46 protein-coding genes, 1 other RNA gene and 1 pseudogene (2 of these 48 running past the window's edge) are annotated in these 57,671 nt (G+C 44.6%); 27 read left to right on the top strand and 21 right to left on the bottom strand.

Translation table 11 applies throughout. The annotated features are described in order from the left end of the window. From H9W84_RS06875 to pepN, 5 genes are all read right to left on the bottom strand, one after another. A protein-coding gene (locus tag H9W84_RS06875) for an HpcH/HpaI aldolase/citrate lyase family protein (RefSeq protein ID WP_239742639.1) crosses the window boundary here: on the bottom strand, positions 1-290 show its 5' portion. Its footprint begins 574 nt before the window's first position; 290 of the gene's 864 nt are visible here — the first part of the coding sequence; the start codon lies at positions 288-290; its stop codon lies off the left edge, out of view. A 123-nt stretch (positions 291-413) separates the two neighbouring features. Further along, positions 414-1,769: a solute carrier family 23 protein gene (locus tag H9W84_RS06880; protein ID WP_239742641.1), complete on the bottom strand. Its 1,356-nt coding sequence runs from the start codon at positions 1,767-1,769 to the stop codon at positions 414-416. Positions 1,770-1,808: 39 nt separating this feature from the next. Next, a complete protein-coding gene (locus tag H9W84_RS06885) occupies positions 1,809-2,564 on the bottom strand; it encodes a nitroreductase family protein (RefSeq protein WP_239742643.1) in 756 nt (251 codons plus the stop codon). Between the two features lie 21 nt (positions 2,565-2,585). Then, complete coding sequence (locus H9W84_RS06890; protein WP_076774119.1) at positions 2,586-3,857, bottom strand: YbfB/YjiJ family MFS transporter; 1,272 nt, start codon at positions 3,855-3,857, stop codon at positions 2,586-2,588. 54 nt (positions 3,858-3,911) lie between these two features. Continuing rightward, positions 3,912-6,542 (bottom strand): aminopeptidase N, encoded by a 2,631-nt coding sequence (gene pepN, locus H9W84_RS06895; protein WP_239743709.1) that lies wholly within the window; start codon positions 6,540-6,542, stop codon positions 3,912-3,914. 240 nt (positions 6,543-6,782) lie between these two features. Here pepN and H9W84_RS06900 point away from each other — a divergent pair, with 240 nt between their 5' ends. Continuing rightward, complete coding sequence (locus H9W84_RS06900) at positions 6,783-7,250, top strand: MgtC/SapB family protein (RefSeq protein ID WP_040403369.1); 468 nt, start codon at positions 6,783-6,785, stop codon at positions 7,248-7,250. Positions 7,251-7,342: 92 nt separating this feature from the next. Here the strand turns inward: H9W84_RS06900 and uvrB are convergent, their stop codons facing one another. Next, positions 7,343-9,460 (bottom strand): excinuclease ABC subunit UvrB, encoded by a 2,118-nt coding sequence (uvrB, locus tag H9W84_RS06905; protein ID WP_239742645.1) that lies wholly within the window; start codon positions 9,458-9,460, stop codon positions 7,343-7,345. Positions 9,461-9,901: 441 nt separating this feature from the next. Here uvrB and metK point away from each other — a divergent pair, with 441 nt between their 5' ends. Together metK and H9W84_RS06915 are read left to right on the top strand one after the other, a co-directional pair. Continuing rightward, complete coding sequence (gene metK / locus H9W84_RS06910; RefSeq protein WP_095356014.1) at positions 9,902-11,068, top strand: methionine adenosyltransferase; 1,167 nt, start codon at positions 9,902-9,904, stop codon at positions 11,066-11,068. An 88-nt stretch (positions 11,069-11,156) separates the two neighbouring features. Then, a complete protein-coding gene (locus H9W84_RS06915; RefSeq protein ID WP_050325523.1) occupies positions 11,157-11,468 on the top strand; it encodes a DUF3144 domain-containing protein in 312 nt (103 codons plus the stop codon). Between the two features lie 108 nt (positions 11,469-11,576). Here the strand turns inward: H9W84_RS06915 and H9W84_RS06920 are convergent, their stop codons facing one another. Continuing rightward, positions 11,577-11,936 (bottom strand): hypothetical protein, encoded by a 360-nt coding sequence (locus H9W84_RS06920; protein WP_239742647.1) that lies wholly within the window; start codon positions 11,934-11,936, stop codon positions 11,577-11,579. Positions 11,937-12,309: 373 nt separating this feature from the next. On the opposite strand from H9W84_RS06920, the gene prpB reads away from it, so the two are divergent. From prpB to acnD, 3 genes are all read left to right on the top strand, one after another. After that, entirely contained in the window at positions 12,310-13,203 is an 894-nt protein-coding gene (gene prpB, locus H9W84_RS06925) for a methylisocitrate lyase (RefSeq protein ID WP_239742649.1), read from the top strand. Between the two features lie 76 nt (positions 13,204-13,279). Then, positions 13,280-14,452 carry a bifunctional 2-methylcitrate synthase/citrate synthase gene (gene prpC / locus H9W84_RS06930; protein ID WP_239742651.1) on the top strand — a complete coding sequence of 391 codons (1,173 nt, stop codon included), beginning with the start codon at positions 13,280-13,282 and terminating at the stop codon, positions 14,450-14,452. A 98-nt stretch (positions 14,453-14,550) separates the two neighbouring features. Continuing rightward, positions 14,551-17,157: a Fe/S-dependent 2-methylisocitrate dehydratase AcnD gene (gene acnD / locus H9W84_RS06935; protein WP_239742654.1), complete on the top strand. Its 2,607-nt coding sequence runs from the start codon at positions 14,551-14,553 to the stop codon at positions 17,155-17,157. A gap of 32 nt (positions 17,158-17,189) precedes the next feature. Here the strand turns inward: acnD and H9W84_RS06940 are convergent, their stop codons facing one another. From H9W84_RS06940 to serS, 5 genes are all read right to left on the bottom strand, one after another. Continuing rightward, positions 17,190-17,741 carry a HEPN domain-containing protein gene (locus H9W84_RS06940; RefSeq protein ID WP_239742656.1) on the bottom strand — a complete coding sequence of 184 codons (552 nt, stop codon included), beginning with the start codon at positions 17,739-17,741 and terminating at the stop codon, positions 17,190-17,192. A 44-nt stretch (positions 17,742-17,785) separates the two neighbouring features. Next, complete coding sequence (locus H9W84_RS06945; RefSeq protein ID WP_138018987.1) at positions 17,786-18,328, bottom strand: IS630 family transposase; 543 nt, start codon at positions 18,326-18,328, stop codon at positions 17,786-17,788. After that, positions 18,321-18,623: an IS630 transposase-related protein gene (locus tag H9W84_RS06950; protein ID WP_065253243.1), complete on the bottom strand. Its 303-nt coding sequence runs from the start codon at positions 18,621-18,623 to the stop codon at positions 18,321-18,323. The genes H9W84_RS06945 and H9W84_RS06950 overlap by 8 nt, the downstream gene beginning before the upstream one ends. A gap of 71 nt (positions 18,624-18,694) precedes the next feature. Next, positions 18,695-19,936: a GmrSD restriction endonuclease domain-containing protein gene (locus H9W84_RS06955; RefSeq protein WP_239742658.1), complete on the bottom strand. Its 1,242-nt coding sequence runs from the start codon at positions 19,934-19,936 to the stop codon at positions 18,695-18,697. 330 nt (positions 19,937-20,266) lie between these two features. Beyond that, positions 20,267-21,532 carry a serine--tRNA ligase gene (gene serS / locus H9W84_RS06960; RefSeq protein WP_239742660.1) on the bottom strand — a complete coding sequence of 422 codons (1,266 nt, stop codon included), beginning with the start codon at positions 21,530-21,532 and terminating at the stop codon, positions 20,267-20,269. Between the two features lie 293 nt (positions 21,533-21,825). On the opposite strand from serS, the gene H9W84_RS06965 reads away from it, so the two are divergent. The 6 genes from H9W84_RS06965 to H9W84_RS06990 all read left to right on the top strand — a co-directional run bounded on the left by H9W84_RS06965 (position 21,826) and on the right by H9W84_RS06990 (position 27,868). Beyond that, positions 21,826-22,512 (top strand): YcxB family protein, encoded by a 687-nt coding sequence (locus H9W84_RS06965; RefSeq protein WP_204155898.1) that lies wholly within the window; start codon positions 21,826-21,828, stop codon positions 22,510-22,512. A gap of 261 nt (positions 22,513-22,773) precedes the next feature. Then, complete coding sequence (locus H9W84_RS06970) at positions 22,774-23,367, top strand: Dps family protein (RefSeq protein WP_420846649.1); 594 nt, start codon at positions 22,774-22,776, stop codon at positions 23,365-23,367. A 318-nt stretch (positions 23,368-23,685) separates the two neighbouring features. Then, a complete protein-coding gene (nrdB, locus tag H9W84_RS06975; RefSeq protein WP_239742662.1) occupies positions 23,686-24,819 on the top strand; it encodes a class Ia ribonucleoside-diphosphate reductase subunit beta in 1,134 nt (377 codons plus the stop codon). 40 nt (positions 24,820-24,859) lie between these two features. Further along, positions 24,860-25,120 (top strand): 2Fe-2S iron-sulfur cluster-binding protein, encoded by a 261-nt coding sequence (locus tag H9W84_RS06980; RefSeq protein WP_007115706.1) that lies wholly within the window; start codon positions 24,860-24,862, stop codon positions 25,118-25,120. Between the two features lie 271 nt (positions 25,121-25,391). Continuing rightward, positions 25,392-27,296: an RNA polymerase sigma factor RpoD gene (rpoD, locus tag H9W84_RS06985; RefSeq protein WP_076774107.1), complete on the top strand. Its 1,905-nt coding sequence runs from the start codon at positions 25,392-25,394 to the stop codon at positions 27,294-27,296. Positions 27,297-27,523: 227 nt separating this feature from the next. Continuing rightward, positions 27,524-27,868, top strand: a complete 345-nt coding sequence (locus H9W84_RS06990) for a YbeD family protein (RefSeq protein ID WP_239742664.1) — start codon at positions 27,524-27,526, stop codon at positions 27,866-27,868. Positions 27,869-27,988: 120 nt separating this feature from the next. Here the strand turns inward: H9W84_RS06990 and H9W84_RS06995 are convergent, their stop codons facing one another. Further along, positions 27,989-30,373 (bottom strand): hypothetical protein, encoded by a 2,385-nt coding sequence (locus H9W84_RS06995; RefSeq protein WP_239742666.1) that lies wholly within the window; start codon positions 30,371-30,373, stop codon positions 27,989-27,991. Positions 30,374-30,588: 215 nt separating this feature from the next. Between H9W84_RS06995 and H9W84_RS07000 the strand changes: the two genes are divergently transcribed. From H9W84_RS07000 to H9W84_RS07025, 6 genes are all read left to right on the top strand, one after another. Continuing rightward, positions 30,589-31,476 (top strand): ATP-binding protein, encoded by an 888-nt coding sequence (locus tag H9W84_RS07000; protein WP_239742668.1) that lies wholly within the window; start codon positions 30,589-30,591, stop codon positions 31,474-31,476. A 1-nt stretch (position 31,477) separates the two neighbouring features. Continuing rightward, positions 31,478-32,827 (top strand): DUF2868 domain-containing protein, encoded by a 1,350-nt coding sequence (locus H9W84_RS07005; RefSeq protein WP_239742670.1) that lies wholly within the window; start codon positions 31,478-31,480, stop codon positions 32,825-32,827. A gap of 2 nt (positions 32,828-32,829) precedes the next feature. Next, positions 32,830-33,387: a hypothetical protein gene (locus tag H9W84_RS07010; RefSeq protein WP_239742671.1), complete on the top strand. Its 558-nt coding sequence runs from the start codon at positions 32,830-32,832 to the stop codon at positions 33,385-33,387. A 31-nt stretch (positions 33,388-33,418) separates the two neighbouring features. After that, positions 33,419-34,981 carry a DUF3482 domain-containing protein gene (locus H9W84_RS07015; RefSeq protein ID WP_239742673.1) on the top strand — a complete coding sequence of 521 codons (1,563 nt, stop codon included), beginning with the start codon at positions 33,419-33,421 and terminating at the stop codon, positions 34,979-34,981. Positions 34,982-35,151: 170 nt separating this feature from the next. Next, on the top strand, positions 35,152-35,850 hold the full coding sequence (locus H9W84_RS07020; RefSeq protein ID WP_239742675.1) for a VIT1/CCC1 transporter family protein: 699 nt from the start codon (positions 35,152-35,154) through the stop codon (positions 35,848-35,850). Between the two features lie 215 nt (positions 35,851-36,065). Next, positions 36,066-37,559: an alanine/glycine:cation symporter family protein gene (locus H9W84_RS07025; protein WP_239742677.1), complete on the top strand. Its 1,494-nt coding sequence runs from the start codon at positions 36,066-36,068 to the stop codon at positions 37,557-37,559. A gap of 90 nt (positions 37,560-37,649) precedes the next feature. Here H9W84_RS07025 and H9W84_RS07030 read toward each other — a convergent pair whose 3' ends face one another. Then, positions 37,650-38,816: an MFS transporter gene (locus tag H9W84_RS07030; protein ID WP_239743715.1), complete on the bottom strand. Its 1,167-nt coding sequence runs from the start codon at positions 38,814-38,816 to the stop codon at positions 37,650-37,652. 484 nt (positions 38,817-39,300) lie between these two features. On the opposite strand from H9W84_RS07030, the gene H9W84_RS07035 reads away from it, so the two are divergent. Continuing rightward, a complete protein-coding gene (locus H9W84_RS07035) occupies positions 39,301-40,317 on the top strand; it encodes an alpha/beta hydrolase (RefSeq protein WP_239742679.1) in 1,017 nt (338 codons plus the stop codon). Between the two features lie 117 nt (positions 40,318-40,434). On the opposite strand, the gene H9W84_RS12195 is transcribed toward H9W84_RS07035, so the two are convergent. Together H9W84_RS12195 and ffs are read right to left on the bottom strand one after the other, a co-directional pair. Continuing rightward, complete coding sequence (locus H9W84_RS12195) at positions 40,435-42,732, bottom strand: DEAD/DEAH box helicase (protein WP_420846650.1); 2,298 nt, start codon at positions 42,730-42,732, stop codon at positions 40,435-40,437. Positions 42,733-43,259: 527 nt separating this feature from the next. Next, an RNA gene (ffs, locus tag H9W84_RS07045) (signal recognition particle sRNA small type) lies at positions 43,260-43,356 on the bottom strand. A 313-nt stretch (positions 43,357-43,669) separates the two neighbouring features. On the opposite strand from ffs, the gene H9W84_RS07050 reads away from it, so the two are divergent. Then, the gene (locus H9W84_RS07050; RefSeq protein WP_239742681.1) at positions 43,670-44,479 is read left to right on the top strand and encodes an SIMPL domain-containing protein; all 810 of its coding nucleotides are present in this window, start codon (positions 43,670-43,672) and stop codon (positions 44,477-44,479) included. Between the two features lie 73 nt (positions 44,480-44,552). Here the strand turns inward: H9W84_RS07050 and pal are convergent, their stop codons facing one another. Then, positions 44,553-45,071, bottom strand: a complete 519-nt coding sequence (gene pal / locus H9W84_RS07055; RefSeq protein ID WP_050325105.1) for a peptidoglycan-associated lipoprotein Pal — start codon at positions 45,069-45,071, stop codon at positions 44,553-44,555. A gap of 250 nt (positions 45,072-45,321) precedes the next feature. Further along, on the bottom strand, positions 45,322-46,020 hold the full coding sequence (locus H9W84_RS07060) for a DUF6231 family protein (RefSeq protein WP_420846651.1): 699 nt from the start codon (positions 46,018-46,020) through the stop codon (positions 45,322-45,324). 105 nt (positions 46,021-46,125) lie between these two features. On the opposite strand from H9W84_RS07060, the gene ilvD reads away from it, so the two are divergent. The 6 genes and pseudogenes from ilvD (at position 46,126) to H9W84_RS07090 (ending at position 54,756) form a co-directional block, all read left to right on the top strand. Continuing rightward, complete coding sequence (ilvD, locus tag H9W84_RS07065) at positions 46,126-48,027, top strand: dihydroxy-acid dehydratase (RefSeq protein ID WP_239742687.1); 1,902 nt, start codon at positions 46,126-46,128, stop codon at positions 48,025-48,027. A 304-nt stretch (positions 48,028-48,331) separates the two neighbouring features. After that, entirely contained in the window at positions 48,332-51,004 is a 2,673-nt protein-coding gene (gene alaS / locus H9W84_RS07070; RefSeq protein WP_239742689.1) for an alanine--tRNA ligase, read from the top strand. A 297-nt stretch (positions 51,005-51,301) separates the two neighbouring features. Next, positions 51,302-52,093, top strand: a complete 792-nt coding sequence (yghU, locus tag H9W84_RS07075; protein WP_239742691.1) for a glutathione-dependent disulfide-bond oxidoreductase — start codon at positions 51,302-51,304, stop codon at positions 52,091-52,093. Between the two features lie 228 nt (positions 52,094-52,321). Next, positions 52,322-53,605, top strand: coding sequence for an aspartate kinase (locus H9W84_RS07080; RefSeq protein WP_007115684.1), 1,284 nt, complete (start codon positions 52,322-52,324; stop codon positions 53,603-53,605). Between the two features lie 318 nt (positions 53,606-53,923). Then, positions 53,924-54,106, top strand: a pseudogene (gene csrA / locus H9W84_RS07085) (carbon storage regulator CsrA); the annotation flags it as partial. Between the two features lie 275 nt (positions 54,107-54,381). Beyond that, positions 54,382-54,756, top strand: coding sequence for a HopJ type III effector protein (locus H9W84_RS07090; RefSeq protein WP_099808227.1), 375 nt, complete (start codon positions 54,382-54,384; stop codon positions 54,754-54,756). A gap of 124 nt (positions 54,757-54,880) precedes the next feature. On the opposite strand, the gene tadA is transcribed toward H9W84_RS07090, so the two are convergent. From tadA to H9W84_RS07105, 3 genes are all read right to left on the bottom strand, one after another. Next, positions 54,881-55,414, bottom strand: a complete 534-nt coding sequence (gene tadA, locus H9W84_RS07095) for a tRNA adenosine(34) deaminase TadA (protein ID WP_239742692.1) — start codon at positions 55,412-55,414, stop codon at positions 54,881-54,883. A 16-nt stretch (positions 55,415-55,430) separates the two neighbouring features. Continuing rightward, positions 55,431-56,147, bottom strand: a complete 717-nt coding sequence (gene ung / locus H9W84_RS07100) for a uracil-DNA glycosylase (protein WP_239742694.1) — start codon at positions 56,145-56,147, stop codon at positions 55,431-55,433. A 117-nt stretch (positions 56,148-56,264) separates the two neighbouring features. Further along, positions 56,265-56,753, bottom strand: coding sequence for a MaoC/PaaZ C-terminal domain-containing protein (locus H9W84_RS07105; protein ID WP_239742696.1), 489 nt, complete (start codon positions 56,751-56,753; stop codon positions 56,265-56,267). A 537-nt stretch (positions 56,754-57,290) separates the two neighbouring features. Here H9W84_RS07105 and nrdA point away from each other — a divergent pair. Then, a protein-coding gene (gene nrdA, locus H9W84_RS07110; RefSeq protein WP_239742698.1) for a class 1a ribonucleoside-diphosphate reductase subunit alpha crosses the window boundary here: on the top strand, positions 57,291-57,671 show its start. It continues 1,908 nt past the right edge of the window; the window shows 381 of its 2,289 coding nt (coding positions 1-381); the start codon lies at positions 57,291-57,293; its stop codon lies off the right edge, out of view.

Consider the following 57,671-nt stretch of genomic DNA (forward strand, 5'->3'; position numbering starts at 1 on the left):
GCAGATGCTGGCAAAGATTTGAGCAAATCAATATCGCCTGCTTGGTGGTTGCTACTTGCGGCATTGATACGCACCCAAACAGGCTGGGCATCAGCGCCGCTTAGATAATTGACCACATTGTCACGCGACTCCATTTTGACACTATCACTGACCGCGTCTTCTAAGTCAATTATCACCGTATCTGCGCCACGGGCAAAGGCTTTTTCCACCCGCTCAATATTGATGGCGGGTACAAACAAATAACTGGTTGCGCTCAATCCCTTGGGTTTTGCTACATTGTTTTCGCTCATGTGACATCCTTTTTCGTCAATTTTTGCTGACATATTTTTCTTTTTGGCAAATAACTTATGAAACAGCTTATCAAACAGCTTATCAAGCAACAACGCCCTACCCAAAGTAGCGCGTTTTTTAGCTTATTTTAAAACCGTCAATTTGGCTTTTTCACTGCGGCTAAACAGTAAATTTAACACGATGGCGACCACTGTCGCAGTACCGATACCGCCCAAATTAAATTGTCCAATATGCAAGCTAAAATCCCCAGCGCCCATAATGACGGTCACCGCAGCAATGATTAAATTAGCATTTTTGCTAAAATCAATGTGATTATCGAGCCAAATTTTGACCCCTGCTACCGTGATAAGTCCAAACACCACGATGGAAGCACCGCCCAATAATGGCGCTGGGATGGTATGGATAATCGCGCCAAATTTTGGTGACAGACCCAGTAGCACAGCAATCAAGCCTGCCACCACAAAAACCGTGGTCGAATACACTTTGGTCACTGCCATCACGCCGATATTTTCCGCGTAGGTTGTCACGCCCGTACCGCCCATGCTCGATGACATCGCCGTGCATAGACCATCAGCGAAAAAAGCCCGTCCCATATAGGGCGATACCGCTTGTCCTGTCATGGCTTCTACCGCTTTGATATGGCCTAAATTTTCGGCGATTAAAATAAAGGCAACCGGGGCAATCAAAATCATTGCGTTGATATCAAATGTCGGATGATAAAAATTGGGTAATCCAACCCAAGCTGCTTGGGCAACTGGGGTAAAATCAATCGGCTTGCCATACCCAAGCACATTGGTGAGCACAAAATATGCTATATACGCCAATACCAAACCAATCAGTAGCAACAAACGACGTAGCATACCGCGGCTAAACACAGCGACCGCACTAATACACAGCACCGTCATCAACGCAACCCAACTATCAAACTGGTTGCCCGACACGCCTTTGATAGTCACTGGCGCCAAATTTAGCCCGATAATCATCACAATCGCACCGGTTACCACAGGCGGCATGAGTTTCTCAATCCAGCCAACCCCTGTTTTCATCACCAGTAATCCGACCATGCCATAAAAAATACCACAGACAAAAATACCACCGAGCGCCACGGATAAATTACCGTTAAAGCCTGAACCTGTATAAGCCGTCGCGGTAATCACGGGCGCGATAAACGCAAAACTTGACCCTAAATAACTGGGTACTCGCCCACCCGTCAAAAAGAAAAACAGCACCGTACTGAGCCCCGCCATCAAAATCGCAAGGTTGGCATCAAATCCCATCAATAGCGGCGCAAGCACAGTTGCCCCAAACATCGCAAACGCATGTTGCAGCCCAAGTAACAGACTTTTATCAGCAGGTAAATACTCATGAATACGCACAGGATGATGATCTAAATGCCCATCGTAAGGCTGCCATTTTGGGAACCAGCCGCTATCATTGCCGGTATTTTGATGGGTGGGTTGTCTTTGCGAATTTGCCATAATTTTGCTCTCATCTGTCAACTGCGCGAATTTTACACGTTATTTTTGTTTTGTCAAAAAACCCTGCGCTTTGAGCCAATCTTCTGCAGCAGCGACATACGGTTGACTGTAGTAATCGGCAAATTTTTGACGGTATGGCTTACGCTCACGCGCTTCATTAAAGGCCAAAATGGTTTGCTCATAATCGGCGAGCATTTGTGGTAACGCGTCAACTTGATACTGATTGTCAAAATACACCGCAGATTTTGGTAAACGCGGTTTTAGGCGCATTTCCACGCTAGGTTTACCAATACATAAGCCGAAAATTGGATAGGTATATTTTGGTAGCTGAAGCAGTTCGATTAAGTCATTGGCAATCATACGCAAACCGCCAATCGGACAGGTGGCATAACCCAAACTCTCTGCCGCCACTGTGGCATTTTGCGCCGCCAATGCCGTATCGGTAGCGAGGGTAATCAATGTATCACTATCCTTAAAACCCTCAAAGCTGCCATCATACGCTTCACTGCTCAAATAGGAGCGATAACCATCCATCACAAATACCAAAAACACACTACATTGGGCTATCTGTGGGTTACGCGGTTGCAAATCGACGATTTTTTGACGTAACGCCTTATCACTGATGTTGATAATGCTGTAGTGCTGTCCGTTTTGCCAACTGGGCGCTTGCTGGGCGCATTTGATGATGTCGTTTAATTGCGAATCTGGCACAGTGGCGCTACTGTCAAATTCTCGATACACCCGATGATTTTGTAAAAGTTCAATGGTTTGATTACTCACAGTTTGATTATTCATGATTGCCCCGTTAAAAGTGATTTAAACATGATTTAATGATTGTTGATACGGTCGCCAAAGTAGCGCCACCCCAATAAGCAAAACGATGGCAGAGACGGGTAACAACGCAAGCCAAATATTTTTGCCTGTTGCAACTAGCGCAGTTAGCGGTCCGATAAGCTGCCCAAATGCAAAACTTGCGGTCATCAGCGCACTTAAGTTGTATTTAGGGTAGTGCGTGACTTGGCTTGCCGCCACTTGCAGCCCTGCCATCGTCACCACCATAAAGGTGCCGCCCACCATCAGCGCTGACAACATCAAACCTGTCAACGATTGCCAAAGCGCAGGCAATAATGTACCAACCGCCATGATAATTTGTGACACTCGCCAAACGCCGAGCAAAGAAAAGTTGTTATAACGGCGTTGTAACCCCTGCGACAACACCACCGACAAAGCCGCCGCCAACCCAAAAAATGGCCAAATCAGCAAATAACTTTGCCCCGATAACCATTGCTTGGCGATTTGTGGCAAAAAAGTCGCAGGTAAAATATAGCCAAACCCAAATAAGCCGTAGGCAGTTAATACATTCGCTAATTTTAGCTTGGCAGGTGTTATGCTAGCGGTAGGATTGGTATGGCTGGCTTTGGTATAAGCAGCTTTGCTAGGGTTGGTTTTGGCAGCGGCTATTGAGGCAGCGGCTGTTGAGGCAAACTGCGAGTTGATTTTCGCCAGCAGAAAGGTGACAAGCAGGGTGGCGAGCAGCGCAATCACGCCTAGATACTGCCATAATCGACTCGATAATGGACTGAATGATGACTGGGCCGCGATAGTCGCCGTCGCTGATTGAAAAATAAAATAGCTACAAATCAATCCTGTAAGGGTGATACCGATACCGACGCCCGTATAAATCAAACCACTGCTGGCTATCTGTCTTGATTTTAACCAATTGATTGCAAACGCACTGATAGATACCAGCACCCAAGCGCTTGCCACACCCGCCAAAAAGCGTAACACCAGTAACCAGTCAAAGCTGCTTAGCGAAGCCAGCCAAGTGGTGAGCGTCACTAAGGTAAGACCTAAGACGACAAAAAGCGGATGTCGCTTACTTTTAAGCAGTGACAGTGCCCCGACCAAATAGCCAATATAGTTGCTACTTGATAACCACGCCGTTTGCGCAAGATGCACCGTGCCTTCTTGTATCATCAAAGGCAAAATCGGTGTAAAGGCAAATCGTCCGATTCCCATTGCCACCGCAAGCGCGGTACTCGCTAGGATAAAGCAAAATATAATCTGTTGTCGGTCAGATTGTGACATTTTGCGTTACCCCTTGATTTTATTGACACGGCTTTCAGCGTTTAAGCTTGCATTTTAAAGATTATTGAGCATACTTTGCAAGGTTTCCTTCACATTTTTGGACGACATATTAGCTTGGCTTAATATCAAAGCCTGTTTAACCATTGACTTTTTGTCTGCTACCAAGGCATTCCAATTTGATAAACCTTGAATCAAACGCGACGCCAACAGTGGGTTACGTTTATCCAAATCTTGCATCATGCTCAAATACTGCTCAACGCCCTGCTGTGTCCAAATTTTGGTAGGCTGTGCAAGCAATCCGCCGAGCACTGCCCGCACACGATTTGGGGTATTGATGTCAAAGTCTTGGTGTGAGGTTAACGCAAAAATATCGGCAACGCTCGCCTGACTGTCATTGGCTTGGACACCAAACCATAAATCCATCACCAATGCATCATGATGAAAGCGTTGGTAAAAATCGGCAAGCCATTCGGCTTTTTGGGGCAAACCATGCGCCACCGCCGCATTTAACGCACCTAAACGCTCAGTCATACAAGACGCTTGTTGGTATTGGGTAATCGCCCAATGTTTGGCATCACTCACGCCTGCCAATAACGCCATATCCAGCACCACATTTCGCCACGCCCGCACGCCCATGGCTTCGGCTGTATCTTCATACGCGCTAATCGGCAGTTTGGCATACGCACTTTGCCAAATGTCTTTAAGCTCTACCGCCACGGCTTTTTTGACCGCTTGATGACGGGCACGAACTTGGCTAGGGTCATAGTCGGTCTGAATCGCACTGCCTAGTTCTCGCTCGCTTGGCATATCTAGTAACCGCGCCGCTAGCATGGGGTCGGTTTCTGATAGCGCTGGCAGACTGGCTTTTAATGCCGTGATATAGGCATCGGTATCGGCATTTTGCAATAAAATACGATTGACCAACAACTGTGCCGCTTGCCAACGGTTAAAGCCATTGGTCTCATACTGCATCAAAAACGCCAAATCATCATTGCTATAATTAAAATTAAGCTGAACAGGGGCAGAAAAATCACGAAGCAATGACACCACAGGGTCAAAATCCGCCTTAGCAAATAACCCATCAAATTCAAAGCTCTGGCTATCATCTTTTAACAATACCAAGTCTTCTTTCGCCAACTCACCCGTAGCACGGTTAAAAATCGCCATCTTAACAGGAATCGGCAAGGCTTTTGGTGCAGGATAGCCTGCCACTTGGCGCGTTTGTTGGCTTAACGATAGCGCCAGACGGTTATTTTCCACAGTAAAATACCCTGATAACGTGGGCGTGCCTGGCTGGGTGTACCAATCAATAAATGTTTCAATACTTGGGTCTGCAACGCTCAGTGCAGATAACAAGTCTTCAACCGTGACTGCTTGCCCGTCATAACGGCGAAAATATTCGTCCGTGCCTTGGCGGAATTTGTCTTTGCCAAGCGTATTGGCAATCATGCGCACGATTTCTGCGCCTTTCTCGTACACTGTGGCGGTGTAGAAATTATTAATCTCGACAAAATGGTCAGGGCGTGGCGGGTGCGCCAATGGGCTGGCATCTTCAGGAAACTGCGCCGCTCGCAATGTTGCCACATCATCAATCCGCTGTACCGCAGGGGAATGCAGACTTTCGGAAAAAGACTGGTCACGAAATACGGTAAAGCCTTCTTTTAGGCACAGCTGAAACCAGTCACGGCAGGTGATACGGTTGCCCGTCCAGTTATGGAAGTATTCATGGGCAATCACCGCTTTGACATTAAAGTTACGGCGATCGGTGGTGGTCTCTGGGCTAGATAGTACGCAAGCGGTGTTAAAGATATTTAATCCCTTGTTTTCCATCGCGCCCATATTAAACTGGCTAACCGCCACAATCATATAGCGGTCAAGGTCATACGCCCGTCCGTAGTTGTCTTCGTCCCATTTCATTGAGTCTTTTAACGCTTGCATGCCGACATGGCACTGCTCGATGTTCTCATGCTTGGCGTATAATTCAAGCAGCACCTCACGCCCTTCACTAGTGACATACTGATCGGTCAATACGTCCAAATCTGCCATCACGCAAGCGAATAGATAACTCGGTTTTTTAGTAGGGTCTTGCCACACCGCAAAATGACGGTCGCCCGCAAGCTCGCCTTGGTCGATTAAATTACCATTGGCAAGCAGCGTTGGGTAAGTTTTATCCGCTTCAATGCGTGTGGTGAAGGTGGCAAGCACATCGGGACGGTCTGGATAAAAGGTAATTTTACGAAACCCTTCTGGCTCACACTGGGTACAGAACATTTTGTCCGCCCCTTCCCCTGCTTGGTATAAGCCTTCAAGACTGGTATTGGTTTGCGGCACGATGGTGACAACGGTGGTAATCTGACAATTATCTGGCGCGTTAACAATCGTTAGGCTTTCTTGGTCTAGTTGGTAGTCGCTTTCGCTTAAAGTTTTGCCGTTTAAGGTAATTGATTCAAGTTGTAATTCTCGTCCAAAGAGTACCAAATCGCCTGCCGTGTTTCTTGTCATGTCAAGATTGGCGGTGACGGTTGCATGCTTTTTATCAGCGCCGTCAAACAACTCGATGTTAAGGTCAATGTGATTGACGCTAAAGACCGGCGGCGTGTAGTCTTTTAGGTAGATTTTTTGCGGTTGGTTACTATTTTTTAAACTGGGGTCTGGTGTGGGTATATTAGTGGGTACATCGGGCATTTCGGTGTTTAATAGCTGTGGGTTTTCGGTTTGGTTGGTTTCGGTGACGTTGGTCATATATTTCTTTAGCTCGCAATGTGTTGTTAAAAATTATTCTCATTCAATGTGGCTATTATGCCATAATTAATGACGTTTTTTGGTCACAATCCATAATGACTTTGTTATTACATTTGCATGCTATTTTTTTTATTTTTATCGGATAAAATTTCAACTCTTTTTGACTCGTTTGTGGGTGACATGATGGATAATTTTGTAGGTAATTTATTTGATTTAGATTGGAAATTGATGGTAGTTCACATGTTTCAAATGGTGATAGCGTTTGTGTTGGTATTACCTGTAGGCTACAATCGTGAGAATAGTCGACAAAACATTGGGCTGCGCACTTTTCCGCTTGTAAGCCTGGCAAGCTGTAGTTTTGCGCTGCTTGCGTTTGAAGTGCAAGGCGATGACCCCAGTGCAATGGGGCGCATCGTAAGCGGCGTGGTAACGGGAATTGGCTTTATCGGCGGTGGGGCAATTCTCAAAAAAGATGGCATGATTGAAGGGACGTCGACAGCGGCTGCGATTTGGTCAGCGGGCTGTGTGGGCGTGGCAGTGGCAATGGGACGGCTAGAGATTGCGGTATTGATTAGTGTGTTTATGGTAGGGATTTTTTATTTTGTTAGTCCGTTAAAACAAAAACTTAGCAAGGATAATGAGGATGTTTAATGTAAAAAGTTGGAAGATAGCTTAAACTTGCCCCAAGAAAAGCTGTTACTCTTCTTGGGGTAAACCGCTAGTTTAACACCCATCGTCCACTATCATTGCAACACAAACTCTCTTAGGCTTACCACTTTATCGCGCACTTTTGCCGCTTCCTCAAATTTTAAATCACGAGATAACGCTTTCATCTCTTTTTCTAGCCTTGCAATCTCTTTGGCAAGCAAATCAGGCGAACGCAAAATCGAAATATCCACATCCGGGAAGGCATTAGTAACTGCAATCGCTTGGTTATCATTCGGGGCTTCTGCCTCGCCTGTGTCGATTTTATCGGTAATCTGACGACGAGCGGACGTCGGTGTGATACCATGTTCTTCGTTATATGCCATCTGTTTGGCACGGCGACGCTCGGTTTCTTCAATCGCCTTTTGCATACTTGGGGTAATGCTGTCAGCGTACAAAATCGCCTTACCATTGACATGGCGCGCGGCACGACCGATGGTCTGAATGAGCGAACGCTCCGAGCGTAAAAAGCCTTCTTTATCCGCATCAAAAATCGCCACCAGACTCACCTCAGGCATATCCAAGCCCTCACGCAACAGGTTGATACCGACCAGCACATCATGCACACCTGTGCGCAGTTCGTGGATGATTTTCATCCGCTCCACCGTGTCGATATCCGAGTGCAAATAAGCGACTTTGATATTGTATTCTTTTAGATAACTGGTCAAATCTTCTGCCATGCGTTTGGTGAGCGTGGTAATCAGCACTCGCTCATCTTTGGCTTTACGAATGTTGATTTCTGATAGCACATCATCAACTTGGGTCAAGACAGGGCGAATCTCAAGCTGTGGATCAACTAGACCGGTCGGACGTACCACTTGCTCAACGACCTGTTCGCTGTGCTCAAGCTCGTATTGGGCAGGGGTCGCCGACACAAAAATGGTCGCAGGGGTAATACGCTCCCATTCTTCAAACATCAGCGGGCGGTTATCCATCGCAGATGGCAGGCGAAAGCCGTAATTGACCAAGGTTTCTTTACGACTTCTATCGCCTTTATACATCGCGCCGACTTGTGGCACGGTTACATGGCTTTCATCAATAAATAACAAGGCATCGGGCGGAATATAGTCAAATAACGTCGGCGGTGCTTCACCCGCAGGACGTCCCGATAAGTGGCGCGAATAGTTCTCAATGCCGTTACAGTAGCCAAGCTGTTGAATCATTTCCAAATCATAAGTAGTGCGTTCTTTGATACGCTGCGCTTCAATCAGTTTGTCATGCGCTCGAAAATACTCAAGGCGTTGTTCAAGCTCGGCTTTGATAGTGCCACTTGCTCTTTCTAGCTTGTCTCGTGGGGTGACGTAGTGTGATTTTGGATAGATGGTAATGCGTGGCACACTGCGCACGTTCTTGCCTGTCAACGGGTCAAACCAAGTGATTTTTTCTACTTCATCATCAAACATACTGATACGCACCGCAAGCTGTTCAGACTCAGCTGGGTAAATATCTAGCACTTCGCCACGCAAGCGGTAAGTACCTCGCCCAAAGTCAAGCTCGTTACGCGTATATTGCAGCTCCACCAAGCGTTTGAGCATGGCAGTGCGGTCGATTTTGTCACCCACCACGATATGGAGGAGCATTTTTAGGTAGCTTTCTGGGTCACCCAAACCATAGATACAAGACACCGATGCAATGATAATGGCGTCACGACGTTCGAGTAGCGCACGCGTGGCGGACAGTCGCATTTGGTCGATATGGTCGTTAATGGCGCTGTCTTTTTCGATAAAGGTATCGCTAGCAGGTACATACGCTTCAGGCTGATAATAGTCGTAATAACTGACAAAATACTCCACAGCATTGTGGGGAAAGAACGCCTTAAACTCGCCATATAGCTGGGCAGCAAGGGTTTTATTATGTGCCATGATAATGGTAGGACGCTGGCATTGGGCAATCACTTTTGCCATGGTGTAGGTTTTACCTGAGCCTGTCACCCCTAAGAGCAACTGACCGTGCATGCCTTTGTCGACACCGTCAACCAATTTGGCAATCGCTTGCGGTTGGTCGCCTGATGGTTCAAATTCGGTCACCATCTCAAAAGGTTTACTTGAGATTTGGGTGCCACTGGCATTGACACCTGTGATTTGGGCATCATCTTGGATTTGGCGGGCTAGTTGGCTAAGTTCACGTTCGGAGCGGGAAGATTGAGGTGGTCGCATTTTATTGTCTTTATAGTAGTCACAGATGGGTAAATAATGGGGTTGATGGGTGAGAAGTTAAAGCAAAATAACGCGAAATATTGTATCAGTGATTGGGTTTATCAAAAAAGACCACCCATTAACAAACCAGCCCTCATCAAATTTGTTAAAATTCCCCCATTAGCCTATTGCAGTTAGGCATTTAAAAGCATTAGGTTAATTTGGCAAAATCCCTTATAATATCCCCTGACTTTTTCACTTTAGCGGCAGTGACTTGTATGAGTCATTATGCTATTAGTCATATTAATCATTTTTTCGTTAATCATTTTGCAAACTTGCTCGTGCTGTATCGCAGTCCGTGACTTTCTATTTTTGCTTTGTTCTCGTTTTAAAAATGTAAAATAGAGATAGGTTTGCAAAGCGATTAATTTTCTATCACCCTTGATGTAATGAGAAAATTAAATGCGTGAATATCAACTATTTACCTCTGAATCTGTCAGTGAAGGTCACCCAGACAAACTCGCTGACCAAATCTCTGATGCTATCCTTGACGCCATCCTTGAGCAAGACATCCATGCGCGTGTGGCATGCGAAACCTTGACCAAAACAGGCGGTGTGGTGCTGGCGGGCGAAATCTCTACCACCGCCAATGTTGATTTTGAAAAAATCGTGCGTGATACCGTCCTGCGCGTTGGCTACAACAGCTCAGAATTGGGCTTTGATGGCGCAACCTGTGCGGTTATCAATATGCTTGGCAAACAATCTCCCGAAATCGCCCAAGGCGTTGACCGCTCGCGCCCTGAAGAGCAAGGTGCCGGTGACCAAGGCTTGATGTTTGGTTATGCCACTCATGAGACGGATGTGTTGATGCCTGCCCCCATTCAGTTTTCCCATCGTTTGATGGAAAAGCAAGCGCAATTGCGTAAAGACGGCACATTAGCGTGGCTGCGTCCCGATGCCAAAGCGCAAGTCACGGTACGCTATGATGGCGATAAACCTGCGTTTATTGATGCGCTGGTACTATCAACCCAACACGATCCAAGTATCTCGCAAAAAGACTTGCATGAAGCGGTGATGGAAGAAATCATCAAGCCTGTCATCCCAGCTGCCATGCTGCACAAGGACACGAAGTATCATATCAACCCAACAGGGTTATTTGTGATTGGTGGTCCTGTGGGGGATGCGGGTTTGACGGGTCGTAAAATCATCGTAGACACGTATGGCGGCATGGCGCGTCACGGCGGCGGTGCGTTCTCAGGTAAAGATCCGTCAAAAGTTGACCGCAGTGCAGCCTATGCAGGGCGGTATGTTGCCAAAAATATCGTAGCGGCAGGACTGGCGGAACGCTGTGAAATTCAAGTAAGTTATGCCATTGGGGTGGCAGAGCCAACCTCTATCTCTGTCAACACGTTTGGCACGGGCAAAATCAGCGATGACAAGATTGTCGATTTTATTCGCCAGCATTTTGATTTACGTCCGTATGGTATCACGCGTATGCTTAACCTACTCCAGCCCATGTATGAGCAAACAGCGAGCTATGGTCACTTTGGTCGCCAAGGCACTGAAACCGCTTTTACTTGGGAGCGTACCGACCGCGCGGCACTACTTAAAGCAGACGCGGGTTTATAATTTTATTGACGAAATACAAGATTTGTAGGGTGCGTTTTACGCACCTTTTTAACGTTTAATTGATGGTAGAAAATTGTAGAGAAAAATTATGAGCGAAAACACCAACCAAATCACCGAAGAAATGAATGCGTTTTATGAGCGCGCTGATGAGTTTATCCAGCTTGCCAATACCCTTCGCACCGATGATATACACGCAGGTAAAATCAATGCCTCCATGCTGTATGCGGTCGCGCGTTTTAGCGCATGGACAGCGGCAACGGGATTCGTCAAAGGCAGTGACTACGCCAAAGAAAAACAAGATATTATCGAACATTTCACCAAGAATTTTGAGCGTATGCTGTCGGATAATATCGATGACTATGCCGAAAACTTCCAAAAATATATGCAAATCGGCAATTAATTGCAGTCCAACAACACGAGCATTTCATTAAAAAAGCGTATTGAATCGTCATACGCTTTTTTTATTGCAGTGCTTATCATCTAAACCCGCAATTATTTGAACAATTAATTATTTAAACCATCGATAAAACAACCAACCTATTATCAGGATGACCAAGATAATCACACTCACGCGTTTCACCCATCTTGGCAATAACGGTAGGGTGATATTCTCTTGTTTAAGATGATTATCTAATCCTTGTGTCAATGTGCTAAAGCCTTGCTCTTTAGTCTCTACTGATGACGCAGGATGAGCAGTAGGCGGCGTTTGACTGTTTGCCGCTAATGCTTGGTTTTCATACGCATCTATTTGTTGTTTTGCCTCATCTAAGCTAATCCCCTGCTCTTGTGCGTGGGTTTTGATGGCGATGACGTAGTTTTTTTTATCGACCAGTTGCTTAATATGACTCGGTAACGTTGATTGTGCCATAAGTAATTCCTCAAATTTTAACCTGTATATCATGCCTAGTTTGTTCAACTTATTTTAGAAGAATGTAGCAACAGGCGCCTGTTTATTGTAAATAAATGTAAATAAATGCTTCATACTTTGAGCAAAATATTCATGTTTTAAAAGTTAGAGCGACCAATTATGTAAAAATAGAAGTTTACTATTTATTTTTCGCATACTGTTATTTTTACTTAACTTAATTTTTAAAAATGGCGTACTGACGGTTAGTTTTTTTGTGCGTATACTTATGGATATACTAAGGCAAAGCAGCAAATAACCTGTCCTACACCTAAAGCAGGGCTGATTAACACTAACTTTGCTATTTTCCCCTTCAATCATGTAAAAAGGAAGCAACATGGCACCTATCTCTGCAGGTCGCAAATTCCGTGACGCCATCGAGTCTGAAAAAGCCGAAGGTCGTCCCCTTCAAATCGTTGGTACTATCAATGCCTACACTGCCATGATGGCAACCCAAGTCGGTCATAAAGCGATTTATCTGTCAGGTGGCGGTGTTGCCAATGCCTCATTCGGTTTGCCCGACCTCGGTATGACGAGCCTTAACGATGTATTAACCGATGCTACCCGTATCACCAATGCGGTTGACACGCCATTATTGGTTGACATCGACACAGGTTGGGGCGGCGCATTTAACATCGCCCAAACCATCAAACAAATGGAAAAAGCAGGCGTTGCCGCGGTTCATATCGAAGACCAAGTAGCGCAAAAACGCTGTGGTCATCGCCCCAACAAAGAAATCGTCTCAACCAGCGAGATGGTTGACCGCCTAAAAGCTGCGCTGGATGCCAAAGTTGACCCAGATTTTGTGGTGATGGCACGAACCGATGCGCTGTCAGTGGAAGGTTTGGATGCTGCGGTTGAACGTGCGGTGGCGTTTCAAGAAGCAGGCGCGGACATGATTTTTGCCGAAGCATTGACCGATATCGCCATGTACCGCAAATTTACCGACGTGTTAGACATTCCCGTGCTTGCCAATATGACTGAGTTTGGACAAACCGACCTTTACAGCACCAAAGAGCTGTTTGACGTGGGCGTTGACATGGTACTTTATCCATTATCTGCGTTTCGTGCGATGAATAAAGCCGCACTCAATGTCTACCAAGCCTTAAAAGATGAAGGCGTACAAACCTCCGTGGTCGACACCATGCAAACTCGTATGGAATTGTATGATTTCTTAAACTACCACTCATATGAGCAAAAATTGGACGCATTATTTAAATCAAAAAAATAATTAACGAACTTTGCTAATTACTTAAGGCTAAACACTGAATGCCAAACATTTAATAAAGCTAAAAAGGAGTTTTACCATGTCAAAAGACACCCCAGTGACAGACACGACTGACAACAAGCCAAAACCTAAAAAAAGCGTTGCCCTATCAGGGGTACCTGCCGGTAACACTGCCCTATGTACCGTAGGTCGTACAGGTAATGACTTAAGCTATCGTGGTTATGATATTTTGGATTTGGCAAAAGACAGCGAGTTTGAAGAAGTGGCGCACCTACTGATTCATGGTCATTTGCCAAACCGTCATGAGCTAGCGGCGTACAAGAAAAAACTCAAAACCCTGCGTAACTTGCCGGTCAATGTACTGGCGGTGCTTGAAGCCTTGCCTGCCCACGCCCACCCGATGGATGTGATGCGTACTGGCGTATCGGCACTGGGCTGCACCTTGCCCGAGCGTGAAAGCCAACCTACCTCAGAAGCCCGTGATATCGCCGACAAGCTTATTGCCTCATTAGGCTCAATGCTGCTGTACTGGTACCACTACAGCCACAATGGCAAAGTGATCAGCCTTGAGAGCGACCAAGACAGCATTGGTGGTCACTTCCTTGAGCTACTACAAGGTGAAGCCCCCAGTGAATCGCATATCAAAGCCATGCACATCTCACTCATCTTATACGCTGAGCATGAGTTCAATGCATCAACCTTCACCAGCCGCGTGATTACGGGGACTGGCTCGGATATGTATTCCGCCATCTCAGGCGCAATCGGTGCATTAAAAGGTCCAAAACATGGCGGCGCCAATGAAGTGGCGTATGACATCCAAAAACGCTATCGCAATGCCGACGACGCAGAAAAAGACATCCTTGAACGTCTTGAGAAAAAAGAAGTTATCATTGGCTTTGGTCACCCTGTGTATACCGTGAGCGACCCACGCAACGTGGTCATCAAAGAAGTGGCACGTAACTTGTCCAAAGAAACGGGCGACATGACCCTATTTGACGTGGCAGAACGCCTAGAAACCGTGATGTGGGACAACAAAAAAATGTTCCCAAATCTCGACTGGTTCTCAGCGGTCAGCTACCACAAAATGGGCGTACCCACTGCCATGTTTACCCCATTATTTGTGATTGCGCGTACCGCAGGTTGGTCAGCGCACGTGCTTGAACAACGTGCCGATGGCAAAATCATCCGTCCTTCTGCCAACTATACAGGCCCTGATGACCAAAAATTTGTACCGCTAGATGAGCGTCAATAATTAGCGTTTTAATCGTATAAAAAGCCTTTCAGGTCAGCCTACCCATTGATTTGAAGGGCTTTTTTTCTAATGGATTATTAATTTTAAGGTTAAGCCAAATGACAAGCCAATACCGCAAGCCCTTGCCCAATTCTGATTTGGAATACTACGACACCCGCCAAGCGGTGAATGACATCACCCCAGACGCGTATGACAAACTCCCTTACACCTCGCGTATTTTAGCTGAGCAACTGGTGCGTAAAGTCAGCGACCCAAACGAACTGACCGCTGCGCTCAAACAGCTCATCAACCGTGAGCGTACGTTAGACTTTCCTTGGTACCCTGCGCGTGTGGTGTGTCACGACATCTTGGGTCAAACTGCCCTTGTGGACTTGGCAGGCTTGCGTGATGCTATCGCTGAGCAAGGCGGCGACCCAAGCAAGGTCAACCCTGTGGTACAAACCCAGCTGATTGTTGACCACTCGCTCGCTGTGGAATGTGGTGGTTATGACCCAGATGCGTTTGAAAAAAACCGCGCCATCGAAGACCGCCGCAACGAAGACCGTTTTCACTTTATCAACTGGACAAAGACTGCCTTTGAAAACGTCGATGTAATTCCCGCAGGTAACGGCATCATGCACCAAATCAACCTGGAAAAAATGTCACCTGTTATCCAAGTACAAAATGGCGTCGCCTACCCAGATACTTGCGTGGGCACAGACAGCCACACCCCGCACGTGGATGCGCTGGGGGTGATTTCGGTGGGTGTCGGTGGACTGGAAGCAGAAACCGTGATGCTCGGTCACCCATCGATGATGCGTCTGCCTGATATCGTGGGTGTACACCTCAAAGGCAAACGCCAAGCAGGCATCACCGCCACCGATATTGTGTTGGCATTGACTGAGTTTTTGCGTAAAGAGCGCGTGGTCGGTGCATATGTGGAATTTTTCGGTGAAGGCGCAGACAGCCTATCCATCGGTGACCGTGCCACCATCGCCAACATGACCCCAGAATATGGCGCAACCGCAGGGTTATTTTATATTGATGGGCAAACCATCGACTATTTACGCCTCACAGGTCGTGAAGACAAACAAGTCGAATTGGTGGAAAACTATGCCAAAACCGCAGGTCTTTGGTCATCTGATCTCATCAATGCCCACTATGAGCGTGTGCTTGAGTTTGATTTGTCACTCGTCACCCGTAACATGGCAGGTCCTTCAAATCCTCATGCTCGCGTATCGACTTCTGAGCTCTCTGCCAAAGGCATTGCCCATGCCGAAGGCGAAGCGGTGCCTGAATCAGAGAATGGCTTAATGCCTGATGGTGCGGTGATTATCGCGGCTATTACCTCGTGTACCAACACCTCAAACCCTCGTAACGTGGTGGCAGCGGCATTACTTGCCAAAAAAGCCAACGAACTTGGCTTGACCCGTAAACCTTGGGTGAAATCATCATTCGCACCGGGCTCAAAAGTGGCTGAACTGTATTTGCAAGACGCTAATCTATTGCCGGAACTGGAAAAACTGGGCTTTGGTATCGTGGCATTTGCCTGTACCACTTGTAACGGTATGTCGGGTGCGTTAGATCCCGCGATTCAGCAAGAAATCATCGACCGTGACCTGTATGCCACTGCGGTGTTGTCAGGCAACCGCAACTTTGATGGACGTATCCACCCGTATGCCAAACAAGCCTTCTTGGCAAGCCCGCCGCTGGTGGTGGCTTATGCGATTGCAGGGACGATTCGTTTTGACATCGAAAAAGACGTGCTTGGCGTGGTCAATGGGAAAGAGATTCGCCTTATCGACATTTGGCCATCGGATGAAGAGATTGACGCGATTGTGGCAAAACACGTCAAACCTGAGCAATTCCGTCAAATCTATATCCCGATGTTCAACCTTGACCGCAGCGAAAAAGCCGACAGCCCACTGTACAACTGGCGACCCATGTCAACCTATATCCGCCGTCCACCTTACTGGGAAGGCGCGCTAGCGGGTGAACGCACCCTCAAAGGCATGCGTCCCCTCGCCATCTTGCCTGACAATATCACCACCGACCACTTGTCACCGTCCAATGCGATTTTGGCAAGCTCGGCAGCAGGCGAATACTTGGCAAAAATGGGCTTGCCCGAAGAAGACTTTAACAGCTATGCCACCCACCGCGGCGACCATCTGACCGCGCAACGTGCGACCTTTGCCAATCCAAAACTGTTCAATGAAATGGTGAAAAATGACGATGGCAGTACCAAACAAGGTTCACTGGCTCGCGTTGAGCCTGAAGGTCAAGTGATGCGGATGTGGGAAGCGATTGAGACCTACATGAACCGTAAGCAACCACTCATCATCATCGCCGGGGCGGACTATGGTCAAGGCTCTAGCCGTGACTGGGCTGCCAAAGGTGTGCGCCTGGCTGGGGTGGAAGCGATTGTGGCGGAAGGGTTTGAGCGGATTCACCGTACCAACCTTATCGGTATGGGCGTGCTGCCGCTTGAATTTAAAGCTGGGACGACGCGTATCACGCTAGGGCTAGATGGTACTGAGACCTATGATGTGATTGGCGATATTTCACCACGTTGTGATTTGACGCTAGTGATTAATAAAGAAGGCTCGCAGCCGCTTGAAGTGCCTGTGACCTGCCGTCTTGATACCCAAGCGGAAGTGGATACTTACAACGCTGGGGGCGTATTGCAAAAATTCGCGCAAGACTTTTTAAAAGGTGAAGTGGCTTAACATATAAGAATGTATGAGATTAGAGTTGAACTCTAATCTCTTTCAATTGAAATCTTAGTTGTTAGAAATTTAACTAATTCATTATAGTACTCTAAGGCTGATTCAAATTTTTTAAAGTTTGCATCAATATCCTCCCACCCAGTCTCAAGATTACAATCAAACCCCTCATGAGCAATCTTATTTCTAACATTTCCTAGATTCAAAAAATTTCTTTCACCATCTTTAAGTGTATTATTCTCACTCAATTTACATTTAAACTCTTTACTGAAATCTTCACCCCAAAAACCATAAAATGAATTTGCATTGTTACTAGTCCAAGAAAATAAACTATGGTATTTTCTTGAAAGAGTAAATTTAAATGTAAAGTGATAAAAAATACTTGAATCATTATGATTCGAAAATATCAAAGCTAAAGTTTTAGTTAAATGCCTTTCAAAAGAATTAGCTATTGAAATAATAAATACTTTGTTACTTCTATCTTTAAAGCGAGTAAGTACTGATAAAAGTTCTGTATTTATAGCTAATGATTGGTTTAAAGATTCTAAGTCCTTAATGTAATCACTGTATGAATTTTTAACTGTCAAGAATTCATCATCATTTCTGAAGTCTGATTTTATAGTAAAAGAAATTAAAAACTACCACAAATCCACATAAAGTAGAAGAATAGCTTATCGATATCATCAAGTCGCCAATCTTGTCTTAACCTTTTAACCCAAGCCCAAATATGTTCAATAGGATTGAGGTCAGGACTGTAAGGCGGCAACCAAAGAATTGTATGACCTGCTTGCTCGATAAGATTTTTAATATCTTCTCGAATGTGAAATCTAGCGTTATCCATTACAATCAAGCTATGTGGTGACAATGCAGGTAATAACAGATTTTTTATCCAATGATAAAAGACATCAGCGTTAATATTAAAATCGTATAGCCCTACAGCAAACAGCTGATTACCATGAATAGCCCCAATCGCATTGGTGGTACTTTTTAGCTGCCAGTTGTAGCTATCAAAGCATTTTTGCCCCCTTGGTGCATAAGCATAAGGGCGATAGCTACTAGTTTTAAAGCCACATTCATCAAGGTAGATAATAGGTCGGTTACTGCTTTGATAGTCTGCCAGTTGCTGGATGAATGTCTGGCGTTTTATTTCATCTGCCTGTGGGTGTTTAAGTATCTTTTTTTTGAGTGATTTTAAGCCGCTTTAAGGCTATCCCAATCGCTCTTTGAGTGCAGTTGAAACGTACGGCTCGCTCTCGTTGATAGCTGTCAGGGTATTTTTCGACATCTTGCTTGAGTAAAGCCATGTCGATTTTGCCTTTACGAGTTTTAACCACTTTGCGTTCTGGTTGTTTTTTCCAGTTTTGTAAAGTGCGTGTGCTGATATTAAATTCTTGGGCAAGGCTACGAATGCTTCTTCCTGCTTCGTGCTTGTCCAGTATCATTTGTCGGTAGTCGGTTGAGTATGCCATTTTGTTATTGTAGCACTTCTAGATTTCTTTAACTATATAATATGCTTGTCCACTTAAAAAAACCCCTAGTTTCATAGTTTTTCATTAGCTATTTCAAGTCTTTTATTAATATTATTACGTGAAGTTGTTTTATCAGACGAAGCAGCCTTAAATTCTGAATCCTGCTTTAACATATCTAAGTAATCACTAGTAATATCAAAATTCTCACCTTTAAAAAATCTATCATATGCAGCATAGAAAACAGCCTCAAAGAAAGTAATACTAATTTTGTTAGTTTTGCTTGAAGAGAAACTAAATCTATAATTCTCAATGTTCTGAATATTATTCATGAATTGATTCCAAAAATCTTGCAATTTATTTACATAATCTTCATCAAATCTTTGAGCATATTTACCCATATTATTTAAAAACCCTAAAATTGAATTAGGATAATTAATAACCTTTTTTGTTGGGTCAAAATTTACTTTGGGTGATTCACCTCCTGCTAAAGCCATTGCAAACAATCTTAAAATATATTCAATATCTTTAAATCTTAAATCTGGTTTTTCACTACCAAAGATTCTTCTCCAAATAGTATTCTTGTTCATTTCAGTCATTTTTATCATAAATGTTGAGAAAAACAATGACATTCTAATTTCTTGATTATTTAGGTTCATGCCCCCACTGTTCAACCTATTAAAAATTTCAAACATTGCATAAAGATTATTTGGACTCTCTTCAGATGGTTTTATAATCATATTTCTAATTGTGGAAATATTTAAAGATGCAAAATCAGTTGAAGGATCGAGTGTTGCATATTTCTGACCATGCAATCGATTGCTGTTAGGATTAGATTTTGAGTTTAAATTTAGTACAAAATCTTCAAATTTTGCGTTATCAGCTAAATCAGATTCGGGTATAAAATTTTTGGAATTGCGTGAATTATTAACATCTTTTAATTGAACTAAGAATTCTTTTTTTGGAAATCTTCCCTTATAAAAAAAATAAAGAGACATGAGTCGTTGCTGACCATCAATAACAAAAAGCTCATTTCTTGCTTTCTCGAATAAAAACATCTGTGGAATCGGCAAGCCTATAATAAGCGACTCAATTAATCTTGATGATTTTTTTATATCCCAAACAAAGTTTCTTTGAAATTCTGGTATTTTAATAATTCCAGAATCTAGAAAAGAAATGATAGTTGCAATATTAAAGTCATTAGGTGTTGTGGTTAATTTAAAATTTTCTAGTGGAAATAATTCTTCATTTTTTTCAGCTTTAGCTTCATCATTTTCCATCTCTAAATCTTCGTTTAAGTTAATTTGATCTTTCACAGTTATCTCCATTGAAATAAAGCTACAACTTTAAAGTCATAATTAAAATTTATTTTAACTTTATACAGAAAATTCTAATAGATTTAATATTAAATAAATAATTTGACTTATCAATCATTAATCTTAATCAAAATCAATATTTAATAAATTCGATATTTTAAATAAATTAATTTTTAAAAAATCCTTAATGTAATTTGCCATGTTAACACGCAGTATTTTCTTAAAACCACTTGGCTAAAACTGGTGAAGCGTTTTGCTTTTCTCAGCGATTTTTTAAATCTAAATAAAAAAACAGCCAGTCAACCAACTGGCTATTTTTCATTGTTACCACTAACCAATCACATCAACGCCCATATACGGACGTAACACTTCAGGCACCGTAATCGTACCATCCGCATTTTGATAATTTTCCATAATCGCAAGCAACGTGCGACCCACCGCAAGACCAGAGCCATTTAACGTATGCACCAGCTCGGTTTTTTTGCCGTCTTTAACACGCGCTTGCATACGGCGCGCTTGGAAGTCGCCACAGTTTGAGCAGCTAGAGATTTCACGGTAGGTAGTCTGAGAAGGTAGCCACACTTCGATGTCATAGGTTTTCACCGCGCCAAAGCCCATATCACCGCCACACAGCACAATCACCCGATACGGCAAACCAAGCTGCTGCAAGATATATTCCGCTTGTCCTGTCATGTCCTCTAAGGCTTGCATTGAAGTCTCAGGATGGACGATTTGCACCATTTCCACTTTTTCAAACTGGTGCTGACGAATCAAGCCGCGGGTATCACGCCCTGCACTGCCCGCTTCACTACGAAAACAGGGGGTATGGGCAGTCACTTTGATGGGCAGGGCTTCAGGGTCTAGGATTTTGTCACGCACACTGTTGGTAAGCGGCACCTCTGAAGTCGGAATTAGGTAATACTCTTTTTCACCGCGCAATTTGAACAAATCCTCTTCAAACTTTGGTAGCTGCCCTGTACCCAGTAGGCTGTCGGCATTGACCATATACGGTACATACATTTCCGTATAGCCGTATTTGTCGGTATGGGTAGTAAGCATAAAGGCAATCAAGGCGCGGTTGAGTTTGGCGAGTTGACCTTTTAGCACGCTAAACCTTGAGCCAGTCAGTTTGGCCGCCATTTCAAAATCAAGTAACCCCAAATCTTCGCCCAAGTCGCTATGGTCTTTGACCTCAAAATCAAATTGGCGTGGCTCACCCCATCGACGCATTTCGACATTGTCGTTTTCATCTTTACCTGCCGGCACGCTGTCATCAGGCAAGTTTGGGATGGTTAAAGCTGCCGCTAGAATTTTATCTTGCAAGGCTTTGAGCGCGTCTTCCGCTTGTTTCATCTCGCTACTGATGGTTGCCATTTCTGCCATCAAGGCGTCAGTATTTTCGCCATTGCGTTTCATCAAGCCGACTTGTTTGGCGCCCGCATTTTTTTTGGCTTGTAATTCTTCGGTTTTGACTTGGATGGATTTACGCTGTTCTTCGACTTGCTGCCAAAATGCTTTATCAAGCTCATAGCCGCGTTTGGCAAGTTTTTCGGCGACCGTGTCTAGTTCTGTACGCAGTAATTTTGGGTCGATCATGGCGATAAGTTCCTTAAATTGTTCAAACTTGAGTTAAAGCAGCAAAATGGCTGTTGATATCAGCGTGTATGATACCAAGATTGCAGCGATTTTTCACGGTAGCGACTAGAAATACACGGCAAATTGACGATTTATCGGTATGCGCTTATCGGCGTTCGCCCTTCGCTACATTGGCGGTAAAACAAAAATTTATCAAAAAGTGCGTTGTTAGGTTTATTTTTGGGTCAAGGTTGGGTAAGATAAGCCTTCTTTTATCGTTTTGTAACTATCGTTTGATAGTGAGTGAATTGTTTATGGCTCTGTACCCTTACACCCTACAACCTGTGGATTTGAATCTGACTGAGGACGAGTTTCGTCAAGCACAGCTACAGCTGTTTGATGCCAACAACCAAACTTTGACCAAAATCACCCCAAAAACTTGGGCAATTTTGGCAGTCATTGTGGTGCTAGCGATTTTAGGTCTGATTTTTGTGCACGGTTATTCCACCATTATTTTTTGGTTGATGCTCGTGGGTGTGGTGATTTATTTGCTGGCGCGTACTTACGGTCTTAAATGGTATGTCAAACGAGAATTTGAAAAACAAATGGCAAGCCAAAGTATGCCGCCAGAGATGCAACAAATCAAGCTTGGCGTACAGCAGCACGGGGTCGTGATGTCCATGCCTGCACCCAACATGCCCGCCATGCCACGCGGCTACAATCAGCCTTTGGTACGTAGCAGCGGTATGCAGCAAGCGGTTATCAAATGGGATAGTGTCACCAACTGGCAAGAAACGCCTGACTATATCTTTATGATGTTTGATGTCAAAAATCCAAAAACGGGTGAAAGCCAACAAGGCAGCCAAATCGTGCCCAAACGCCTTGCCAACCAAAAATTCCCGATTGATACCCTACGTCATCATTTACAGCAAAACATTGGACAACCAGGTTTTGATCTAACCGACAAACCGACTGATAAATATTTCCCAGAAAACAATTAAGATTAAGACAATAACTAATTATCGATGACCACAAAAACTGCAGCCAAAAAACTGCAGTTTTTTTATGGCGGCAAGCAAAACTATTTACCAAATTTGCACACAGCTGCGCCAAATGTTTGATATTATTTTTAGGGTAATACCGTACATTTTAATTGATAAAATTAAACGTACTGATAAAAACGATTAATTTTAATAACAAATTGTTTAGGCTTACAATTAAGTCCTAAACAAATAAAAATCATCATTTTAGGAGATAACAACATGGCAAAACAAGCCACTACAAAACAATCAGCAACCAAACAAGACTCAGAACAATTAGACAATAACGATAAATCAGGTGAAAAAGTGACTACCCCCAAATCTACCGCTTCCAAATCTGCCTCAAATAAAACACGCGATATCAGTCTAGCCGCTGCAGACATGAGCGCCATTGTTGAGCAATTAAATACCTTATTAGCCAACTATCATGTGTTCTATACCAATGTGCGTGGCTATCACTGGAACGTGCGTGGCTCAGATTTCTTTACCCTTCATGTGAAGTTTGAAGAGTTATATACTGCGCTACAAACCCAGATTGATGAAATTGCTGAACGCATTTTGACCTTACAAGGCACACCACTACATGCTTATAGCGATTTCTTAAAAATCTCAAGTATCAAAGAAGACAAAAACGTCTCTGACGGTGTGGCGTGTGTGAAAGGTATTTTAACAGGTCTGACCATGACTATCGCTAAAGAACGCGAAATCATTGACCTAGCGGATGAAGATGACGATCAAGGCACTGCCGACCAATTGACTGCCTATGTGCAAGAACAAGAAAAATTGGTGTGGATGTACAATGCTTATCTTGGCTAATCGTCCCATCTGACCAAAAAGACGGCTTTGACAGTCGTCTTTTTTATTGCGTAGTAAAATAAAAACACAATATATAGATTTTCAAATGTCAATGAATTTAATTACTAATTTTTTGATATAAAAATAGTTATATATTTCAATATCTTATGAATTTTATCCTTAAAAATCAAATCCTTGGGTGGATTGCAATTTCTATATGTTGTTATCTATAATAGCCAAGCATACTAGCCAGTTAATGCACTTGTTAGCTGATAGCATTTGTTAGCTGATACTGCTACGCCACTTGTCTTGAACTTTGATTGAAGAAGATTCACCGCTATGTCATATTCCATCTTTTGCCAAACCAAAAATGACCCATTGCTTGAGCCGATGTTTTTTGGTCAGCCTGTCAATGTGGCACGTTACGACCAACAAAAATTCCCTGTTTTTGAGCAGTTGATTGAAAAGCAATTGTCGTTTTTTTGGCGTCCAGAAGAAATTGACGTCTCCAAAGACCGTTTGGATTTTAGCAACTTGTCAGTGCATGAACAACATATCTTCTTAAGCAACCTAAAGTACCAAACCTTGCTTGATTCCATTCAAGGTCGTAGCCCCAATGCCGTGCTACTGCCGCTGGTGTCGATTCCTGAATTAGAAACCTGGATTGAAACTTGGTCATTTTCTGAGACCATCCATTCTCGTAGCTATACCCATATTATTCGTAACGTGGTCAATGACCCAAGCAAAGTATTCGACGATATCGTTGACAATCCTTTTATCCTAGAGCGCGCGACAGGGATTGCCAAGTTTTATGACGAGCTGTATCAACTATCTCAGCTATATAACCTATACGGTGAAGGTCGTCATGTCATTGATGGCAAACCCGTCGAGGTCAATTTACGTCTGCTTAAAACCAAATTGTATCTATGCTTGGTGGCTATCAATGTGCTAGAAGCGATTCGTTTTTATGTGTCGTTTGCTTGTTCATTTGCCTTTGCTGAGCGCAAACTGATGGAAGGTAATGCCAAAATCATCAAAATGATTGCCCGTGACGAAGCGCTTCATCTAAACGGCACCCAGCATATGATTAATTTGATGCAATCGGGCAAAGATGACCCTGACATGGTAGAAATCGCCGAAGATTGCCAACAGCAAGCCATTGAAATTTTCAAAGACGCGGCTGAACAAGAAAAAGCATGGGCAAAATACTTGTTTAAAGATGGCTCGATGATTGGCTTAAATGAAAATATCTTGGTGCAATACGTCGAGTACATTACTAACCTACGTATGGATGCGATTGGCTTACCGCCGATTTTTGGAGCGATTAAAAACAACCCAATTCCATGGATTAATGCTTGGCTCTCCTCAGACAACGTGCAAGTCGCGCCCCAAGAGTCAGAAATCACCTCTTACTTAGTCGGTCAAATTGACGCAGAGCTGAGTGATGATGCGTTTGATGATTTTGAATTGTAATTCGTCATACGCTTATTTTATTTAGGCAATATAATCGATTATGGCATGGATTTTTACCAACAACACGCAGTTTTATCTGCATGACGCCGAGACGTTGCTACAAGGCATGCTTCGCTCAAAAATCCCTGCCAATCACCAATGCCTTGAAGGTTATTGCGGTACTTGTAAGCTCAAATACCGCCGTCGCCACCATGACACCCGTATCGAATACATCAATGAGCCACTGGTGATGTTAGACGATGACGAAATCCTACCCTGCTGTTGTCAAGTTAGAGGGGCAATCGAGCTTGATATTGATTGATTTACCAAGATAACCCGCCAAAAACTGCGCGAAATGCCGCATAAAGCGAAAACTTACCCGCTTTGCCTTTAATTTTCTCCCCGCGAACCTCATATAATCCGTTATAATAATAGGTTGACTACCGCTTTTTAATCATACTAAATCTTTATTTAGTCCTCGACTGTCATTTGCAGGGTGTATCCCTTGATAAAAATGAAGAAATACAGTCATTAGCTTATTTGTCGTGCTATTACATTATTTATTTTTTTAACCAATATCAAAGCGAGCCCTCATGAGCGAACATTCAACTTCTCAATTAGCCACGCTGATTCAATTAGGTAAAGAGCAAGGTTATCTCACCTATGCTGAGATTAACGACCAACTCCCCGAATCGGTAACTGAAAGTGACCAAATTGATGATATTATTCAAATGCTCACAGACGTTGGCATCAAGATTTTTGAGACCGCGCCTGATGAAGACGACATTATGCTTAGCGATGATGCGGATGATGACGAAATTGCTGTCGATGAAGCCGCTGCGGTACTTGCCTCAGTAGAATCTGAGCCAGGTCGCACCACTGACCCTGTGCGTATGTACATGCGTGAGATGGGTACGGTTGACCTACTCACCCGTGAAGGCGAGATTGCGATTGCTAAGCGTATCGAAGATGGTATTCGAGATGTACAACATGCCATGACCTTTTGGCCAGGTACGGTTGCCATGCTCATTAATGAATACCACCAAACCTTTGAAGGTGAAAAGAAAGTCTCTGATATTATTACAGGTTTTCTTGACCCTGAAGCCGCTGATGTCATCCCGCTTGCCGATGACGAAGAGGTGGAAATCGCGTTACCGATTATCAAACCTAAAGTCAAAGACGACAAAGCCGAGGATGAACTCGACGATGAAGCTGAAAACGCCGATGAAATCGAAGAAGCCGATGGCGAAGTCAGTGAAGATGCCGATACCGAAGAAGCGAGCGGTCTTGACCCTGAAGAAGTGCGTCTGCGCTTTGAAGAATTAGAGCAATTGTTCACCAAGGTCAAAGATTTATTAGCCACTCATGACCGTGATAGCGACGTCGTCAAAGCGGCGATGAATGAGCTTGCCAACTGCTTTATGCTATTTAAGCTCAATAGCCGCGTCTCTGACAATATCATGGATATGATGCGCGAGGTGTATGAAGACGTGCGTAAAAACGAACGTCACATCATGAAACTGGTGATTCGCCGCGGTAAAATGCCAAAAGATGAGTTTCGCAAGACCTTTCCGCATAATGAAACCAACCTTGACTGGCTCCCTAACCGTATCGCAGGCAAACCTGCCTTTGCCGACACGTTAGAGCGGGTACTTGACGAAGTGTTACAGTATCAAGGGCGTATCCAGCAGCATGAGCAAAATCTTGGCATGAGCATCGACCAAATGAAAGTGGTCGCACGTAACATGTCTGTGGGTGAAGCCAAAGCCCGCCGCGCCAAAAAAGAAATGGTTGAGGCGAACTTACGTCTGGTCATCTCGATTGCTAAAAAATACACCAACCGCGGCTTACAGTTCCTTGATTTGATTCAAGAAGGTAACATTGGCTTGATGAAAGCGGTAGATAAATTTGAATATCGCCGTGGTTATAAATTCTCGACCTATGCCACTTGGTGGATTCGCCAAGCCATCACCCGCTCGATTGCTGACCAAGCGCGTACCATCCGTATCCCTGTGCACATGATTGAAACCATCAATAAAATCAACCGTGTATCGCGCCAGCTATTACAAGAAATGGGACGTGAGCCTACCCCTGAGGAATTGGGCGAACGCTTAGAGATGGACGAAGTCAAAGTCCGTAAGGTACTCAAAATCGCCAAAGAGCCCATCTCAATGGAAACCCCAATTGGGGATGATGAAGACAGTCACTTGGGTGATTTTATTGAGGATTCGAGCATCTCAAGCCCAGTGGATGAAGCAACAGCACAAGGGTTAAAAGAAGCTACCCGTGAAGTGTTGGCCAACCTCACCGAACGTGAAGCCAAAGTGCTTAAAATGCGTTTTGGTATTGATATGTCTACCGACCATACCTTAGAAGAAGTGGGTAAACAATTTGATGTCACCCGTGAGCGTATTCGTCAGATTGAAGCCAAAGCGCTGCGTAAACTGCGCCACCCTTCTCGCTCGGAACATTTACGTTCATTCCTAGAGAATGATTAATGTTATCTCCCTCCAAAAAAGCCGAGACAATGTTCTCGGTTTTTTTATGGGCGGGTTTGTGAATGTGATTTTTCTATAAATGTGGCTTTTTATGAATTGGGTTATGAATGGGTTATGGATAGTTTTATGAATGGCGCTTTTTTCCACGCCAAACCCCAACGTCTTGAAATTATCGGTTTTACCCTCATTTAGACCCTAAAGAAATTTATACAACCTTAGGTGATGCCATGAACGATAAAACAATTACGCTTAATAACTTGGAAGCTGCTGCAGGTAGTACGCGAGCGGCGAAACCTACGGATATCCAGCATCCAGAATTGTGGAATTTTCCGATGGACTATCCGTTAAGTATCATCGGTCATGAAGGTCACAAAGAGACACTACTCGATGAAGTAAAATTAATTTTGGGTAGCTTATTTCCTGAATTTGATTTGGCAAGTTTGACTATTAATCCATCGCGTACCGGTCGTTTTCATTCAGTACGCGCTAATGTGTATTTGACAGATGCCGAGCAAGTCAATAGTTTGTATAAAATGCTCGATGAAGCGGCAAGTATTCGTACCGTATTATAAAACTGTCATGGTTAAAAATGGCACGAGTGATTGACGTACAAAAAGCGGGATACATCAGTTATCCCGCTTTTTTTATCTGTTTTATAGGGGTTATCACCAGTTGATGATACGCTTGCCTGATTATTGGCTCAAAAGTAACAACTGATAGGCAGCTTTGTAGGCATCATAATTAAAATCATAGCTCGCCTCAAAATGAGGTTTGAGTTTTTCAATTAACTCATCATCTTCATCAGATAGGCTGATATGCTTGGCTTGGGTCTGCATGTCTTCGATAGCGATTTCGCCCAGTAGTTGATTAAACTTATCGCGCGCCTGCGTTTGCTTGGCAATATCGGCAGCCGTCATGCGGACGGGTGCAGTATCAGCGCTGCCAGATTGTTGGATGGCTGCCTGTTCTTGGGCGGTGGCTTTGTCGATTTTTTCACAGATTTTGGCAAGGCGGGTGCGTGATGTTTTATCAAGTTTATCTGTGTCCAAGAGCAGCGAACATGCTTGTTGTTCTTTGCTTTCTTCAACAACATCTACTTTGGCTGCAGCTTCCGCCGCCACTGCAGCTGCACTTTCTGCATCGCTGGGTTTGTCGCTGATAGTTTGATACAACTGGCTAAAAATCTGGGCGTCAGATTTGCCTTGCGCTTTAAGTTTGGCAATTTGTTGCAAATATTGTTGATTGCGATAGGTTTTATCAACAATCCCTGCGATATGTTCAGCAAGCTCATCATCGACATAGGCTTCAGCGTCTGTAACCGCTTCTTGCTGACGGCTATCAGTATTCATGACTGCATAATTATCGGCTTGTATTTTTGCAAGTTTGGTTGCAGCGGCGTTTAGCGCCGCCATATCTATTTCACCCAGGCTTGCTTCATCTTTTTGCAACACAAACTGGTAGCTATAAAGGGTGACAAACGTCTCAACAAACCCTTTGTTTTGTTTGAGCAAACTATAGGACAAAGCTTCTAAATTCTTATCACTGTCAAAGACTTTGGATTGTTTTGTCGCCGCCCATAGATTGTTATTTTTTGATGCTTGTTGCCAAGTGATTGCCTTGTTGAAGATATCAGGATTGACGCGGGCTTTGCCATAATCATAAAAATTAACCACTGTGCGCATTTGGGTCTTGGGCTGATTGGTAGTCGGCGTGGTTTTTTCAAATGCTGGCAAATCACTCATTGCTACCACATTGAGTAGTTGATTTTGGCGGTTGAGTCCATAGCTGATACGGATGTCGTCATCCATTGAGATAAAGCTGCTATTTGCCTCTTTGCTTATTTCAGCTTGCAGCGCTTTAAAGGCTTGCGGATTGGCCTCAATGATTTTTGCCAGTGCAGCGGCACTGACCAATTTGTCTGATTGGTATTTGTCAAAGGCTGCTAACGCTTTTGCGGTTTGACCCAATTCGTCACTGGTCGACTCATCAGTGGTTGAATCGTCAGTGGCTGTTTGAGTCTCTAAACTGTCCATTGCCTCTGCAGCATCGGCACTGGCTGGGTCAGCAGCGCTGTCATCTGATTGCGCGCGCATTTTGTCAATGGCTTCATACAGGCGCATGGCAGATTCATACGCTTTTTCCTCAACGCTTGCCAACTCATGGCTGTCAAAGGCTTTTTTCATCAGATACCTTGGGCTAACGGCAAGGCTACTAAGCTGCTTTAGTTCATCATCTTTGACAAAATCGGCTGGATTGATGAATGATTTTAGGTAGCGCTTATTGACGTGAAAGAACAACAAATACTCCGCTAGCATTTGATTGTAGCCAATGCGGTAGCCAATGCGCTGGCTCACACCTTTGGCTTTATCTTCATTAGTCAAAGCTAATGACTGATAGTCGCTTTCTTTGGCAAGGGTGGCATTTAGCAGTGACATCTGTTCAAATACCTTGAATAAGGCTCTTTTATCTATCTTTTTATCTTTTAGCAGTTTGCTATAGTCATACTCAATGTACCGTCCATCATATTGCGGGTCGGTGGCAAACTCAGAGAGTCCCGACAAGTCAGCATATACTTTGGAGCGCGCAAAATCAGCCGCAAGCGGCACTTTAATAAACGCCCCTGCATTGTTCTGCACATAGCGAAATTCAGGCACGATTGACATTTGCCCTCGGCGAAGATCTACCACACCTGTGGAGGCAAACTCAAAGCGCTTGGTTAAAATATCCATCACTTGCCCCACTTCGCTTTGTTCACGGGTTTGGTGATTGACCCCTTCTGTGACCAAGGCTTGTTGGCGAGCATCAAGGTGCTGTGCTTTGCTCAGCTGCCCGATAAGTTTTAAACGATTAGGGCTTGCAGCTAACGCTTGTGCGCTACGTAAGTGCGGGCGCACCACATTGACTCGATAGTCATAAGCATAACTTTGGCGACTGAGCAAATTTTGGTTGGCCTGCAACACACGTTGAGACAGCGGCTGACTCGCGCTAGGCTGCGTGGCACAGCCGTGAATCCCCAGCATGACAATAGCAAAAGTGAGAGGTTTGATACTAAAGGCGATGGCTTGTTGCGCATTCATTGATCTTCCTTAACAAATTTTATCATAAATCCTATCTTTATAACTGAATTGATTTTTTTTGTAAACAAAAAGCCAGTGTTATGCTGCAATGTTTACAAAGATAATGGGTAATCTAACGGAGTTTTGCTATCATACGGATTAAATACCGCAAAATTGCTTAAAAACCACTCACTTAAAAACCACTCATTTAAAAAACCACTCAGAAGAACCCTTGTATGTCGCAACTCACTCTACCCACTAACCTAGAACACTTACTTTCCCAATTTTTACAGGCACAGCTGCCCAAGCCCATACAACTTGACCCAAGCGTGCTTGCCTACCGCTGGCAATCCAATAGCCGCACAGGCAGTGGTGAATTGGTGCCTTTAACCGTAGATTTGCGATTGACGTTGGATGATTTGCTTGGCATTGATGGGCAAAAAAATAAACTGATGCAAAACACGCGCCAATATTTAGCAGGCTTACCTGCCAATCATGTACTCATGACAGGCACGCGTGGGGCGGGAAAATCGTCGCTCATTCGGGCATTGCTCAATCAATATAAAGCGGATGGTCTTCGTATTATCGAAGTGTCACGAGATGATTTGGTGATGTTAGAGCCGATTCGCAAAGCAGTACGAGACCTGCATACAACCCAGCCCAATCATGGCTGTCATTATGTGGTGTATTGTGATGACTTAGCGTTCAATGGACAAGATGAGAATTATCGCACGCTAAAAAGCGTGCTCGATGGCGCGCTAGATAGTGAGCAAGACAAACTACTGGTCTATGCGACCAGTAACCGCCGTCATCTACTACCGCAACTGATGAAAGACAATGTGAGCATTTATAATGGGCAAACCGATGAAGTCAATCCGTATGAGACAATTGATGAAACCGTGTCGTTGTCTGACCGCTTTGGGCTGTGGCTGTCGTTCCATCCGATGACCCAGCCTGTATATTTGGATATTTGTGCGCATTATTTGGCGCAAGCAAGTTTGCCCTTTGATGAGGAAGCAAAAGCCGCTGCCTTGCGCTTTGCCAGTGAGCGTGGCGGACGCTCTGGGCGCGTGGCGTATCAGTTTAGTCGGTATTTTATTGGGATGAAAAGGTTGGAAAATTAACATGTACGCAAACCAAGACCAACTGACCGAGCTGGTGCGCAGGCTGGAAGAAAAACAGCATATTTTTGCCGCTGACCCTATCCTTATCACGGAAAAACTGCAACATGAGTCGGGCGAACCGCTGACCAAATTGCGCCGCCGTGCCACACGCATTGATAATGACGGCAAACTCGCGCAGCTACTCACCACCATTGACACCCGCGTCAATGGCGTGATTTGGGGATTGACCGTCCTGTGGTTTATTTTGGGCTTTGTCGCGTTATTTGGGTTGATGCAAGCGCAGGTGGTGAACTTTTTTTATGTGCTAGCCAGTTTATTAGGGTTTAATACCATTATCTTGCTGGTTTGGCTCGGTTGGATGCTGTTCTCACCGCGCAATAAACCCAGTTTTTTTGGTACTTTTTTTACCCCGGCAGCCCTAGTGCGTGGCAAAGATGTTGTTACCCAAACAGCGGTTGAACTGTATCAAGATCAGCTCAATCACGCTGGCACCAAATGGTACGTCAGTCGTATTAGCCACCAGTTTTGGTTAGCCAGCCTATCGGGGATGCTGGTGTCATTAATTCTATTGTTATTGGTCAAAAATTATAATTTTGTGTGGGAATCAACCTTACTGCAAGACAGCAACGTGGTGGAAGTGGTCAAGCTGATGTCTTGGCTGCCCCATTGGGTAGGTTTTCCTACGCCAACGGCACAAGATATTATCACCGCGCAGATGAATCCTGAAACCACGCCACAGATGATTTCGTTTCGCTGGGCGATGTTATTAATCGGTAGCCTACTGATGTACGGTATCGTGCCACGTTTGCTCGCATGGCTATGTTGTCTGATGATGGTGCGCTCAAGCCGTATGAAGCTTGATACCAAACAGCCGTATTATCAAAAAATTATCGATTTTTGGCAGCGCAAAGTGATTGACCCCGATGACAGCCCTGCTGAGCAAAAACCTATCGCACCCACTGCCCAAATCAGCCTAGCCAATAAACTTGCCGTGTTGCTCGAATACCCGCAAGCCAACCCGCAATGGTATGCCAAAACTGTTGGTATGGCTGCGCAAAACTTTGGTCGTATCGATGATCGTGATGACTTGGAAAAACTGATTGCCTACCTTCAAATAAACCCTGTTCAAGTGCTCGTCGGTATCTCCAATCTCGCACTCCCCGACCGTGGCACCCTGCGAAAACTCGATAATATCGCAAGCGCGGCAAAAGGCGGTATGATTGTGCAACTGCTCGATGCTAATCAAGGCTACCTGCCGAGTCCGAGCGAAATTGAAACCATCAAAGCCCGTCAACTACAATGGGAAACCGCGTTGGCAGAACGCCAGATTGCCTTAGTAAGAGAAAATTAACCATGAATGCCATGACAAGCTATGCCGATGTGATTAATAGCATTGCCCAAACTGCTTCACAGCTTACGCTCGCAGCGCAAAGCGCTTTTGTGCAAAATCTACTGCGTCAATTTGTGCAAAATTTGCCAGCCGATTGGCTTGACAACGAACTCGCCAGTGAAAAACCGCACTATCAAGCCCTGTTTGACATCATAAACAGGCAAACTTGGCAGACCGCTAATATCGAACAGGCGCTAAATGCGCTCGATGACATCATGTTTGCTATGGGCGAGAGCTATCCACACAGCACCAGTGACGCGATTTTGCTGATGCTTGATATGCTTGGCTTTTATCTATCTTTGACAGCCATGGAAGAAAAATCCGCAGTGAGTGATGGTTGGGTGATTTTAACTGCTGAAGGCTATTTGGATTATTACGACCAACTGGCAGAAGATAGTAGCGAAAACATAGATGATGTTGCGCATAGTTTTGATGATTGGCTGGCACATCCACTGACCCAAACTGCCTTCAATCATGTCACCCATGCCTTAGAACTTGCCAAAAGAACTTGCCAAAAATAGCTCGCGCTGAATATATAAAGGTTAACAAATAATGGATAACAAAGACATAACCACCCAAGAAAAATTGACAATTGATGTAGCCAAAGATTATTTGCCAGCGAATACCACCTTGCCAACGACGGTTACTGACAGCGCGACCCATCCAAGCGCCGACATCGCCACGCAATCGCCCAACCATCCATTAGCCCAAGCTGAACAAAACCCCTATCCAAGCCGCAAAATCAGCATTGGCGAGAATGAAGCGTTAAAATTGGCGGTGGTAGGACATACCAATACCGGTAAAACTTCGCTACTACGCACCCTGTTGCGTGATATGTACTTTGGCGAAGTCAAAAATGCGCCTGCCACTACCCGACATGTGGAAAAAGCCATGATCAATGACAGCCAAACGGGGCAAGGCTTGGTGGCACTGTATGATACGCCCGGTCTAGAAGATGCGTCAGGGCTACTTGATTGGTTAGAAGACAACACCGCTGCCCGCCGTGACGGTGTGGAGCGGTTACAGCAATTTTTGGCAAGCGCACCTGCGCAAGACGAGTTTAGCCAAGAAGCCAAGGTCATTCGTCAGCTGATTGCCAGTGACATGGCTGTCTATGTGATTGATGCGCGTGAGCCTGTGCTCGGCAAATATAAAGATGAGTTAACTGTGCTGTCATGGTCAGCCATCCCCGTGATGCCCGTATTTAACTTTACCAAGGGTCAAGATAGCAATATCAATGAGTGGCAGCAGATGCTCGCGCGTCGCAACTTGCATGTATCCACGCGGTTTGACTCAGTGGCGTTTGAGTTTGATGATGAAATCAAACTGTGGCAAAACTTAGAAACCATGCTGATACAACCAGAAATTATCAAACAGCTGATTGAGCGTCGTAAAGCCGACTGGGATAATTTGTACGATGATGCCAATATTATCATTGCGCATTTTTTATTAAACGTTGCCGCCTTTGTTGAAACCATTTATGAGGAGGATGATCCGCTACCTACCTTGCAAAAAATGCAAGAAAAAGTACGCCAAGCTGAACGCAGTATGCAAGATGAACTGCTAAACCTGTATAAATTTTATGACAATACCGTCACCACCACACCGCTTGAACTGACTGAATATCGCCGCGATCCGTTTGATAAAGAGGTACTAGCCAGTTATGGGATTCGTACCACAGGCGGTGCAGCGGCAGGCGCGCTTATTGGACTGGGTATCGATGTCGCCACCCTTGGCACATCACTGGGGCTGGGTACAGCGCTCGGTGGTTTGGCAGGTGGCTTACTGTCAAACACCAGCGCGATTGCTGACAAAATCAGTGGCGTCAAACGGCTGCACATAGACCCTGCTACCCTGACCTTACTGGCGACTCGAGCGATGGATTTGCTGACTGCGCTACGCCATCGTGGTCATGCGGCGACTGATAGCATCATGGCGAACCAATCGCTCGCGCCTTGGTCAGTTGATAGATTGCCAAGTTTGCTCAAAAAAGCGCGTGGTAAGCCCGAATGGTCATCGCTTAACACAGGCAGACAAGCCACTGTATCTGCCAAGCAGTCGCATGAGCTGCGTGATGAGGCAGCTTGGCAACTATCACGCCAACTAAGACGCTGATTTATTAGGGTACAAACATGGTAAAGAATCTGGCCGAAAACTATCTGACTTTTGAAAACTATCGGAATTTGTTAAGCCCATTATAAGAATTTATTAAGCTAATTTTGTTATTTTTACCTTTTAATCTATCTTTTAATCTATGTCAATTTTTTGTTTTTGAGGGCAATACCATGTATTCAGCACATCATGAACCGCATTTTAGTAATCGCAACAACTGGCTACGCGCAACCGTGCTCGGCGCCAACGATGGTTTGATTTCTACTGCCAGTCTATTGATGGGGGTTGCGGCAGCGCGAGTGGACAGTCACACCTTGCTGTTGACAGGGGTGGCATCGCTGATTGCTGGCGCAATAAGTATGGCAGCGGGCGAATATGTCTCCGTCTCTTCGCAAGCCGACACCGAAAAAGCCGACTTGGCAAAAGAAGTCTATGAACTTGAGCACAATTCAGACCGCGAGCTAAAAGAACTGACGCATATTTATGTTCAGCGCGGCTTAACGCCTGTTATGGCACATGATGTTGCGGTAGCACTCACTGCTCACAATGCCCTAGAAGCGCATGCACGCGATGAAATTGGACTTACCGATACCGCATCCGCCAATCCGCTACAGGCAGCCGTGGCGTCGGCTTTATCCTTTATCACAGGGGCGCTGCTACCGGTGCTGTGTATTTGGCTGTTACCAAAGCAATATTTGGTCGGCGGTTTGGGCACAGTGACCTTGATAGGGTTAGCATTTTTGGGGTGGTTATCGGCGTATTTGGGGGGTGCCAAAATTTTCCCTGCCATTGTACGGATGGTCATTTGGGGCGTTGTCGCGTTGGTTACTACCCACTTTATCGGCGATATGTTTGGGGTAAAACCAAGTTAGTCAATCATTTTTTCTCGCATTATTTATCGCCAATTTTTATCATTACCATTTGCAAAACCAATTTTTTCTTATAAGATAAGGAAACTGTAATAATTCAGCAAGTTTATAGAAACTTTTATTGGGTGATAGATTATCGTTTCTATAAATTAAACTGTTGGCAAATAGTCAAAAATCCTATGGGATTTTAGCTTTCTACGGTAGTGGGAGATAAGGTAATGCAAGATTTTGTCAATGCGATTAATGATTGGGTATGGAGTCCCGCATTAATCTATCTATGTTTATTGGTTGGTTTATATTTTTCAATTCGTGGTCGTTTTTTACAAGTGCGCCATTTTGGTCGCATGATTCGATTACTGATGGACGGCAAAAGCACCGATCAGGGTGTGTCTTCATTCCAAGCACTCGCTATGTCACTCGCAGGTCGTGTGGGTACAGGCAATATTGCCGGTGTCGCAACGGCGATTACTTTTGGTGGTCCTGGTGCATTATTTTGGATGTGGATGGTAGCGTTCTTGGGTGCCAGTACCGCATTCGTTGAATCAACGCTTGCGCAGATTTATAAAGAACGTGATGATAAAGGCTTCTTTATCGGTGGTCCAGCCTATTATTTTGAAAAAGCACTAGGGCAAAAATGGTACGCCGTGTTATTTGCGATATCGGCAATCGCCGCTTGTGGTTTATTGTTACCCGGTGTACAGGCCAATTCGATTGCTGAAGCGATGAACAATTCACTGGGTATCGCACCTAGTATTTCAGCCGCGGTAATTGCGGCATTACTTGGCTTTATCATCTTTGGTGGTGTCAAGCGTATTGCCTCCTCGGCTGAGTTGATTGTACCTTTTATGGCACTTGCCTATATCATCGTGGCGATTGTTATTATCATCATGCATATCGGTCAATTACCTGATGTGCTAGCGTTAATTTTCCGCTCTGCGTTTGGTATGGATTCTACATTTGGTGCTGTGTTGGGTCTTGCCATCCAATGGGGTGTGAAACGTGGCGTTTACTCAAATGAAGCAGGTCAAGGTACAGGTCCTCACCCATCGGCAGCCGCTGAGGTGTCACACCCAGCCAAACAAGGCTTAGTACAAGCGTTTTCAGTGTATGTCGATACGTTATTTGTTTGTTCGGCGACAGGTTTCATGCTAATCATTACTGGTATGTACAATGTACAAGACCCCGCCAACAAAGAAGCCTTCTTGTATCAAGGTGTTAGAGGCGTTGCCGCAGGTCCAGGTTACGTGCAAACTGCGATGGAAAACATCATGCCAGGTTTTGGCGCAGTGTTTGTGGCGGTTGCTTTATTCTTCTTTGCCTTCACCACCATCATGGCGTACTACTATATTGCAGAAACCAATATCCGTTATCTCACTCGTACCGTAAAACTAAATTGGGCAATCCCTGTACTCAAAGTAGTGATTTTATTTGTGGTAATTTATAGCTGCTTAAAAACCGCCGACTTGGCATGGGCACTGGGTGACTTGGGCGTTGGTTTGATGGCTTGGCTCAACATCATTGGTATCTTATTCTTGCAAAAACCTGCATTTGCCGCACTGCGCGATTATGAAGCACAGATCAAACAAGGCAAAGATCCTATCTATGATGCGCGCGCCAATGGCGTACACAATGCGCCAGTTTGGGATGAAATTTCAGCCAAGTACCGTAAAGAATTTGGTGAACATCCCAACCATGATCGCTTTGCACCCTAATTTTAATATGTGACTGCTTTAATGCTTTCACTTAACAGCCGTTAAAAAAAATAAGCCCCATTGACTGGGGTTTATTTTTGTGATGAATGATTATCTTTTGACTGGGATTTTAATTAGCCCAAAAAATGCAATCAGTAAGGCGATGACCTGTACAGCCAGCAGCGTATAGACTGTATATAGCCATTTGCCTTGTACATATGCCAGACCACACGCCCACGCCCCGATACTACCACCGATGTAGTACGCCATATAATATAAACCTGACGCCAGCGACCGCCCTTCTTTGACATTCACCGCGATATAAGTAATGGTCGCCGATTGGGTAATAAATACCCCAGTTGACATCACCGCAAGCGCCACAATCACCAAAGAGAGAGGCGCAGCCAGTGTCATCAGCACACCCATCATCGAAATCAACAAGGCCACGCGCACCATACGGGCAGCACCGTATTTGGCAATTAAACTACTTGCAATCGGTGTGACCACGACCCCAATCAAATACACCGCAAAAATATTGGCAAGCCCAGCACTCGATAGATGATAGGGTGCGTCTGCCAAGTGCAAATTGACATAGGTAAAACAGCCTACTAGTGAAAACAACACGCACGCGCCAAGCAGTCCTGCGGTCACCACATAACGGTTGCGCACATGTTTACTTAGCATGTGCAGCGCCGATGTAAAATTTGGGTTGGCATGAAAATGACGTGAGCGCGGTAATAACCAAGCCACCAAGCCAGCGCCTAACACCGTTAACACGCCCATGAACAAAAAGCCTTTTTCCCAGCCGATAAGCTCTTCTAAATGCCCCAAGATAAAGCGCCCTAAAAATCCCCCAAATACTGTACCTGAGACATAGTAGGACATCATTTTTGCCATCTCTTTGCCCGCGTACTCTTCCCCGACATAGGCAATCGTCACCACTGTAATGCCAGGTACCGCCAACCCTTGCATAAATCGCCAAATAACGATGCTAGAGAGTGAGTCAGACAGCCCAATCATCATCGTGGGTATTGCCATAAAGGCAATGGATGCCACAATGATATTTTTACGACCCACGGCATCAGACAACATCCCCATAAACGGTGACATGATGGCAATGGCAATCACCGTCGCCCCAACTGTCATGCCCACTTGCGTTTCGGTCGCTGAGAACGCTTGCATCATAATCGGCAAAATCGCTTGAATCGAATAAACCTGCAAAAATGCAAACGCGCCAATCATGCCAATCATGATTTTGACTATCAATGAGGGTGGCATTGTCGGTGGTTTGGCATTCGGTTGTTGAGAGGGCGGTTGTTGAGAAGGCGGTTGATTTTGCGGTTGGCTATGGGGTGGATTGCGGCTAGTTAAGTTACTGGATATTAGCGTGTTAGTATTAGCATCAGTGGAATGATTGGAAGAATCCAAATGCCCAGTGGCATGTTGTGGTTGAGACGTCATAGGTGACCTTTTTACAGAGTAGTGCCAGTCATAAAAATGCCTATACTAGCACTAAAGCGCGGTATTTATTGTTAAAAGAAGTTTAACCTTAAGCTGTAATCTTCAAAACCAATCACGTGAATTAAAGGTATTTAAAAACCCTTAAATACCAAATTTGGCGCCCTAGCGTGTAATATTTTTAACACATGGCTGTTTGTCAAAACATCCGTATTTTTCAAAACATGACTATCCAGCTATGACAAAATTGCAGTAATATTTAGCACATTGTGGAAGTTAACCTTAAAATCAATAGGATTGAATTATGCCGGAGAATTTAAAACAGCCAATGCCCGCTGCCATGCAAGCGTATTTGACACAGCTGCATCAAGTGATTGTTCCGTATCTGTTAGCGCAAGGGGTTAAGCCCAATGCCATCAACGCACGTGAAGCGTTAGCTAATTTGACAACTGCATTTGTCACTGACGCACCCAACATGGCAAAAATCATCGATACGGTGCTGGTAACGCCAAGCAATTTTCGGGGTTATAACGTACCACTTAGGCTATTTGTACCGAGCAACTGCCCCCTGCCAAATGAACAAGCAACGGCTGACGTGCCGGTAATGGTGTATTTTCATGGTGGTGGTGGCATGACAGGCAGTGTCACTGTGTATGATAAACTCTATAAAAAATTGGCTGAAGCGACAGGCTGTGTGGTGGTAGCGCCCGAATATCGCCTTGCGCCGGAAAACCGCTACCCTGCCGCGATTGATGACGCCCACGCGATTTTAACCTATTTAACAGCGACCCTACAGCAAGTCGGTTATGCCTGTAACGGCAAGCTTATCATAGCGGGTGATAGCGGTGGCGGAGCGATTACTGCCACCTTGGTGCAAGATTGGCTTGCCAACCGTGTGAGCACAGACTTAGCTATCACCCATCAAATTTTGATTTATGCCAGTCTAGACTACACCATGTCACAGCCCTCGATTGAGGAAAATGGCACGGGTTATTTACTGGAATCCAGCAAAATCCGCTGGTATTTTGACAATTATTTTTCAGCATATGATGACCGTGAGCTGAGCTCACCGTTTTGGACCGATATGGCTACCCTACTACATCATTCGCCGTATCAAGCCCCAAAGACACTGCACCTAACGTCTGGTTATTGTCCGCTGCGTGATGAAGATATCGGCTATCATGACGTACTAAAAGACGCAGGCGCGCCATCCCAACTCGTCCATTTTGCGGATATGCCGCACGCATTTTTGAATATGGAAAATCTGTGCCCTGAGCAATGCCAACAACTGTATCAATCCGTTGGCGAATTCTGCCAATAACCAAACGCCCCAAACACCTACACAGCCGGATAAAATTTGCCCAGTCTGATGACAAGCCAAAATAATCTAGCCAATAAAAAAGCACCCAATTAGGTGCTTTTTTTTACTGCTTATAACTTATAGCGGTTTGCCTGTGCTATTGCGGCGGCTACGTTTTGGCGCATCCCAACCATCTTGTTTACCAGCCGGTTTAGCGGATGGCTTGCTTGATGAAGCATAACGGTCAGACGATGACTTAAATCCTTCCGATCTTGACGATTTACCTGCAAACGGTTTGTCTGATTTTTTGAAACCCTCAGATTTAAACCCATTTGAGCGTGAATCACCCGCACGTTGACCCTCTTTTGCCGGATACGGTCTGTCGCTACGTTTTTTAAGCGGTTGACCGAATGTTTCTTCTACGATTGGACGTGGCTTGCGAGCGCGGTCATCACCACGAAACTCGCTAGAGCGGTCGGTCTTTTTGGCAAAAGGTTTGTCACCAAACCGGTCATTTTTTTCAAAGCGGTTAGGACGCTCGCCATGACGCTCACTGCTGTTACGGTCAGTGTTGTAACGTGGCTTATCACCTTGATAGCCTTTAAAGCCATCTTTGTTAAAGCTACGGTTATCATCGCGGCGACGATCTGCATACTCACCTTGGCGAGGCTCACGATTACCTTGGCGTGAATCACGGTCAAAATTTGGTTTGTCCGATGATTTAGCGGCGCGGTGAAAATCGCCCTGACTATTGCCATGACGGTTATCTGAATCACGATGACGACGCGGCGCACTCGCATCATCACGCCCAAAACGACTATCGCTGTTGCCTTGGTGACCTTTGTCAAAACGCTCACGTTTTTCAAAACGTGCCGAACTATCGTTGCTCGCTGATTTACCATAGCGTTCTTGGTTGTCAAAACGTGGCTTGTCCGCAAAACGACGCTCGCTCGAAGGTCTCTCGCTTGAACCACCAAAACGTTGTGAGCGACTGCCACGGTCATCACGACCGCCACGGCTATCACTGCCGCTGCGACCACGACCGCGACCATCACGACCATTAGGCTTACCACGACCTTCAAATTTTTCCACAAAACGCGGTTCTAAGCCTTCAACTTGCGCTTCATTGATATCACGTTTTAGGTAACGGGCAATATTGCCAAATTGACGACGGTCATCGCGGCTACATAGGTTGATGGCAATACCAGTACGACCGGCACGACCTGAGCGACCGATACGATGCACATAATCTTCTACTTGGCGCGGTAAATCATAATTAAATACATGGGTAATATTAGGTAAATCAAGACCACGTGCAGCCACGTCTGTTGCTACCACGATGTCAAATTTGCCACTGCGTAGATCTGAGACGATACGATTACGTTTGCTTTGTGGCAAGTCACCATGTAGATAACAGGCTTTGTGTTCCCATTGTTGTAGGCGCTCAGCGACTTCTTCACTACTGCGTTTGGTCGCGGTAAAGATAATCGCTTGACCACGCTCTGGGTCACAGATCAGGTGCTCTAATAATTTATTTTTGTGGTCAAAGTTGTCACAGAAGTACACTTTTTCATCGATGTGTGCGGTTTCAACTTTGATGTTGATACGCTCAGGATCTTTGGTAAAGCTTTCAGCGATTTTACCGACTGGACCATCCCATGTCGCAGATGACATGATGGTTTGGCGATGCGCGGGTGTGGCTTCCAAAATCGCATTGATGTCATCGGCAAAACCCATGTCTAGCATACGGTCTGCTTCATCAAGTACCAACATGGTCAAATCAGAAAGATTTACACGCTGGGCATTGATATGATCTAGCAAACGACCCGGCGTCGCCACGATGATTTGTACGCCTTTTTTTAGCGCGCGAATTTGACCACTGTATGCCGCACCACCCACAAGTGGCACACTGTACAAATCTTTCATGGCTGAGCCATATTTGCGGATACTGTCTTGTACTTGGTTAGCCAGCTCACGCGTCGGTGTCAAAATCAACGCTTGTACGACTTTTGGCTGTTGGCGACCACGTTTGCCACTTGCGGTCTTTTCTGCCGCTTTTTCTTTGGCTTGTAGTTCACTTAATTGATGTAAAATTGGTAATACAAACGCGGCCGTTTTACCACTACCTGTTTGTGCGGATAATAGCAAATCACGACCCGCTAATGCAGCAGGAATCGCGCGCGCTTGGATAGGCGTTGGTGTGGTATAACCCGTTGCGACAATACTTTTTAGTAATGAACCTGAAAGACCTAGTGCAGTAAAACCATTTTCGCTAGGGTTAGCATCGTCAGACGTTGTCGCAGTTGCTTCTGTGTCATCAACTTGGGTATTGTCAGTAGGCTGATTGCTGTTGGCTTGGCTATGGCTATGAGTATGGCTAAAAAAATTATCGATTGAGTTATCAGCAAAATCTGTGGTTGAATTAAAATCAGTCATGTAAGTCCTTAAAAAATAAGTTAATCAAAGTGTCGGTGGTAACCTTGATTGAAAACACGCAACAAGCAAAAGCCCTCAAGCTGACTGCACTTTCAAAATGGATAAGCAAAATGAATAGACAAAATTATCAGCTATCATTAATCACAAATATCGTGTTAATCGCTTTAAAGCATTGTAATCGTGTCTGTAAGACTTATTTTCACTATAAAAATAGCGACAAAACCTACTGTCAGACTTATCAAAACTTTTGAAACAGTAAAACCATCAAAAAGTTCGTATCGCGGCATTCACAAGAATGCTTAAAAAAATACAATGCTAAATATTAGGTTATCATCGGAAGATTATCAGCGCTTACAATGGTGCGCTTGATATATAGGCAGATGGATAAGCTAGATTAATTGGAAAATTGACGTTGCTCTTAGCGTTTAGGTAGCGTATATGAGTCATTATTGGTCAGTTTTCTTTCGCAATTAAAAAACTTACCAAGTGAAATAGGCATCAAAAACACCTACTTAAAAAAGTGATAACCCCACTAGCACATCTTCGGCACACTGGCTGGCTGCTACCGTTGCTACCTTCCGGTCCTGGCGGGGTTCACAGCAGCTAGTTGCGAAGCTACCAATGGGGTTACCGAAGCGGTATTCTAGAGAATTTGGCGACCAAATGCAAACTATTTTTATCCTATACACCAAATTTTTGTATTTATTTCACTTTTTCACACGCTAAACTATTAGCAAGCAACATTTGGGTAAATTTTTGTCGAACTTCTTACCCTTTTTCTACAATTCTTCCGCGGTAAATGTTACAAAATATTTTATAATGCCTATTCAACAACATATTGAATGAGCTAGTACAGTATTTTAATCAATAAAAGATTCATGCCAACCCATATAAAGAAGCACTAGAAAAAACTAGGAAAAAAACAATAGGAAACACTATGACACACTTAAGCACCGCGACTAACAATCATCCCAATCATGAAATCCATACCAATCCTACAATGACCAAACGTATTGCAGCCAGCTTGCTTGCTATGGCGATGCTATTACCTTTTACCAGTGTTTCAGCCGCTACCTACCCTGTGAATCCATCCCCTGCGAACTCATCAATGACCAATACTTTAAACTACGGCTTGCTTAACTTTGCTGCCTCAGCAAGTAAAAAAGTCAGCAATGACCAAATCAATGCTACCCTTAGCAAAACTGTGCAAAACAAATCAAGCAGTGAGGTGGCTAATCAAATCGCTACCACGTTGAACCAAGCGGTTGCCATCGCCAAAAAATACCCACAAGTGCAAGTCAGTACGGGCAACCAAACCACCTATCCGCAATATGATAAAAACCAAAAAATCATTGGTTGGACGGGGACTGCAAGCTTGAATTTAAAAAGCACCGATACAGTTGCCGCTAGCAAATTGATTGCTGAATTGCAAAGTTTTATGACGGTTGATGGATTAGACTTTAGCGTGTCTGATGCTGCGCGCAAAGCCACCGAGCAAGAATTGATGATGGAAGCTTCCAAAAACTTTCAGCGCCAAGCGCAAACGCTGCTGCCTGTTTGGGGTGCAAAAGGCTATCAGTTAGTTTCGTTGGAGTTTAGTCAAGGGGGCGATTATCGTGCACCGCGCGCGTATGGCAGCGTAATGATGCTAGAAGCCGCCAGTGCTAAAGTCGCTGACCAAAACTTCCAAGCGGGCGATAGCACCATTACGGTTACTGCCAACGGTACCGTACAACTGGTAAAATAAGCTGCTGTTAACCACAAAAAAACCTGTTGAATTAACAGGTTTTTTTGTTTGTCTTTTACTCACTAAGCAATACTTAGTAAGAAATTTCTGCACGGCGGTTTTTTGCCCATGCTGATTCGTCATGACCGGGATCGGCAGGTTGGTCTTCACCATAGCTGATGGCTTCCATACGTGAAGCTGATACCCCTGACGTAGCTAAGTAGGCTTGTGCGGCTTGGGCACGGCGCTCACCCAATGCCAGATTATATTCACGGCTACCACGCTCATCGGTGTGACCCGCAATAGCAACACGGGCGCTTGGGTTGGCTTGTAAGAATTGCGCTTGTTGATTTAACACGGCTTGACCTTGAGCGTCGATTTCACTGCTATCAAAGCCGAAATACACGGCATTTGGGTTAGCACCCGCGGCGGTGATAACTGACGTTGAGTTTGTTACCACAGCGCCCCCGTTATAGTAGCCTACGCCACCGGGAACGCCCATCGGCGCAACCACTACTTCAGATGTGTCGGTACGTTTGGCAGAACACCCTGTTAAGGCGATGGTTGCCATCATTGCAGCAGTGCTTACTACTTTTAGCATCGTTAATTTCATAGTCTTTCCTCAAAAATTATTATTTAACGCGTTTACCTATTTTGTTACTTTTCGATAGAGTAAATCAATCTCGCGCTTTTTGTAAACAGTGTTACTGTAAATTTTAGCCAACTTTTTCTCAAAGCAGTTTAATTTTTAGATTAAACAAGTAGCTTAAGAAATCACCTTTTATAAGATAAGTGATAACAACACAAACTGTCTAAAACAGTAATTTCTAAAACAATAATATTTAAATTTTTGTCTAAAACCGCTACCAGCGAAATTTATTCCATAGTTCAGGATTTGCCCAAAACTTGCTATTAAACCAATCTGGCAAATGTTTATAGTCAAACAGATTAAATTGCCATACTTGGTAGCTGGTTGCATGATGACTTTGGTCATTTTCCACAATCGGCTGCTCATGTAATCGGCTAAAACCAAAGCTCGCTACATCCACACCTGTTGCCGGCTCGGATAAGTTTTGCACTACCAAACAATGCTTGGCAAACAAGTCGCGACAGCGCTGAATGATTTGGGTATCGATTGCAGTATCGTTTGATAATATTATCACTGCCAAGTCATAGCGTTTGGCAAACCGATGTGCGATAAAATCCTGATAATCAAACGCTTCCCAGCTCACGGCTTGATCCATAGTTTCATCAATGGTTTGTATTTGGCTAAAAACCGACTGCGTGTCATTACCAATAATCAGCCCGGTGAACGGTTGATTTGATGATGCGGCATTTTTATCTTTGCTTGAATCTTGTTTGCTCAAATCATGTTTGCTTAGGCTATCTTTACTTAAAAATACCAGACTTTGTCGGATGACATCAGTAATGCTTAAGGTGGGATTGGTCAAAATAAAATCCTTTTGATGAGTTTTTATTAGATAATGTTGATAGATACGGCTGAATGATAGCCGTGATATAGCAATGATAAGGGTGGCTAATATGCCATTCTTTAAAACCAATTATAACTATCTATCATGAGCCATGACTAGCCCTTTTGGTCGAGACAGAGTACACTAAGTGCTAAATTTATCACTTGTATTGACTGTTAGAAATAAGGAACCACCATGCCACAATATCGCTCAAAAACCTCCACGTCTGGCCGCAATATGGCGGGTGCACGCGCACTTTGGCGTGCAACAGGTATGACAGATGAGGACTTTAACAAACCGATTATCGCGATTGCCAACTCGTTTACCCAGTTTGTACCCGGGCACGTACACCTAAAAGACTTGGGTCAGCTGGTTGCCCGCGAGATTGAAGCGGCAGGCGGTGTTGCTAAAGAATTTAACACCATTGCGGTGGATGATGGTATCGCCATGGGTCACTTGGGTATGCTCTATAGCTTGCCAAGCCGTGATTTAATTGCTGATAGCGTGGAGTATATGGTCAATGCCCACTGCGCCGATGCGCTGGTTTGTATTTCCAATTGCGATAAAATCACCCCTGGTATGCTGATGGCAGCGATGCGCCTCAATATCCCAACGATTTTTGTGTCGGGCGGTCCAATGGAAGCGGGTAAAGTATTGGCATCCACCTTGGGCGATGGGCATACCACCCATGAAACCGTGATGAATGAATTGGGTGAAAAAATTCGCAAACTTGACCTAGTCGACGCCATGATTGATGCGGCAGATGACTTGATTAGTGACGAAGATGTGGCACAAACCGAGCGCTCTGCTTGCCCAACTTGTGGCTCATGCTCAGGTATGTTCACTGCCAACTCGATGAACTGTTTGACCGAAGCCTTAGGCTTATCACTGCCTGGTAATGGCTCGTTACTTGCCACTCACGCCAAACGTAAAGATTTATTCTTAGAAGCAGGTCGCCGTATCGTGGCACTTGCCAAACGTTATTATGAGCAAGATGACGCCAGCGTATTGCCACGCTCAATTGCAACCAAAGCGGCATTTGAAAATGCCATGAGCCTTGATATCGCCATGGGCGGCTCAACCAACACGATTCTACATTTGCTTGCTGCTGCCAATGAAGCGCAAGTAGATTTTAAAATGGCGGATATTGACCGTCTAAGCCGCCGTGTGCCTTGTCTATCGAAAGTTGCCCCTGCGACACAAAAATATCATATGGAAGACGTGCACCGTGCTGGGGGTGTGATGGCAATTTTAGCCGAGCTTGATCGCGCAAACCTGCTGCAAACCGATGTCCCCACCGTTCATAGTGCTTCACTTAAAGCAGCGCTTAGCCAATGGGATATCATGAATCCTGATAATACCGAGGCACGTGAGCGTTATATTGCAGCCCCAGGTGGGGTACGCACCACGAAAGCCTTTAGCCAAAACAATGCGTGGTCCAATCTTGATGTCAACCGCGAATCTGGCTGTATCCGCAGCAAAGAATTTGCCTACTCACAAGACGGTGGTTTGGCGGTATTGTTTGGCAATATCGCTGAACGTGGTTGTGTGGTCAAAACAGCGGGCGTGGATGACAGCATCCTAAAATTTACCGGTCGTGCCCGTGTGTTTGAAAGTCAAGACGATGCCGTGGCTGCCATTTTGGCAGACCAAATTGTCGCAGGTGACATCGTGGTGATTCGCTATGAAGGTCCAAAAGGTGGTCCTGGTATGCAAGAGATGTTGTATCCGACCTCTTACCTAAAATCAAAAGGTCTAGGTAAAGCCTGTGCGCTACTTACCGATGGTCGTTTTTCAGGGGGTACGTCGGGTTTATCCATCGGTCACGTCAGCCCAGAAGCCGCTGAAGGTGGTACCATCGGTTTGGTCAATGACGGCGATACCATCGAGATTGATATCCCTAATCGCTCGATTCATTTGGCGATTGATTTTGCCGAACTTGAAAAACGCCGAGAAGCGATGGTGAGCCGTGGCAACCAAGCTTGGAAACCTGTCAATCGTGAGCGCCAAGTGTCAGCCGCCTTGCGGGCGTATGCAGCGATGACTACTAGCGCGGATACAGGCGCGGTACGTGATGTCAGTCAAGTAGAGCGGTAATTTTTTACTCCAAACTACATTGCTATAAAAAAATTGTCAAAAAAGAATTATCAAAAAAGATCGATGGTACTTATCGGTCTTTTTTTTATCCCCATGAAAAACGTTGCAAACCTCATACTTTTGCCCAAGGTTCTAGATTCAATGTGCATTTTATAAAAAGTATGGCTGTTAAAAGGTACGGTTTATAAAAGGTGCTATCTATAAAAGCATTATCCACATCGAATGAATTCTGCTAAAATACAATGTTTACATTTTTTTGATAATATATGCCAAATTTAATTTTGAAATATCTTAAGGAGCCGCTGTGAGCCGTCCGTTTTCTTCAGCCGATATACGTCAAGCTTTTATCAATTATTTTGCCGAAAATGGTCATACCCCAGTGGCATCATCGAGCCTAGTCCCACACAATGACCCTACCCTGCTATTCACCAATGCCGGTATGAACCAATTTAAAGATGTGTTCTTAGGGATAGACAAACGCGATTATAAACGTGCAGTATCGTCGCAAAAATGTGTGCGCGCAGGCGGTAAACACAATGACCTTGACAACGTCGGCTATACCGCGCGTCACCATACGTTTTTTGAGATGCTCGGTAATTTTTCGTTTGGCGATTATTTTAAACAACAAGCCATCCCATTTTGTTGGGAGTTTTTGACATCGGATCAGTGGCTTGGACTACCCAAAGATAAACTTTACGTGACGGTGTATCACACCGATGATGAAGCCTTTGATATTTGGCATAACGTGGTGGGCTTGCCTGTCGAACGCATCATCCGTATTGGTGATAATAAAGGCGGTCAATACCAGTCAGATAATTTTTGGGCAATGGGTGACACAGGTCCTTGTGGTCCTTGTACCGAAGTATTTTATGACCACGGCGAGCATATTTGGGGTGGTCTGCCAGGTACGCCTGAAGAAGACGGCGACCGTTTTGTCGAGATTTGGAACAACGTCTTTATGCAGTTTAACCGCCAAAAAGACGGCACTCTTGAAAAACTGCCTGCGCCAAGTGTCGATACCGGAATGGGTTTAGAGCGTATCAGTGCCATCATGCAAGGCGTGCATAGCAACTATGAAATTGATATATTTACCCATCTCATGCAGCACGCGGCGCAAGTGATTGGCTTGCCAAACGATATCGACTTACAGTCTGAGCCATCACTCAAAGTACTTGCCGACCATATCCGCTCGGTTTCCTTCTTGATTGCAGATGGCGTACTGCCAAGCAATGAAGGTCGCGGTTATGTGCTGCGTCGTATCATCCGCCGCGCGGTTCGTCATGGCAACAAATTAGGTGCTAATGACAACTTCTTTTATAAGCTCGTCGCGCCACTTGCCCAAATCATGGGCGATGCCTACCCACAGCTTCGTGAACAGCAAGCCAACATTGAGCAAGCCATCTTAAAAGAAGAAGAACAATTTGCCAAAACCTTATCACAAGGTCTCAAACTGCTATCACAAGAATTAGATAGCTTAAAATCTGGCGATACTTTATCGGGTGCAACGGTGTTTAAACTGTATGACACGTATGGTTTCCCTGCCGATTTGACTGCCGATATCGTGCGCGAACGCGACATCAGCATTGATGAAGCCGGTTTTGAACAAGGCATGGCGCAGCAACGCGCTCGCGCCCGTGAAGCGGGTAAATTTGGCGTTGATTACAACCAATTGATTCAAGTTGACAGTGCCACTGAATTTTTGGGGTATGACAAAGCAGAACACAGCAGCACTATCACCCATTTATACCTTGAGGGCAAATCTGCTGAACAATTGCAAGAAGGTGATGAAGGGGTCATCGTATTATCGGCAACGCCTTTTTATGCTGAAGGCGGTGGCCAAGCGGGTGAATTGGGTGACATCCAAACCGAAACTGGCGTATTTGAAGTTCAGGACACCAAAAAATCTGGTCAAGCCATCATTCATTATGGCGTGGTTAAAATGGGCAGTATTCGCCAGGGTCAGTCAAGCGAAGCGCGCGTGGCAAGCCAAGTACGCGCCATGAGTGCCAAAAACCACTCCGCCACTCACCTACTGCACGCCGCCCTTCGTGAGCATCTTGGCACAGGTGTCACCCAAAAAGGGTCATTGGTCAATAGTGAGGTGTTGCGTTTTGACTTCTCGTATGACAAAGCCTTGACTGAGCAAGACATTATCACCATTGAAAACATCGTTAACCAACAAATCCTTGCCAACCAACCTGCCACTATAGAAATGCTCAGCATGACGCAAGCGCAAGACAAAGGCGCGATGGCACTGTTTGGTGAAAAATATGGTGACACGGTTCGCGTATTGTCGATGGGTACGATAGATAAAGACGGCAAGCCTTTTTCAATCGAGCTATGTGGTGGTCTGCATGTACAACGCACGGGTGATATCGGCTTATTCAAAATCGTCAGTGAGCAAGGTATCGCGGCAGGCATTCGCCGTATCGAAGCGGTGACAGGCATGGGCGCAGTCAAATATGTGCAGCAAGGTGAAAAACAGCTCAATCAACTTGCCAGTCAGCTCAAAGCCAAACGCGACGAAATCGCCGACCGTGTCAATCAAATGACCGACAAAACACGCGACCTTGAAAAACAACTTGAGCGTTTGCAGCAAAAATTGGCCAGCAGCCAAGCCAAAGACTTAATCAACAACGTGCAAGATATCAATGGACAAAAAGTGCTGATTGCAAGCTTACCAGGCATGGATGGTAAAGCATTACGCACGATTGCCGATGACATGAAGTCAAAATTGCATGATGGCATCGTGGTGCTCGCGGGCGTAGCTGACGATAAAATTGCCCTGACTGCCAGTGTCGGCAAAGACTTAACCAGCAAAATCAAAGCGGGTGATATCATCAAACACTTAAGCGAGCAGCTTGGTGGTAAAGGGGGCGGTAAACCTGACTTTGCCCAAGGCGGCGCAAGTGATGTCGCAGGATTGCCAGCCGTATTAGAAGCGCTACCAAATTGGTTGGCTGAGCGACTTGCCTAATTAAAACTATCCCTAAAAAAACGCCGAATGACTTATTCGGCTTTTTTTATGGGGTTATTTTTTTATGCGGCTATATTTATGCGGCTATATAAGGCATGAGTTTAATCAGGCTTAATCAAAGCGCCGTTTACTTTAGCCAAACATTCGGTATCATAAAGCCTAAAGCACATTGTGTATAATCGTCTCTATAATCGCATTTATAGTCGTGTCCATAATCACATCTGACATCTTATCAACCAACGAAGCTTTAAATCACACTTATAGCTTTAAAAAACTTATAATCAACAAGGAAACATCATGGACAATCATTACCAGCCCCCCAAAATTTGGACAAATGATAGCCAAAACGGTGGCAAATTTGCCAGTACCAACCGCCCCACCGCAGGAGCGACCCACGAGCAACATTTACCGATTGGTAACAACCCTTTGCAGCTTTACAGCCTTAACACCCCAAACGGTATCAAAATCAATATGTTACTTGAAGAATTGGCAGAGCTCGGTATTGAAGGCGCACAGTATGATGCCTTCAAAATCGACATCATGAATGGCGACCAATTTGGCTCAGATTTTGTTGCCATCAATCCCAATTCTAAAATTCCTGCACTGGTGGATAACAGCGTTAATCCACCGATTAAACTGTTTGAATCAGGCGCTATTTTGCTATACCTTGCCGAAAAGTTTGGGCAGTTTATCCCAGCAGACACCGCCAAACGTGCCGAATGTTTGTCATGGCTGTTTTGGCAAATGGGCGCTGCGCCGTATGTCGGTGGCGGCTTTGGGCATTTTTATGCGTATGCCCCAGAGAAGTTTGAATATGCTATCAATCGCTTTACCATGGAAACCAAACGCCAATTAGATTTACTCGATCAACATTTAGCGACTCACACGTTTATGATAGGTAATGACTACAGTATCGCGGATATCGCGATTTGGGCATGGTATGGTCAGTTGGCACTGGGCAAATTGTATAACGCTGGCGAGTTTTTACAAGTGCAAAACTACACCCATCTACAACGCTGGGCAAAAAACCTGCATGACCGTCCTGCCGTGCAACGCGCTATAACCTTACCCCTACAACCGATTGCCTAAACTGATAACCTTTGGTTCACGATAACCCTGCAATTTTACGCCAGTCATTTGGGGATTTTTGGCAATTTTGCCTTGCCCCAAAATTGGGAAATATGGTATAAAGTACCGTTTAATTTACGTTTCGTGACATTGTAAACAATCTGCTAAGCGATCCATCAGGCACTTGGTATGGCAAGTCTTGGATAGCGATGGCAAACAACGTGCACGATATTATAGGGTGTATTGACAATGGCTTTAATCGTACAAAAATACGGTGGTACGTCGATGGGTAGTGTCGAACGTATCAAAAATGTGGCACAGCGCGTCAAACGTTGGCATGACAATGGTCATCAAGTGGTGGTTGTCGTCTCTGCCATGAGTGGTGAGACCAATCGCTTGATTGATTTGGCACGTCAAATCAGTAAAGAACCGAATGCTCGTGAATACGACCAAATGGTGTCAACCGGTGAGCAAGTATCAATTTCTTTACTTGCTATGGCATTAAATGAAATTGGTGTGAGCGCCAAGTCAATGACGGGCGGACAAGTGGCGATTCGTACCGATGATAGTCATACCAAAGCCCGTATTCAACATATCGATGATAGTCAGCTTCGCGCCGCACTCGATGCTGGTATGGTAGTTGTAGTGGCGGGTTTCCAAGGGGTGGATGAAAAAGGTGACATTAACACCTTAGGTCGGGGTGGCTCGGACACCACAGGCGTTGCACTGGCTGCTGCCCTATCTGCCGATGAATGTCAAATCTATACCGATGTCGACGGCGTGTATACTACTGACCCACGGGTGACACCAAAAGCCAAAAAATTATCAAAAATTACCTTTGAAGAAATGCTAGAAATGGCAAGCCTTGGCTCAAAAGTGTTGCAAATTCGCTCGGTTGAATTTGCCGGAAAATACCAAGTACCACTGCGTGTTTTATCCAGTTTTGATGAAAACGCCGATGGTAAATTTGATGATGATTTTAAAAAGAATGTAGGTACATTAATTACCACCGATGAGGGAGACAGCATGGAACAACCAATTATTTCGGGCATCGCCTTTAACCGTGACGAAGCTAAAGTATCTATTTTAGCAGTACCTGATCGCCCGGGCATTGCCTCATCGATTTTAAGCCCGATCAGTGCTGCCAATATCGAAATCGATATGATTATCCAAAACATCGCAGAAAACGGATTGACCGACTTTACCTTTACCGTTAATCGTGGTGACTTTGATAAAACCCTAGCGATTTTGGGTGACAATCTTGCTGAGATTGGCGGCAAAGAAATCGTGAGCAACAACAATGTGGTTAAAGTATCACTGGTAGGTGTTGGTATGCGTTCACATGCAGGCGTGGCAAGCAAAATGTTTGAAACACTGGCAGAAAACAACATCAATATCCAAATGATTTCTACCAGCGAAATCAAAATCTCGGTACTGATTCAAGAAGAACAACTGGAGAAAGCGGTTAAAGCGTTACATACTGCTTTTGGTCTTGACCGTGAAGACGGTGAAAGCAAGGTTGCTGGATTATAAGAAATTTGTAATTCTCCACAAAAACAAGGTTAATATCTGCGTTTTGCGGGTGTTAACCTTTTTTTTACTTAAACATTTCGTTTATAATGGCATCTCGTTTATTGGGCACAAACGCAACTGACCCCTCAATGCCTATTTTGACTGTTGGCAAATAGCCGCCAAGCATAATGAGTTCGCTTAAATTATGCCTTTGCAGTCTGTCTTTAACGTATCATTGGGCAATGATACATGATAATATATTTGACGAATTTAGCTAATTTATCGTTGAATCATCACAGGACATTGATGGTACTTGTTGCGACATAAGGAGTGTGACGCATGTTAATTTTGACTCGCCGTGTTGGCGAAACGTTAATGATAGGTGACGAAGTCAGTGTCACCGTACTGGGTGTAAAAGGTAACCAAGTCAGACTGGGCGTCAATGCGCCAAAAGACATTGCCGTACACCGTGAAGAGATTTATCAAAGAATTCTGCATGAACGGACTGGGCATGAACGCATGGGTTATGAGAATCACCCAGTCGATTTTGCCGCCCATGATAGAATGGGTCAAGACCGCAGTGGTTTTGGGGCAGCCAGTCATGAGGCCTTTCCCCAAGAGCGCAGTAAACCCTCTCAACCACGCAACAGCGGTCAGCAAATGCGTCATTTAGAAAACCGTGTGGAAAACCGCGGTTTTGGTCAGACCAACAATAATTTTAACCCAGCTTTTGATCCGTTTGAGGACGATTATTTTAATCGTTAATGACGGTCGCTATTTTGACTTTTGGAGTAACTATGAGCGCTATTGATAAGCTAGAACTATCAAAACTATTAGCTAAACTAGAAAACAAATCGCTAGATTTTGCTTCCGTGCTAGCTATCATCGATAGTTACTATGACTATCGCCCAACTGAGTTTAACAATGGCGAAGTGCATAATGCGGCTGGCGAAAATGAAGGCAGTGCAAAAGTGTTTGGCTTTGCGCTACTCAACCATTTGACCCAACAAGATACGCTAAAACTGTTTGCTGAGCACTATGACAGTGTTAAAGCAGAGCCAAAAGGTACAAACCATGCCAATATCCGTAACTTTAGCTTTTTTGGCTGGCAAGGCTTTTTGATGCAGCGTAACTGTTTAACGCCAAAAGCATTAACACCAAAAGCGTCATGACATTCTCTAACATGCTTTAGTCTAAAAATCCAACTGTTTTTTGCGTCAAACAAGGCAGCCGATGGGTTGCCTTTTTTTATCCAATGGTTTTTATTTTAAAGAATGGTTTTGAGAGACTCATTGGTTATTGGTTTGTCCTTAACTGCTGGCGCATTTGTTTTTTTTGCTCACGGCGATGGCGAAAAAAATCCTGCAATAACGCGCGACTTTGCTCAGCCATTAGCCCCTGTTCTACGGTCAAAAAATGATTATAGAACGTCACTTGGCTAAAATCCTGCTGGCTGACAATCATGCCTGCTTTCGGCTCTGTCGCTGCAAACACCAAGCGTGATACTCTGGCGTGAATAATCGCTCCTAGACACATGGTGCAAGGCTCAAGCGTGACAAACAGTTCACAATCCGCTGGCAGACGGTAATTATCAAAATATTGACACGCTCGCCTTATTGCCACTATTTCGGCGTGGGCAGTGGCATCATGACTTAAAATCGGTTGATTGTAGCCTTTGGCTATGATGGTGCCTTGATGCACAATCACCGCGCCCACTGGCACTTCCCCCAGCTGTCCGCCCTCGGCTGCAACGTCAAGCGCCGCTTGCATAAAGGCGTCATCGCTGTCATAAAAGCCGCTTTTATAATAGTCATGCTCACTTGCACTCATTATGATACCACCCAAACTACTGTGGCAACTGCCAATCTATCGGGCTTTTGCCGTGGGCTATCAGATAATCATTGGCTTTGGAAAAAGGACGGGTGCCAAAAAAACCACCCCGATTGGCACCAAGCGGTGATGGATGCGTGCCTGTAATGATTAAATGCTTAGATGTATCAATAAAACGGCCTTTTTTCTGCGCGTAACTCCCCCATAGGATAAAGACACAGTGCTCGCAGTGCTGATTAACTGCCTCAATCACCGCATCAGTGAACGTTTCCCAGCCAATACGCTGATGACTGCCCGCCTGCCCTGCTTCTACAGATAACATACTATTGAGTAGCAGCACTCCTTGGGTCGCCCAATGGGTCAAATCGCCATGTTTTGATGGGGCGATACCCAAATCGGCGGCAAGCTCTCGTAAAATATTTTGTAGACTCGGCGGTTTGGGGATGGCTTTGGGCACAGAAAAAGATAACCCCATCGCTTGTCCTGCGCCATGGTACGGGTCTTGACCCAAAATCACTACTTTAACCTGCGACAAAGGCGTCAAATTAAACGCATTGAACATCTGACTACCTGAGGGATAAATCACTTTTTGCGCATGATATTGTTCTCGCAAAAATTGGCGAATCTTATCCATATTGCTGCTCGTTAGTTCTGTCGCCAAGGCGTGCTTCCAATCGTCCGGCATTTTGACATTGGCTAAAATTTGTTGTTGTTCAGGGGTTAATGTTTTCATGGTTTATCTGCTATCAAAAATTATAAAAAAAGCCAAAGAATCTCTTGGCTTTATTGTAGCAAATAATTGTCGTCAATAAGCGGAACACTTCAATGCTGTCTATTTTATACCGACTAATTACTCTGAAAAAGTTTGACGCAGGGTAAAATCTTCTAATTTGACCGCTTCACGGCTGCTCTTTTCAGTAGGGGGAATTACTTGTGCTTCGCCTGTCACTACTGCTTTACCGTCTTGATTGGTCACTTGGCAATCTAACACCACCCATTTTTTGCTATCGTCTTTACTTTTCACGGTCAAGGTCGCGGTTAAAGTATCATCGATATGCACAGGACGACGGAAAGACAAACTTTGGTTCAGATAAATTGTCCCTAAGCCTGGAAATTTGGTACCAATCAAGGCTGATAATAGACCTGCTGTCCACATACCATGCGCAATCACGCCTTTAAACTGGCTTTGCTCGGCATACTCATCATCGAGATGCGCAGGGTTGTAGTCATGGGTAACAAGCGCAAATGCTTTGACATCATCTGCGGTCACTTGCCGGGTCATACTGGCAGTTTGCCCGATAGTTAATTCCTCATAGGTAAAATTACTAAAAGTTGTCATTGTCCGTCCTTTTGTTCTTGTTGATTAATTTCATAAAAACCAAGATTAAAAAATCGTTTTTATGGTTTGACTATAAGTTTGACTATAGCATAAATTTTTCAAATTTTTATGACAATGACTACGCATTCATGAATCCATCTGACTTCAACAATTACAAATTTTTTATCTTTTTGCTTGACTTGATGAACTGCTAATAAAATCAAGCGTCTAGGATTTTTGCAGAAAAATAGGCAAAAAATTGAAAAAAATACAAGCTAGAATTACAAATTTTTTTACGCTATATTGTGCGAAATAATAAAACAACCCCTAGATATAGTAGTTTTTTGCAAGACCTTGCAATAATACGGCAATGACTTTGCGATGCTACATACGTGATGTAGCTTTGGCTCAAAAGCGATATTTAAAAGCGGCACACACACTCACTATACTTTCGGTTAGCTGTTTTACTTGGCATTTTTATCTCACCACCTCTCACTCAGCGCCTTTTTAATACATACAGATATGACGTTGATAAACAGGTAAAAAAAGGAACGTATTATGACTCGTACTGAAGATATCCTCGTGCAAAAACGCGACGGGCGTTTGGAAAAAATTGATTTGGATAAGATTCACCGAGTCATCGAGTGGGCAGCAGAAGGGCTCGATAATGTGTCTGTTTCGCAAGTAGAAATCAGCTCACACATCCAGTTTTATGACAAAATCACCACCAAAAGCATCCATGAGACCATCATTAAATCAGCCGCGGATTTGATTTCTGCAGCAACACCTGACTATCAGTATTTGGCAGCGCGATTGGCAATTTTTCATTTACGCAAAATCGCATTTGGTCAGTTTGAGCCGCCGCATTTGTTTGACCATGTCACCAAACTGACCCAAGAAGGTCGTTACGATGCGCATATTTTGCAAGACTTTAGCAAA

Origin of the sequence: Moraxella tetraodonis, assembly GCF_022359095.1 — a bacterium.
GTDB classification, from domain to species: Bacteria; Pseudomonadota; Gammaproteobacteria; order Pseudomonadales; family Moraxellaceae; genus Faucicola; species Faucicola tetraodonis.

Excerpts from the sequence above, each read along its gene's own strand:
- H9W84_RS06880 (WP_239742641.1), bottom strand. The coding sequence starts at position 1,769 with ATGGCAAATTCGCAAAGACAACCCACCCATCAAAATACCGGCAATGAT.
- H9W84_RS06885 (WP_239742643.1), bottom strand. The coding sequence starts at position 2,564 with ATGAATAATCAAACTGTGAGTAATCAAACCATTGAACTTTTACAAAAT.
- H9W84_RS06890 (WP_076774119.1), bottom strand. The coding sequence starts at position 3,857 with ATGTCACAATCTGACCGACAACAGATTATATTTTGCTTTATCCTAGCG.
- pepN (WP_239743709.1), bottom strand. The coding sequence starts at position 6,542 with ATGCCCGATGTACCCACTAATATACCCACACCAGACCCCAGTTTAAAA.
- H9W84_RS06900 (WP_040403369.1), top strand. The coding sequence starts at position 6,783 with ATGGATAATTTTGTAGGTAATTTATTTGATTTAGATTGGAAATTGATG.
- uvrB (WP_239742645.1), bottom strand. The coding sequence starts at position 9,460 with ATGCGACCACCTCAATCTTCCCGCTCCGAACGTGAACTTAGCCAACTA.
- metK (WP_095356014.1), top strand. The coding sequence starts at position 9,902 with ATGCGTGAATATCAACTATTTACCTCTGAATCTGTCAGTGAAGGTCAC.
- H9W84_RS06915 (WP_050325523.1), top strand. The coding sequence starts at position 11,157 with ATGAGCGAAAACACCAACCAAATCACCGAAGAAATGAATGCGTTTTAT.
- H9W84_RS06920 (WP_239742647.1), bottom strand. The coding sequence starts at position 11,936 with ATGGCACAATCAACGTTACCGAGTCATATTAAGCAACTGGTCGATAAA.
- prpB (WP_239742649.1), top strand. The coding sequence starts at position 12,310 with ATGGCACCTATCTCTGCAGGTCGCAAATTCCGTGACGCCATCGAGTCT.
- prpC (WP_239742651.1), top strand. The coding sequence starts at position 13,280 with ATGTCAAAAGACACCCCAGTGACAGACACGACTGACAACAAGCCAAAA.
- acnD (WP_239742654.1), top strand. The coding sequence starts at position 14,551 with ATGACAAGCCAATACCGCAAGCCCTTGCCCAATTCTGATTTGGAATAC.
- H9W84_RS06950 (WP_065253243.1), bottom strand. The coding sequence starts at position 18,623 with ATGGCATACTCAACCGACTACCGACAAATGATACTGGACAAGCACGAA.
- serS (WP_239742660.1), bottom strand. The coding sequence starts at position 21,532 with ATGATCGACCCAAAATTACTGCGTACAGAACTAGACACGGTCGCCGAA.
- H9W84_RS06965 (WP_204155898.1), top strand. The coding sequence starts at position 21,826 with ATGGCTCTGTACCCTTACACCCTACAACCTGTGGATTTGAATCTGACT.
- H9W84_RS06970 (WP_420846649.1), top strand. The coding sequence starts at position 22,774 with ATGGCAAAACAAGCCACTACAAAACAATCAGCAACCAAACAAGACTCA.
- nrdB (WP_239742662.1), top strand. The coding sequence starts at position 23,686 with ATGTCATATTCCATCTTTTGCCAAACCAAAAATGACCCATTGCTTGAG.
- H9W84_RS06980 (WP_007115706.1), top strand. The coding sequence starts at position 24,860 with ATGGCATGGATTTTTACCAACAACACGCAGTTTTATCTGCATGACGCC.
- rpoD (WP_076774107.1), top strand. The coding sequence starts at position 25,392 with ATGAGCGAACATTCAACTTCTCAATTAGCCACGCTGATTCAATTAGGT.
- H9W84_RS06990 (WP_239742664.1), top strand. The coding sequence starts at position 27,524 with ATGAACGATAAAACAATTACGCTTAATAACTTGGAAGCTGCTGCAGGT.
- H9W84_RS06995 (WP_239742666.1), bottom strand. The coding sequence starts at position 30,373 with ATGAATGCGCAACAAGCCATCGCCTTTAGTATCAAACCTCTCACTTTT.
- H9W84_RS07000 (WP_239742668.1), top strand. The coding sequence starts at position 30,589 with ATGTCGCAACTCACTCTACCCACTAACCTAGAACACTTACTTTCCCAA.
- H9W84_RS07005 (WP_239742670.1), top strand. The coding sequence starts at position 31,478 with ATGTACGCAAACCAAGACCAACTGACCGAGCTGGTGCGCAGGCTGGAA.
- H9W84_RS07010 (WP_239742671.1), top strand. The coding sequence starts at position 32,830 with ATGAATGCCATGACAAGCTATGCCGATGTGATTAATAGCATTGCCCAA.
- H9W84_RS07015 (WP_239742673.1), top strand. The coding sequence starts at position 33,419 with ATGGATAACAAAGACATAACCACCCAAGAAAAATTGACAATTGATGTA.
- H9W84_RS07020 (WP_239742675.1), top strand. The coding sequence starts at position 35,152 with ATGTATTCAGCACATCATGAACCGCATTTTAGTAATCGCAACAACTGG.
- H9W84_RS07025 (WP_239742677.1), top strand. The coding sequence starts at position 36,066 with ATGCAAGATTTTGTCAATGCGATTAATGATTGGGTATGGAGTCCCGCA.
- H9W84_RS07030 (WP_239743715.1), bottom strand. The coding sequence starts at position 38,816 with ATGCCACCCTCATTGATAGTCAAAATCATGATTGGCATGATTGGCGCG.
- H9W84_RS07035 (WP_239742679.1), top strand. The coding sequence starts at position 39,301 with ATGCCGGAGAATTTAAAACAGCCAATGCCCGCTGCCATGCAAGCGTAT.
- H9W84_RS12195 (WP_420846650.1), bottom strand. The coding sequence starts at position 42,732 with ATGACTGATTTTAATTCAACCACAGATTTTGCTGATAACTCAATCGAT.
- H9W84_RS07050 (WP_239742681.1), top strand. The coding sequence starts at position 43,670 with ATGACACACTTAAGCACCGCGACTAACAATCATCCCAATCATGAAATC.
- pal (WP_050325105.1), bottom strand. The coding sequence starts at position 45,071 with ATGAAATTAACGATGCTAAAAGTAGTAAGCACTGCTGCAATGATGGCA.
- ilvD (WP_239742687.1), top strand. The coding sequence starts at position 46,126 with ATGCCACAATATCGCTCAAAAACCTCCACGTCTGGCCGCAATATGGCG.
- yghU (WP_239742691.1), top strand. The coding sequence starts at position 51,302 with ATGGACAATCATTACCAGCCCCCCAAAATTTGGACAAATGATAGCCAA.
- H9W84_RS07080 (WP_007115684.1), top strand. The coding sequence starts at position 52,322 with ATGGCTTTAATCGTACAAAAATACGGTGGTACGTCGATGGGTAGTGTC.
- H9W84_RS07090 (WP_099808227.1), top strand. The coding sequence starts at position 54,382 with ATGAGCGCTATTGATAAGCTAGAACTATCAAAACTATTAGCTAAACTA.
- tadA (WP_239742692.1), bottom strand. The coding sequence starts at position 55,414 with ATGAGTGCAAGTGAGCATGACTATTATAAAAGCGGCTTTTATGACAGC.
- ung (WP_239742694.1), bottom strand. The coding sequence starts at position 56,147 with ATGAAAACATTAACCCCTGAACAACAACAAATTTTAGCCAATGTCAAA.
- H9W84_RS07105 (WP_239742696.1), bottom strand. The coding sequence starts at position 56,753 with ATGACAACTTTTAGTAATTTTACCTATGAGGAATTAACTATCGGGCAA.